This window comes from Alteromonas sp. Cnat3-28 (genome assembly GCF_022348265.1).
Lineage (GTDB): Bacteria > Pseudomonadota > Gammaproteobacteria > Enterobacterales > Alteromonadaceae > Alteromonas > Alteromonas macleodii.
Genome location: NZ_JAKREY010000014.1, coordinates 1 through 57,671 on the forward strand (window position 1 = coordinate 1; position 57,671 = coordinate 57,671).

Annotated in this window: 53 protein-coding genes and 1 tRNA gene (1 of these 54 running past the window's edge); 26 read left to right on the top strand and 28 right to left on the bottom strand. The window is 44.4% G+C overall.

All coding sequences use genetic code 11. From position 1 onward, the window contains the following. Positions 1-148: 148 nt before the first annotated feature. On the bottom strand, positions 149-1,450 hold the full coding sequence (locus tag MHM87_RS14205) for a general secretion pathway protein GspB (RefSeq protein ID WP_239259722.1): 1,302 nt from the start codon (positions 1,448-1,450) through the stop codon (positions 149-151). Continuing rightward, positions 1,443-2,354, bottom strand: a complete 912-nt coding sequence (locus MHM87_RS14210) for an AAA family ATPase (protein ID WP_014948480.1) — start codon at positions 2,352-2,354, stop codon at positions 1,443-1,445. Before MHM87_RS14210 ends, MHM87_RS14205 begins: the two co-directional genes overlap by 8 nt. Positions 2,355-2,574: 220 nt before the next feature. Here MHM87_RS14210 and MHM87_RS14215 point away from each other — a divergent pair, with 220 nt between their 5' ends. The 6 genes from MHM87_RS14215 (at position 2,575) to hemW (ending at position 9,044) form a co-directional block, all read left to right on the top strand. Then, positions 2,575-3,756, top strand: coding sequence for a CCA tRNA nucleotidyltransferase (locus MHM87_RS14215; protein ID WP_179982546.1), 1,182 nt, complete (start codon positions 2,575-2,577; stop codon positions 3,754-3,756). Positions 3,757-3,766: 10 nt separating this feature from the next. After that, complete coding sequence (locus tag MHM87_RS14220) at positions 3,767-4,801, top strand: WD40 repeat domain-containing protein (RefSeq protein WP_239259724.1); 1,035 nt, start codon at positions 3,767-3,769, stop codon at positions 4,799-4,801. Between the two features lie 274 nt (positions 4,802-5,075). Continuing rightward, entirely contained in the window at positions 5,076-5,789 is a 714-nt protein-coding gene (locus MHM87_RS14225) for a hypothetical protein (RefSeq protein ID WP_039224696.1), read from the top strand. A gap of 73 nt (positions 5,790-5,862) precedes the next feature. Then, positions 5,863-7,089 (top strand): ATP-dependent RNA helicase SrmB, encoded by a 1,227-nt coding sequence (srmB, locus tag MHM87_RS14230; protein ID WP_014948476.1) that lies wholly within the window; start codon positions 5,863-5,865, stop codon positions 7,087-7,089. Between the two features lie 220 nt (positions 7,090-7,309). After that, positions 7,310-7,912 carry an XTP/dITP diphosphatase gene (locus MHM87_RS14235; protein ID WP_239259726.1) on the top strand — a complete coding sequence of 201 codons (603 nt, stop codon included), beginning with the start codon at positions 7,310-7,312 and terminating at the stop codon, positions 7,910-7,912. Then, positions 7,905-9,044, top strand: coding sequence for a radical SAM family heme chaperone HemW (gene hemW / locus MHM87_RS14240; RefSeq protein ID WP_239259728.1), 1,140 nt, complete (start codon positions 7,905-7,907; stop codon positions 9,042-9,044). The genes MHM87_RS14235 and hemW overlap by 8 nt, the downstream gene beginning before the upstream one ends. Positions 9,045-9,145: 101 nt before the next feature. On the opposite strand, the gene MHM87_RS14245 is transcribed toward hemW, so the two are convergent. The 9 genes from MHM87_RS14245 to MHM87_RS14285 form a co-directional block, all read right to left on the bottom strand. Beyond that, positions 9,146-9,940: a YggN family protein gene (locus MHM87_RS14245; protein ID WP_239259730.1), complete on the bottom strand. Its 795-nt coding sequence runs from the start codon at positions 9,938-9,940 to the stop codon at positions 9,146-9,148. A 310-nt stretch (positions 9,941-10,250) separates the two neighbouring features. Continuing rightward, positions 10,251-10,823: a DUF1566 domain-containing protein gene (locus MHM87_RS14250; RefSeq protein ID WP_239259732.1), complete on the bottom strand. Its 573-nt coding sequence runs from the start codon at positions 10,821-10,823 to the stop codon at positions 10,251-10,253. Positions 10,824-10,825: 2 nt separating this feature from the next. Beyond that, positions 10,826-12,604 carry a DUF1566 domain-containing protein gene (locus tag MHM87_RS14255; protein WP_239259734.1) on the bottom strand — a complete coding sequence of 593 codons (1,779 nt, stop codon included), beginning with the start codon at positions 12,602-12,604 and terminating at the stop codon, positions 10,826-10,828. A 111-nt stretch (positions 12,605-12,715) separates the two neighbouring features. Further along, on the bottom strand, positions 12,716-13,228 hold the full coding sequence (locus MHM87_RS14260; RefSeq protein WP_014948470.1) for a PAS domain-containing protein: 513 nt from the start codon (positions 13,226-13,228) through the stop codon (positions 12,716-12,718). Next, positions 13,228-14,223, bottom strand: a complete 996-nt coding sequence (locus MHM87_RS14265; protein WP_014975809.1) for a response regulator — start codon at positions 14,221-14,223, stop codon at positions 13,228-13,230. Before MHM87_RS14265 ends, MHM87_RS14260 begins: the two co-directional genes overlap by 1 nt. 366 nt (positions 14,224-14,589) lie before the next feature. Continuing rightward, positions 14,590-15,300 (bottom strand): LrgB family protein, encoded by a 711-nt coding sequence (locus MHM87_RS14270; RefSeq protein WP_014978487.1) that lies wholly within the window; start codon positions 15,298-15,300, stop codon positions 14,590-14,592. Beyond that, the gene (locus tag MHM87_RS14275) at positions 15,297-15,698 is read right to left on the bottom strand and encodes a CidA/LrgA family protein (protein ID WP_239259736.1); all 402 of its coding nucleotides are present in this window, start codon (positions 15,696-15,698) and stop codon (positions 15,297-15,299) included. Before MHM87_RS14275 ends, MHM87_RS14270 begins: the two co-directional genes overlap by 4 nt. Before the next feature lie 138 nt (positions 15,699-15,836). Next, positions 15,837-16,598 carry a LytTR family DNA-binding domain-containing protein gene (locus MHM87_RS14280; RefSeq protein WP_239259738.1) on the bottom strand — a complete coding sequence of 254 codons (762 nt, stop codon included), beginning with the start codon at positions 16,596-16,598 and terminating at the stop codon, positions 15,837-15,839. Positions 16,599-16,750: 152 nt separating this feature from the next. Further along, positions 16,751-17,077, bottom strand: a complete 327-nt coding sequence (locus tag MHM87_RS14285) for a DUF3718 domain-containing protein (protein WP_014948465.1) — start codon at positions 17,075-17,077, stop codon at positions 16,751-16,753. A gap of 312 nt (positions 17,078-17,389) precedes the next feature. Between MHM87_RS14285 and MHM87_RS14290 the strand changes: the two genes are divergently transcribed. Continuing rightward, positions 17,390-18,049, top strand: a complete 660-nt coding sequence (locus tag MHM87_RS14290) for a hypothetical protein (RefSeq protein ID WP_014975806.1) — start codon at positions 17,390-17,392, stop codon at positions 18,047-18,049. 48 nt (positions 18,050-18,097) lie between these two features. On the opposite strand, the gene MHM87_RS14295 is transcribed toward MHM87_RS14290, so the two are convergent. The 3 genes from MHM87_RS14295 to MHM87_RS14305 all read right to left on the bottom strand — a co-directional run bounded on the left by MHM87_RS14295 (position 18,098) and on the right by MHM87_RS14305 (position 20,512). Then, entirely contained in the window at positions 18,098-18,427 is a 330-nt protein-coding gene (locus tag MHM87_RS14295) for a hypothetical protein (RefSeq protein WP_014948463.1), read from the bottom strand. A gap of 154 nt (positions 18,428-18,581) precedes the next feature. Next, positions 18,582-19,712, bottom strand: a complete 1,131-nt coding sequence (locus tag MHM87_RS14300; protein WP_239259740.1) for an MbnH family di-heme enzyme — start codon at positions 19,710-19,712, stop codon at positions 18,582-18,584. Continuing rightward, on the bottom strand, positions 19,703-20,512 hold the full coding sequence (locus MHM87_RS14305; RefSeq protein ID WP_239259742.1) for an MbnP family copper-binding protein: 810 nt from the start codon (positions 20,510-20,512) through the stop codon (positions 19,703-19,705). Before MHM87_RS14305 ends, MHM87_RS14300 begins: the two co-directional genes overlap by 10 nt. An 83-nt stretch (positions 20,513-20,595) precedes the next feature. Between MHM87_RS14305 and MHM87_RS14310 the strand changes: the two genes are divergently transcribed. The 4 genes from MHM87_RS14310 (at position 20,596) to MHM87_RS14325 (ending at position 26,355) form a co-directional block, all read left to right on the top strand. Beyond that, positions 20,596-23,349 carry a choice-of-anchor B family protein gene (locus tag MHM87_RS14310; RefSeq protein WP_239259744.1) on the top strand — a complete coding sequence of 918 codons (2,754 nt, stop codon included), beginning with the start codon at positions 20,596-20,598 and terminating at the stop codon, positions 23,347-23,349. Positions 23,350-23,475: 126 nt separating this feature from the next. Further along, positions 23,476-23,552, top strand: a tRNA-Ile gene (locus MHM87_RS14315). 453 nt (positions 23,553-24,005) lie between these two features. Continuing rightward, positions 24,006-24,986 (top strand): reverse transcriptase family protein, encoded by a 981-nt coding sequence (locus MHM87_RS14320; RefSeq protein ID WP_117315610.1) that lies wholly within the window; start codon positions 24,006-24,008, stop codon positions 24,984-24,986. A gap of 1 nt (position 24,987) precedes the next feature. After that, positions 24,988-26,355 (top strand): AAA family ATPase, encoded by a 1,368-nt coding sequence (locus tag MHM87_RS14325; RefSeq protein WP_117315608.1) that lies wholly within the window; start codon positions 24,988-24,990, stop codon positions 26,353-26,355. A gap of 38 nt (positions 26,356-26,393) precedes the next feature. Here MHM87_RS14325 and MHM87_RS14330 read toward each other — a convergent pair whose 3' ends face one another. The 3 genes from MHM87_RS14330 to MHM87_RS14340 all read right to left on the bottom strand — a co-directional run bounded on the left by MHM87_RS14330 (position 26,394) and on the right by MHM87_RS14340 (position 28,303). After that, the gene (locus MHM87_RS14330) at positions 26,394-27,272 is read right to left on the bottom strand and encodes a site-specific integrase (protein ID WP_117315606.1); all 879 of its coding nucleotides are present in this window, start codon (positions 27,270-27,272) and stop codon (positions 26,394-26,396) included. Next, a complete protein-coding gene (locus MHM87_RS14335) occupies positions 27,265-27,483 on the bottom strand; it encodes a hypothetical protein (protein ID WP_232366449.1) in 219 nt (72 codons plus the stop codon). Before MHM87_RS14335 ends, MHM87_RS14330 begins: the two co-directional genes overlap by 8 nt. 547 nt (positions 27,484-28,030) lie before the next feature. Next, entirely contained in the window at positions 28,031-28,303 is a 273-nt protein-coding gene (locus MHM87_RS14340) for a helix-turn-helix transcriptional regulator (RefSeq protein ID WP_076012106.1), read from the bottom strand. Positions 28,304-28,418: 115 nt separating this feature from the next. Between MHM87_RS14340 and MHM87_RS14345 the strand changes: the two genes are divergently transcribed. The 8 genes from MHM87_RS14345 (at position 28,419) to MHM87_RS14380 (ending at position 37,524) form a co-directional block, all read left to right on the top strand. After that, on the top strand, positions 28,419-28,634 hold the full coding sequence (locus MHM87_RS14345; protein WP_076012115.1) for a hypothetical protein: 216 nt from the start codon (positions 28,419-28,421) through the stop codon (positions 28,632-28,634). A 521-nt stretch (positions 28,635-29,155) separates the two neighbouring features. Beyond that, positions 29,156-29,374 (top strand): helix-turn-helix domain-containing protein, encoded by a 219-nt coding sequence (locus MHM87_RS14350; protein ID WP_076012107.1) that lies wholly within the window; start codon positions 29,156-29,158, stop codon positions 29,372-29,374. 25 nt (positions 29,375-29,399) lie between these two features. Further along, positions 29,400-30,221, top strand: a complete 822-nt coding sequence (locus MHM87_RS14355; RefSeq protein WP_117315602.1) for a hypothetical protein — start codon at positions 29,400-29,402, stop codon at positions 30,219-30,221. 377 nt (positions 30,222-30,598) lie between these two features. Further along, positions 30,599-30,970: a hypothetical protein gene (locus MHM87_RS14360; RefSeq protein ID WP_117315600.1), complete on the top strand. Its 372-nt coding sequence runs from the start codon at positions 30,599-30,601 to the stop codon at positions 30,968-30,970. A gap of 80 nt (positions 30,971-31,050) precedes the next feature. Further along, positions 31,051-32,313, top strand: a complete 1,263-nt coding sequence (locus tag MHM87_RS14365) for a TolC family protein (protein ID WP_239259810.1) — start codon at positions 31,051-31,053, stop codon at positions 32,311-32,313. Further along, positions 32,306-33,487 (top strand): HlyD family efflux transporter periplasmic adaptor subunit, encoded by a 1,182-nt coding sequence (locus tag MHM87_RS14370; RefSeq protein ID WP_076012111.1) that lies wholly within the window; start codon positions 32,306-32,308, stop codon positions 33,485-33,487. Before MHM87_RS14365 ends, MHM87_RS14370 begins: the two co-directional genes overlap by 8 nt. Positions 33,488-33,499: 12 nt before the next feature. Beyond that, entirely contained in the window at positions 33,500-36,610 is a 3,111-nt protein-coding gene (locus MHM87_RS14375; RefSeq protein WP_076026003.1) for a CusA/CzcA family heavy metal efflux RND transporter, read from the top strand. Between the two features lie 44 nt (positions 36,611-36,654). Beyond that, complete coding sequence (locus tag MHM87_RS14380) at positions 36,655-37,524, top strand: cation diffusion facilitator family transporter (protein WP_239259746.1); 870 nt, start codon at positions 36,655-36,657, stop codon at positions 37,522-37,524. Between the two features lie 89 nt (positions 37,525-37,613). Here MHM87_RS14380 and MHM87_RS14385 read toward each other — a convergent pair whose 3' ends face one another. Beyond that, positions 37,614-38,930 (bottom strand): integrase arm-type DNA-binding domain-containing protein, encoded by a 1,317-nt coding sequence (locus MHM87_RS14385; protein WP_076011447.1) that lies wholly within the window; start codon positions 38,928-38,930, stop codon positions 37,614-37,616. A 319-nt stretch (positions 38,931-39,249) separates the two neighbouring features. Here MHM87_RS14385 and MHM87_RS14390 point away from each other — a divergent pair, with 319 nt between their 5' ends. Further along, a complete protein-coding gene (locus tag MHM87_RS14390; protein ID WP_239259748.1) occupies positions 39,250-40,188 on the top strand; it encodes a hypothetical protein in 939 nt (312 codons plus the stop codon). A 174-nt stretch (positions 40,189-40,362) separates the two neighbouring features. Here MHM87_RS14390 and MHM87_RS14395 read toward each other — a convergent pair whose 3' ends face one another. After that, positions 40,363-40,797, bottom strand: a complete 435-nt coding sequence (locus MHM87_RS14395; protein ID WP_168532578.1) for a hypothetical protein — start codon at positions 40,795-40,797, stop codon at positions 40,363-40,365. Further along, positions 40,790-40,933 (bottom strand): hypothetical protein, encoded by a 144-nt coding sequence (locus MHM87_RS14400; protein ID WP_168532580.1) that lies wholly within the window; start codon positions 40,931-40,933, stop codon positions 40,790-40,792. The genes MHM87_RS14395 and MHM87_RS14400 overlap by 8 nt, the downstream gene beginning before the upstream one ends. A gap of 531 nt (positions 40,934-41,464) precedes the next feature. Here MHM87_RS14400 and MHM87_RS14405 point away from each other — a divergent pair. The 4 genes from MHM87_RS14405 to MHM87_RS14420 all read left to right on the top strand — a co-directional run bounded on the left by MHM87_RS14405 (position 41,465) and on the right by MHM87_RS14420 (position 44,555). Further along, complete coding sequence (locus MHM87_RS14405) at positions 41,465-42,184, top strand: zeta toxin family protein (protein WP_239259750.1); 720 nt, start codon at positions 41,465-41,467, stop codon at positions 42,182-42,184. A 23-nt stretch (positions 42,185-42,207) separates the two neighbouring features. Next, on the top strand, positions 42,208-42,384 hold the full coding sequence (locus MHM87_RS14410) for a hypothetical protein (RefSeq protein WP_156086002.1): 177 nt from the start codon (positions 42,208-42,210) through the stop codon (positions 42,382-42,384). 249 nt (positions 42,385-42,633) lie between these two features. Beyond that, positions 42,634-43,809 carry an MFS transporter gene (locus MHM87_RS14415; RefSeq protein WP_239259753.1) on the top strand — a complete coding sequence of 392 codons (1,176 nt, stop codon included), beginning with the start codon at positions 42,634-42,636 and terminating at the stop codon, positions 43,807-43,809. 170 nt (positions 43,810-43,979) lie between these two features. Then, on the top strand, positions 43,980-44,555 hold the full coding sequence (locus MHM87_RS14420) for an outer membrane beta-barrel protein (protein ID WP_069943827.1): 576 nt from the start codon (positions 43,980-43,982) through the stop codon (positions 44,553-44,555). Positions 44,556-44,637: 82 nt separating this feature from the next. Here the strand turns inward: MHM87_RS14420 and MHM87_RS14425 are convergent, their stop codons facing one another. From MHM87_RS14425 to MHM87_RS14445, 5 genes are all read right to left on the bottom strand, one after another. Then, a complete protein-coding gene (locus MHM87_RS14425) occupies positions 44,638-45,741 on the bottom strand; it encodes a mechanosensitive ion channel family protein (RefSeq protein ID WP_239259755.1) in 1,104 nt (367 codons plus the stop codon). 332 nt (positions 45,742-46,073) lie between these two features. Next, positions 46,074-49,502: a M36 family metallopeptidase gene (locus MHM87_RS14430; protein ID WP_239259757.1), complete on the bottom strand. Its 3,429-nt coding sequence runs from the start codon at positions 49,500-49,502 to the stop codon at positions 46,074-46,076. Positions 49,503-49,695: 193 nt separating this feature from the next. Next, on the bottom strand, positions 49,696-50,106 hold the full coding sequence (locus MHM87_RS14435) for a hypothetical protein (protein WP_039224650.1): 411 nt from the start codon (positions 50,104-50,106) through the stop codon (positions 49,696-49,698). Between the two features lie 79 nt (positions 50,107-50,185). Next, positions 50,186-51,115, bottom strand: coding sequence for a PA2778 family cysteine peptidase (locus MHM87_RS14440; protein ID WP_239259759.1), 930 nt, complete (start codon positions 51,113-51,115; stop codon positions 50,186-50,188). A gap of 4 nt (positions 51,116-51,119) precedes the next feature. Further along, positions 51,120-51,500, bottom strand: a complete 381-nt coding sequence (locus MHM87_RS14445) for a PA2779 family protein (RefSeq protein WP_014951406.1) — start codon at positions 51,498-51,500, stop codon at positions 51,120-51,122. 581 nt (positions 51,501-52,081) lie between these two features. Here MHM87_RS14445 and MHM87_RS14450 point away from each other — a divergent pair. After that, entirely contained in the window at positions 52,082-53,683 is a 1,602-nt protein-coding gene (locus MHM87_RS14450) for an alpha/beta hydrolase (protein ID WP_239259761.1), read from the top strand. Between the two features lie 99 nt (positions 53,684-53,782). Beyond that, positions 53,783-55,375, top strand: a complete 1,593-nt coding sequence (locus MHM87_RS14455) for an ABC-F family ATPase (RefSeq protein ID WP_014951404.1) — start codon at positions 53,783-53,785, stop codon at positions 55,373-55,375. A 96-nt stretch (positions 55,376-55,471) separates the two neighbouring features. Here the strand turns inward: MHM87_RS14455 and MHM87_RS14460 are convergent, their stop codons facing one another. The 3 genes in view from MHM87_RS14460 to MHM87_RS14470 are tightly spaced (at most 47 nt apart) and all read right to left on the bottom strand, a layout consistent with a single transcriptional unit that may run on beyond the window. After that, on the bottom strand, positions 55,472-56,377 hold the full coding sequence (locus MHM87_RS14460; RefSeq protein WP_239259763.1) for a hypothetical protein: 906 nt from the start codon (positions 56,375-56,377) through the stop codon (positions 55,472-55,474). Positions 56,378-56,424: 47 nt separating this feature from the next. Then, positions 56,425-57,567, bottom strand: coding sequence for an N-acetylglucosamine-6-phosphate deacetylase (gene nagA, locus MHM87_RS14465; protein WP_239259765.1), 1,143 nt, complete (start codon positions 57,565-57,567; stop codon positions 56,425-56,427). After that, positions 57,564-57,671, bottom strand: the final stretch of a protein-coding gene (locus tag MHM87_RS14470; RefSeq protein ID WP_239259767.1) for a BadF/BadG/BcrA/BcrD ATPase family protein. 768 nt of this gene lie beyond the right edge of the window; the window shows 108 of its 876 coding nt (coding positions 769-876); the start codon falls outside the window, past its right edge; its stop codon occupies positions 57,564-57,566. The genes nagA and MHM87_RS14470 overlap by 4 nt, the downstream gene beginning before the upstream one ends.

Sequence of the window (57,671 nt, forward strand, 5' to 3'; positions counted from 1 at the left end):
CAATATTTACAATGAAATGAGACCGCACTTAGCATTAGATATGGAAACGCCTAACGCAGTGCATAATAGAAAAGGCCAGCTTCGAGAGCTGGCCTAATAACTGTCAACCTATATTAGGACGACACATTTTGTAACTAACAGATAGTAATTACCAATCGGTTAATGCTGCCATAGTAAAAATCTCATCTTCGAAAGCAAGCACCACACGTTGCGCTTCAATATTGACGATTTGCACTCTATCGGCAATCCAGTCGCCCTCACCTATTTGACGGCCATTGACTCTCACCCATCTATCGGCAGGACGAGACGCATACATATGCGCGCTAAAATTCATGGTAGGAAGTCGTGTTAACAAACGAACGGGTAACTGATCTACACGGGGTAGTTCGTCTTTAACCGTCACCCTTGCTTGCGCTTCAGCGGGTGTATTATCTTGTGCCTTTGAGTCTAGCGCTTCAACGGCAGCATTAAAACGCGCCATGAGCTCTGGTGACACGGATACGTCAGATGGAGACGCAGCTTCGTTTAATACTTTCCCTTCGTAGTCCGCTGATGCCTCAGTTTGTCTTGAATCTGTTGAAGAGCTACGCTCATATCCACTACTTGGCTCGGCGCCAGAACGTTGGGACACGTCGTTATTGTAGCGATTCTGAGTACCTGTTGTGTTTGGGTTTGTATTTGTGATTGGGTTTGTATTTGGAACTGCACCTAAATCAGTATTTTGCGTTGCAGCTAAGTTGCCAACAGACTGGTTATTTACCATAGCGTTCGCTTGCGTGCCTTGCTGAGCTGCACCGCCGTTACTCATGTTTGCATTTACCGCCGTGTTAGCAGTTTCATTTAAACCTGCGCTTTGCCCACTTCCCTGAATGTTAGAAGATACCTGTTCACTTTTGTTGCTTGAAGTGCCTGGTGCTTCATTACTACTTTGCGTGGTCGTAAGCGCTGAAGCGCCTCCGCTTGCTTCAACCTGTGAAACTGAGCTTTCAGAGTCTGCCACCGGTACAGAAGCGGGTGCAGTTAGCATTGGCCACCAGCGTTTTGCCGTAGCGGCGGAAAAGCCAATGCATAACCCGCCAAGAATAACGACGGCAAAAAGCGCAACTTGCTTGGTATAAAGCTTCCATGCTGACGGAAGCCCTTCCACTGTGGGTAAGAACAAGCTTCGATTAAACTGCTCGTTTAGGGATTTATCAAATTTGGCGGTAGTGTCGTGCTCGCCCCGAAGCAAAGCTTGGGTCTGAGTTCTATGATGAACTGTCGGCGCTATTTCCACGGTTTGCTCAGGATCTATTTCGACCTCTTGCACGCCCATTTCAGACAAGCCCTGCACCATAGCATCGCTTGTCACTAAACCCGACTTTCTAATTTTAACTGGCCCATTTTGCTTGGTAATTTGAACAATCACCATACCGGGTTTTAAATGGTCAATGGCGACGATATTAGACATACAAACTCCCTAACCCGTAGCCGAATATGATGGCCAAAACAAACGCCGATGCGAGATACCATTTACGCTGGCTTTGCACGCGCTGACTGACAACATCTTCACCTAGAATTTGCTCTGCCGCGGCCAAGAATATAGGCTTTTGCACAACCGCATGCTGCTTAGTAAAAGATAAGGTTAACGCTCGGTCACACAGCAAATTAATTACCCTTGGAATCCCACCAGTAATTTGATGCACCGCGCGCAATGTAGACTTACTGAAAATACTGATATCACCTTCAGCCACGCTCAAGCGGTGTGCTATGTAAGCACTAACTTCAGGCGCAGTTAAGGGCAGCAGATGATAACGAGCGGTAATGCGTTGAGCCAGCTGACGTAATTCGTTACGCTTTAACAACTGCTGTAATTCAGGCTGACCTATCAATACCACCTTTAACAGCTTTTCACGATTGGTTTCTAGGTTGGTCAATAAACGAAGTTGTTCTAGTACTTCGGGCAACAGATGCTGCGCTTCATCAACCATTAGTACCGTATTCATGCCTGACTGATGATTCTCTGCTAACTTAGACAAAATCAAATCGGTGAAATACTTAAGGCTTGCTTTTTCAGGTGTATAAGCCAAGCCTAGCTCATCACAAACCGTTGCTAATAGCTCAAGGGCGGATAAGGTAGGATTCAAAATCATGGCTACCTGCGTATTATCGGGTAGCTGCTGCAACAGTTTTCTCGATACCGTTGTTTTTCCCGTGCCCACTTCTCCGGTGAGCATTACAAAACCACCGCTTTCTCTAAGGCCAAAGGTCAAATGGGCCAAGGCCTCTTTGTGCCTTGGACTCATATACAAATAATCGGGGTTAGGCGCAATCGAAAAAGGATTGTCATTTAACCCGAAGTAGTTCAAATACATGGTTGCTGAAGCGCCTATATGTTTTAATTTTTGACGACGATTAAACTACCAGACGCAACCTTGAAGTGAAAGCGCATAACGATGTGGCTACGAATTTTATTTGTAACATTGCTATACTGCGCCTCTGTTACCTTGGGAAGGTTGATTTTCGTTACACGTCAAAAGTCGATGTATTCCCAATCTAAAAAAGTATTACTGACTAAAAAATCGTTGGAAGAGCATGCAAGTATATCTCGTTGGTGGCGCAGTGCGTGACGCACTGTTAAACAGAAAAGTTGTTGAACGCGACTATGTCGTGGTGGGCGCCACGCCAGAAGAAATGCTCAGCCAGGGTTTTACCCAAGTAGGCAAAGACTTCCCTGTTTTTTTACACCCTAAAACACAGGAAGAATACGCACTTGCACGTACAGAACGTAAGTCAGGAAAAGGTTACACCGGTTTTGTATGTGATGCGTCAAGCTCGGTGACGTTGGAAGAAGATTTGTTACGCCGGGACCTTACCGTTAATGCGATAGCGCAAGACAACTATGGAAAACTCATCGACCCCTATGGTGGTAAAAAAGATTTAGAAAACCGCGTACTTCGCCACGTATCTGAAGCCTTTAGTGAAGACCCTCTACGCGTATTTCGCGTTGCTCGGTTTGCAACCCGCTATGCTTATTTAGGGTTTACTATCGCCACTGAAACCATGGCACTTATGCAGTCTATGGCGCAAAGCGGCGAGTTAAGCACGCTAAGTGCTGAGCGGGTATGGCAAGAAACAAAGCGTAGTCTTTTAGAGAAAACACCGCATGTTTTTTTCACTGTATTAAACCAAGCCCACGGTCTTAATGACTGGTTTACTGAGCTTGAAAGTAACTTAGATACTGCTTTGGCAACATTAAAAACGGCGGTAGATCTAGAAAAGGCTAAAAATGAGAGCTTTGTTAAAGACACGGGTTCAGAAACCCCATTACCTGACAGCAGCAATTCAGAAACCGCTAGGCTGATAACAAGATTTACTGCTCTGCTCTCTCACCTTGGTGAGGAGGATGCGAAGCACTTATGTAGCCGACTGAAAGTGCAGAACCAAGTTAGTGAGATTGTCATCCTTGCCTGCAAATTCAAAGATTTTCTATTGACTATGCAGAACTCTCCCGCCGACCTCCTCGCCTTATTCAATGGCTGTGATGCATGGAGAAGAGAGGAGCGTTTTACATTATTGCTTAGCGCTTTTGCGCCTTATGCTCATAGCAAAGGCGTAGATTGGCAAGAACAACAAAAGCGCATCGAAAATGCATTAGCTGCCGCCAAACAAGTGAACGTGCAAGACATCATTGCCACCGGCGTTAAAGGCCCCGAAATAAAAGACGCGCTTAACCAAGCAAAGTTATCTGCTATTGCCTCGATTAATAATCAATAGTGGTAAAGCAATGATCGAAAGAAAAACGAACGGATGCTTTCTCTCACCTTTAGCGTCACCACTTTTTTATTTACTTTGCACCGTTCTCCTTGCGCTTTCTGGTTGCACTGAAGAGACGCGCGTATTACCTGTTCACGAGTTTCGCTTTACCCAAGAGCCAGTGAGGAATGCTGCGCTTTCAGACGATGCCCGTCTTGCGGCATTCATTTTTGACGATTCCTCTGTTTCTGTTTGGGATGTTGATGAAAAACGAGAGCGCTACAAGTGGCATAGTGACGTGCTTGATGAAGAGTCACTGCACCTCATTACGTTTTCCAAAGACAAGGCATGGTTAGCGCTCACAGGCTATTGGAGCACTACACTGATTAACTTGCAATCAGGTGATGTGGTAGGTAGTTGGCATTTTAGTGGTAAAGATCCCGGCGCCACAGCGTCATCAACTTCCCTATCTCACCATGGTGACAGCGCACTAGTTGGTATGACCGACGGTACCGTATTGCTACTAAATTTTGATAACGGTACTGCATTGCAATACCAGCACAATACAATGAAAGTGCTTCATGTAGGCTATTTTTCTAATGACTATGCGTTTTCTGGAGGGATAGATAAGCGCTGGTTTCTATGGGATTTAGACAAAAACGATGTGTTGCTGGAAAGGCAATATCGCAGTCGAGTTACCGCTTCAGTGCTAGACAATAGAGCTCAGCGAGCTTTTATATCTGATGCGCTGAACAGCCACGAAATTATTGATCTCGCCACCCATGAAGTGATGTCTGAACTACAATTTATGGAACGTTTCCGCTTTTTCCGAAAAGGGTTATTTTTAGAAAACGGTGACTACCTAATGACAACATCACCCAAATCAGTAGTGACGCTATGGCATGCTATCTCTGGCGAAGAGATAGCCTCATGGGAAATTAAACGCTACTCAAGCGAAGCCACCACTCACGCTATTACACTTAACAAGGATGGTGATGTTGTTACCCTCTCCTCTGATGGCGTGCTTCAAAGCTGGGATTACCGCGCACTGGTTACATCACTGTGATATACCTTATGCTTGTACCGTCCCTCACAGCCTTTGCCCCACCTTCTTGCTAACAATTTTTCGTTTACACAACTTAAGCATGTCGCTATTATCTAACTTAGATTACAAATGTAATCCTTAACTATATTTGTGCGTTCTTGTGCAACAGTTGCTCGCTAGTTATTCGTTGCTTGTTCGCAGCTCGTTAAATAACAACTTCAAAGCGCGCTTCGCTTTAAACAAACAATTCGCCCTTTTAAATGAAAAAATCTGGCATCGGCTTGGAGATTCTTAAGTGAAAAAAACAATAATAACGTACCTTATAACTTTAGCTTTTACCCTTGTAGTTAGTGGATGTGCAAGCCCCCCAACCGTCTACCTTTATGGCAAATATCTTGAGCCGTCCAAAGTTCAAGCCTTATCTGAACAGTTAACGGATCAAGGCTTGAATGTTGAAGTGAACGACTTTGATTTTCCTACATCCGTGTCTACAAATACGTTGCTCTATTCATTGCTGCTACAATCACCAGAAGCAATCGACAATACCACTAGCATCGCAGAGCATGCGGGTTACTCTATAAACCGTGTCCAATCGCTCACTCAAGGCAATCATTGGTATACTAAAAACTCTTTGGCGCTGTTCGTGTTTCCTGACGGCAATCGCCCCCACGGAACCCTCCTTGCCCAAGATCTTATCCATAGCTATATCGCCAATGGATGTGGTAACGGCGAGCGCCTCACGCTGTATAAAGACGGTACGTATACCCTCACACTTCAAACGCCCACATCTTCAGAAGATGTAAAGGGTAAATGGAAGTATCGCCAGTTTCCTTACCTAGAGCTTCAAGAACCAAATTCACCGTACGCCAACTACTACTTCGAAATTTCACGGGTTGAAAGTGAGGATAAAGTGAGTAAGCTCGATTTAACGCACTTGCACTTACTTAACGCCAACAGTACCAACCCGTTAGCGTCAGAATGTGTATTTACCTACGGTGTGCGAATTTAACGCCAGTTTTTCTCAATGTTTTGGTATAGCAATGCTACAATACGCCCCATTCATTTAGAGCGTTTTTTATACTATGACTTTCGAAGAACTCGAATTAGACGAAGCACTGTGTCACGCAGCTGCCGATATGGGGTTTGAAACCCCAACTAGCATTCAAGAACTGGTTATCCCGCATGCGTTGGATGGACGAGATATCTTGGCCTCTGCTCCTACAGGTACTGGTAAAACAGCCGCTTTCTTATTGCCTGCATGCCAGTTTTTACTTGATTATCCGCGCAGACAGCCTGGTGCTACACGTATTTTGATCCTAACGCCTACCCGCGAGTTAGCGCTACAGGTTTATGAACAAGCCCTAGCCATAACAAAGCATACACAAATTGTGTGCGGGGTAATAACCGGTGGTATTAACTACGGTACCGATAAAGAAACCTTAAGCAAGAATCTCGATATTCTTGTGGCCACGCCAGGTCGTTTGCTTGAGCATATCGAAAAAGAAGCCGCAGATTGCCGTGATATCGAGTGTTTAATTCTTGATGAAGCTGACCGCATGTTGGATATGGGTTTCTCAACGGTAGTTAACCAAATTGCTGCCGAAGCGCGCTGGCGCAAGCAAAACCTATTGTTCTCTGCCACGCTTGAAGGCAAAGGCGTTAAGACTTTCGCTCATGACATTCTCAACAATCCTGAAGTGATTGAAGCGAACCCATCGCGCAAAGAGAAGAACAAAATTCATCAGTGGTATCACCTTGCTGACGACATGAATCACAAGCAAGCATTGCTGGTGAATATTTTGAAGCAAGAAACAACGACGTCAGCGGTTGTGTTTGTGAAAACCCGCGAACGCCTGCAAATGCTTAAGGACTTCTTAGCCTCGAAAGATATTCCAGTGTGCTGGCTACAGGGTGAAATGCCACAAGACAAACGTATTGCAGCGCTAGCCCGTTTCAAAAGTGGTGAAGTACCTATCTTGCTGGCAACGGATGTTGCTGCCCGCGGTATTGATGTGCCTAACGTGAGCCATGTTATTAACTTCGACATGCCGCGCAAAGCCGACGTTTATGTTCACCGCATTGGCAGAACCGGCCGCGCTGGCGCCAAAGGTACTGCAATATCTTTGGTTGAGGCCCACGATTTTGACATGGTAGCCAAAACCGCACGTTACATGGGCGAACCACTTAAAGCTCGCGTTATTGACGAGCTACGCCCTAAAAACAAAACGCCTAAGATTGGCCCCAAAAAGAAAAAAGTAAAGGCCAAAGACAAAGCCAAGGCAAAAGCTAAGCCTAAAAAGAAAAAGTAAAACTCGAGCACGTAGAGGGTGAGCGATGCGATGGCCGAAGGTTGGGAGTGGCTTTCGCAAACACGCGGTAAACACATCCATGTGCGCTCCGCTGCCGCATCCCTGCGGCAGAGGGTTTGCTCAAACCACTCCCAACCTTCGTCCTGAATAACCTAAAGTAACCCGATGAATGTGCTCAAGCTTATTTCAGGAGCAAAGAAAAAACGAGGAGTCTGGCACAATGAAATTCCCAGAAAAAATTGTTTTAGCCACAGGTAATCAAGGCAAGGTGCGAGAGTTTGCATCCTTATTTGCAGATTACGGCGTAGACGTTGTGGCGCAAAAAGAATTAGGTGTATCTGATGTGCCTGAAACAGGTACAACATTCGTTGAAAATGCCATTATTAAAGCGCGTCATGCGGCACAAGTAACAGGCCTCCCTGCTATTGCTGACGACTCAGGTTTAGTAGTCGACGCCCTTGACGGTGCACCCGGTATCTATTCAGCCCGCTATGCTGGCGCTGATGCAACTGATGACACCAATATTGACAAGCTATTAGCTGCCCTAGATGGCGAAACCCAGCGTAAAGCGCATTTCTTCTGTACATTAGTGTTTATGCGCCATGCTGACGACCCAGTACCATTAGTTAGCCAAGGTAAATGGCAAGGCGAAATTTTAACTGCTCGCTCTGGTAACGACGGTTTTGGTTACGACCCGGTATTTCACGTGCCAACTCATGGCTGCACTGCGGCAGAATTGGAGAAAGCCGAAAAAAACCGTATTAGCCATCGCGGCAACGCCTTAGCGATTTTGCTTGATAATATGAGAGCGACTTTTGCGTAATCCACCGCTTAGCCTTTATATCCACATTCCTTGGTGTGTTCAAAAGTGTCCGTACTGTGATTTTAACTCTCACGGGCTTAAATCTGATTTACCCGAAAAAGAATATGTGGCGCACCTGCTGGACGATTTAGCCATTGATGCCAAACGCATTGGCGACCGCCCTGTCGAGACAATCTTTATAGGCGGTGGCACGCCCAGTTTGTTTTCAAGCGAGGCCATGGCTGACATCTTAAACGGCGTCAAACAGCGGGTTAACTTAAGCGACACTGCTGAAATAACCATGGAAGCCAACCCAGGCACCGTCGAGGCAGGTAAGTTTGCGGGCTTTTATCAGGCAGGCGTAAACCGAATATCGGTGGGCATTCAAAGCTTTCAGCCGAAGCATTTAAAAGTGCTAGGCCGTATCCACGATGAGAGCCAAGCTGAAAATGCGGTAAAACAAGCACACAGCGCGGGACTACCTACGTTTAATTTAGATCTCATGCATGGTCTACCTGAACAAAGCGTAGAGAATGCTATGGCAGATTTGAAGCAAGGCATTGAGCTCACGCCTTACCACTTGTCGTGGTACCAGCTTACCATCGAGCCAAACACGCCTTTCTATTCAAAGCCGCCAGAACTGCCAGACGACGACATCCTGTGGGAAATACAGGAAAAAGGCCACAGCCTCTTAGAGCGTGCAGGCTATCACCAGTACGAAATTTCAGGCTACGCCAAAGCCGGGCATCAATGCCGCCATAACCTGAATTACTGGCGTTTTGGCGATTACTTAGGTATTGGATGCGGTGCGCACGGGAAGATTACCGATGCCGCTAACGGCATAATTCATCGTACCGTTAAAGTGAAGCATCCAAGAGGCTACATGGAAATGAGCCGACCGTATTTAGATACGCAAACGCTGGTTAGTGCAGACGACCTGCCGTTTGAGTTTTTTATGAATAGGTTTCGTTTAGTTGAGCCTTGCCCGATGAGTGATTTTAGTGACTTCACAGGTACTGAGTTAACGGATGACGTTAAACGCGCACTGTCTGATGCTCATCACCAAGGGCTGCTTTCTATTTCAGATAGCCACTGGCAGGTAACTGCTAAAGGACGTAGATATCTCAACTCTCTGCTGTCGTGCTTCGTATAATCTTGCCCATTAGAGCCAACCAAAAAGCTAGATCAAAAAAGCCTGCTCACGCAGGCTTTTCAGTCTTTAACCAGAATTAGTACACGTAATACTTATTTCAACTAGTTTTCACTCTTATCATGTCGCGTAATGATATTGTAAGGCTTGAATGCAGGCACACTTGCTCGAAGGTTCTCTTCCGCTACGTCTAAGCGTTTGAGCTTTTCACAAAACCACTCTGCCTTTTTACGCAATGTCGTAGCTTTATCACCTACATCAAGGTGCTCACCCACGTTATTAAGCTGACGAGTAATTTCCGCTACTTTCTCTTGATTTACTTCGCCACTTCCGGTGTTAATGCCGCTGATTGCCGATAATATACCGCCTACTGAGGTAGAAATTGCTTCCTCAAGCTGCGCTTCAATTTCACTATCCACGAATTCATCAACGCTTTCCAGTGATCCTGGGCCAATAAAATAATGATCACTGGCATGCCTGAATTTATCTTTCACGCGGTTTTGAACACGCTTCATAGCAGCATTCAAACGCTCATAGCTGTCGTGATCACTGCCTACTAAGCCTAGGTAAACATGCTCAATGGTATCAATAGCTAAATCTACACCTTCGGTGGCCAAAATAATCATTTTTGGTACTACATAGTGTAACCCTGAAGAATACTCTTCTAGCCACTGCCGTTCTTGCTCATTCAAGGTTTGCCAACGTCCACCTACAAAAAGCTGGTTTTGGTCATTAATCTGAACTACGGTGCGGGTTTTATCCATTACGCGAAGCTGTTCGTTATTAACGGCAATACCGTAAGCAAAATCGATATTACAGGTATATTCAGCCTGCGCCGATGTGCTAAGTCCAGCGAATAAACAAATTGTAAAAAGGGCAGCCTTAAGGCTCGATATCATTTTCATACCAACATTGTGGCTAGCTTACTGGGAAATAAAAAGCCATCATGAGTCTAACGTGCTAAAAATCAGGTTGAACATGTCGATATTATCAATCTACTCAAAACGCAGCTTGATACTAGGGCCTGTAGACTTTTGTTATTCACCAAAGGTCGACAGGCTCTAAGCAAGAGTGTCGATTTTCTTTAAAATTGACGTTCAAACCAAAAAACAAAGCACGCATTATAGAGCGTGCTTTGTTGATAAAAAGTCTAAGGGTCAGATACTAGACGAAAGACTAATACGAAGCGGTGTAGATCTTTATCTACACCTATTCGTTGGTGTAGGTGCGCACCAATCGTACGTAAATGAAACGGTCTTTCTCTTTAATCGAATGGCTCGCATTAAAGAATGCAACAACCCAGGCTCTGTCTGGATCATCTGCCGAAGGGGTAGAAGTCCAAAAATCATCTGGCGGCGTTGCAGGAAAAAGCGAGCTATTAATCGCCGGGCGTACGCAGTCGCGTTCCGTTAAGGTGGCCAACTCTTTAACGTTGGGCAAGCGCCATCCTAGCAGGTCTTCGTTACTCGCCTGCTGCGCAAGTTGTAGCGCCTGCTGCCACGTATACTTCACCGCTTCACCACTGCAAGTTGAGCCGTCCCAAGTTTGCCCTTCGGAACATCGTCTCCATACTAAAACTGTGGTGGTATCCAACAAAGTACTGGTAGTCACTGCTTCAAAGTTATCGTTGGGCGTGGTTTCTAGTCCATCAGACAAGCACTCTTGAGCGAAAGCTGAAAGCGATGCACTAGCAAGCAACGTCGAGGCCGCAACCATTTTGAGTGTAGTTAGCACTGCGCTTTTCAGTACGCGTTGAGCGGATTTATTAACTTTATTGCTCATGACTATCTCCCTGCTCTTACAAGACGAACACGCGCCGCTGATGACTTATTAAGAAAGTTATCGACACCTGAATCAAAATCCAATGCCCATGCATTTTGTGCATCATCACTGTTTACCCCATCAGCACTTGGCACTGAGGTCCAATACCATAGGGGTTCGGTAGAGACTGCACCGGTGTTAAGAAAGTAATCTTCATCAATGGCCACGTCGTCGGCAATGCCTAAATGCATTAACGAAAAGAGTTCATGGTGAGTAGGTAGCCGCCAGTCGTAAAAACCACACAGCCCCTGTGCGTTAACCGCCTGTACATATGCAGAGGTATTACAGCTGGTTAATAAGCACGTTGCATTCGCGCCTGTCTGGTCGCCCTCAAAACCGCCATTTACCTCTTCGCTGTACCAAGAATAGGTGTAGTCTTTATCTTGAAATGCCCCATCGTCAGTTTTAACTTCCCACACCAATCCGGTGACATTGTCACGAACGCACGACCACGTATCTGCGCTGGCGTCTTGTTCGTCGCCATTGGCATTTAAACGGGTAAAGTCGAAGCCGGCTTTACCACGCCCAGCTTTTTCAATTAAGCCGTTCTGTTCAATAATATCAGCTCCGCGTTGTCCGTCTTGGCCAGGAAAATCATTTTGCTGTGCCTCTGTTAACGCATTATTTGTGGCTTGCTGCAAAAATCCCGTGTCGTTCAATAGCGGCGTCGGCATGGGGCGTATTCTAACGTTAATGGTGTCTTCAACACTGTTGTTGTTAGCGTCTGTTACAGTAAGTGTATAGGCCACCACAGTCGCGGTGGATACGGAAGGGGCAATAGCAAACGTAGATAGTGCATCGTTGTCATCTACTGGGCGAGCTGCCACTCCCGTGTTTGCCCCATTGTTAGATGTAACGTTGTTACTGCGCTCCCAAGAATAAGTAAGCGGTAAAGCACTGGGAATACTGGTGCTTGCTTCACCATCCAAAATAACCACCTCACCACTGAAAACGCCTTGCGAGAAGCCTGCATCAACCACAGGCAGTGTCTCGGTTTCAGACTGCACTGAGATTGTCACTGTGTCTACGTCTGTTGCACCTTCGCTATCAGTTACTTCAAGTTGAAAAGTGAGTTCCTGAGACTCGTTAGCGATAGGCGTAGTAATTGTTAAGGTAGAAAGGTTCGTTTCCACCCCCGTAATAACGTTAGTGCCGCTGGTTTGAGACCAAACATAATCGGCAATTTCGCCATCGGACGTAGATGAGTCAGTATCGCTGCTTCCCGTGCCATCAAAAATAATTTCAACACCGCCTGGGAAAGTATTTGCTGGAAGGCCTTCCCACGCAGGCACATCAATACTTGCTTCCGGCGCTATGTTTACCGGCGCAACAGTAATTACCGTGAAGTCACTAGCCGTATTACCGCTTTGATCGTTTACCGAGACGGTAAGCGTGTATTCAGTGGCGCTATTAACTAACGGCGCGACGAAACTCGCTGCAGAAGCGCTGGTGTCTTCATGTGTAATGGTCAGCGATGGAGAAGCGCTCCAGTTGTACGTGTACGTGCCATCACCACCACTCACTTGTGCACTTAGTGAATAGGTCACGCCTTCCGTTACGGTAGCGTTAGCGCCTGCATTAACAACTAAGTTGCCATTGCCAGATCCCCCACCACTAGAGTCACCATCTCCGCCTCCGCCACCACCGCAGGCTGCTAGAATGAAAGCACCACCAATAACTGCAAGCCCGCGTATTACGGTGCGAGGAAGGTAGCTTGAAAATGAAGACGAACTTGATTGCATACGTACTCCCATCGCACTCTGTGCCGCTGTTCTATGCTCAGTGCGAGTAAAAACTTGATGTAGATAGAACCGCAAGATAAACAATATACTCTCACGGGTTACACGTAGCGGTTATAAGAAGGTTTTCTTTGCTCTATCTGATTGTGAGCTTGCTTCTTGCGCTTCAGACACTGTTACTTGTAGCGCTTCTAGCTGCTTTTTACCTACCGCTACATCAGTCATGTCGTAAATCATCATACTGATAAAATCCACCTTACCCGTCGCAGAAGTAAGAGGAGAAAGTGTAATGTTTTGGTACATGAATGACTCACTACCTGTAATCGGCCGGTAGTTTGGAAACTTGAACAAATAAGGGCGTTGTTCCCATGTCATAAAGGCACGGGTTTTTAGGTCGAAAACGGGCTTAGCTTTCTTAATAAACCAGTCTTGTTTGATTGCGGGAAATAACGAAAATAACGTTTTGTCTCTTACTTCACTCGGCAAAAGCCCACTGTGACTTTCCATAAAACCGTTCCACACTTGCACGGTGAAGTTGCGGTCTAGTACGACAATGCCAACGTCTACCGTTTGTAGCATGTCCATCATCCAGTGAAATTCTTGTAACTCATCTAAATGCTGGCTCATTAAAAATCCTCCAACAAGTGGGCGAGTTTAGAATTCATCATTTTCATAGACTCTTCCGTGAACAACAAAATCAAATCACACTGAACATTGTAGCCTTCCAAGCCATAGCTAAGCTCAATCGCCAAGGTTCGCTTCCACTTTATTTGGTTCATGCTGATAATTTCAGTGATGGCACGATGTTGACCAAGTACAATGGGGTGACCTTGGCTGAAGTTAATGTCCATTTGATGGGCCAGCCCTGTTAAACAGGTTCCAATCAAAATACTCGCAGCATCCATAAGCAGCTCTAACTGAAGCTGATCATCAACTTCGCCTTCTACATTGAGTATTTTAGCCACGTCGTCAAAGCTTGAGTCGCTCAAAATACACAACGCCTCACCACTAACTCCTGGCCCTAAGAAGCCTTGGCATACAGCGGTAACTTGCTCATGGCTCTCAATATCAGAAAGCATCATGTGAAGTTCAGACACTTCAATTAAATTAACGTTGGGAATAGGCAGTTCAACAAACACGTTCATGGTGCGGGCTAAATGATCCCCCGCTTGCCCCATGGCTATGTTAGTGATTTCTTGGTAACAATCGCGGATTTCAGGATCTAGCGGTGAAACTTCTTCCGGCTCTTCCTCTTCAACATGAAGAATGTTGAATTTATCTAGTACCTCGGCCAGCTTCTTAGGATCCACCGGCTTTCTAATAAAGTCCAAAGCGCCAAGCGATGTCACTCTTTCATGAGCTTCAGGCTGAATATCACCAGACACAACAATAACTTTGGTTTTAAGACCTTGTTTCTGAATTGCTTCTAATGTGCCGTACCCATCTAAAACGGGCATATTAAGGTCGAGCAATAGAAGATCGCCCTTTCCTTCAGCGAGAGCCGATAGAGCATCTTGACCATTCTTCGCAAAATGTACGGCCACTTCCCAATCTTGAGGAAGGCATTTAGCCACTTGCTTGCGCGCAACTAACGAGTCGTCACATACGAGTACAGAAAACATTAAGTTCTTTTACCACCTAGCTTTTGAAACCAGCTACCGCCGGTATTTTCTAGCAATTTCAATTGTATCGGCACAACTACTGTGAACTGAAGTAACGATTTGAGTTAACTTACACTTCGCTGTAACCCGGTTACTTTTTGTTTGAATAGATACCATGTATATAGTGATACGAAACACCTCACTAAGAAATAGCACTTTTGGGGAATATTGCCAGCACGTTTTTACTTACAAACATCACGGCGCTTTGATTCTTTGCTACGCGTTTTTACAGCAGCTTGTGCACCTTTTAGTCGAGGCGGGTGATTGCAGGCTTGGTCAGGCTAAATCGCAACCAATAGATAGAACGCCAAGTTACGAAAAAAGCTCTCAAACAAAGAAACCAAAAATGACAGGTAGTGCCAACGCAGTAAATATACCATTTACACAAAGGCCCAGAGTCGCCATCGCCGCCACGTCTTCCCCCATTTGAATAGCTTTGGCTGTACCAATTGCGTGGGCCACCGTGCCCATAGCAATACCTTGCGCCTGTCGATTTTGTACATTGAGGACCGCAAACACACCAGTAGCCACAATGGCTCCAACTACACCCGTCACAATGACAAAGACGGCAGCCAATGCGGGAATGCCGCCAACCTGCGCACTCGACTCCATAGCAAGGGGCGTGGTGATTGATTTAGCTAACATGGTAATTTGTATTGCACGCGGTGCATCTAGTGCAAACAAAGTAAGCCACGCGGTGAAAGGCGCGAGTATGCCACCAAAAGCAATACTCGCCATTAACCGCCAGCCGTAGTGCTTTAGCTTTTGCCATTGTCTGTAAATGGGTAGTGCTAATGCCACAGTGATAGGCCCTAGCAACCAATGCAACAAAGAAGCCGCCTGTTGATACTCAGTAACCCCTGTTTCAGTTAAATAAAGGCCAGCTGACACAATCAGCGCGGTAACGACAATGGGATGCGCTAGCGGGTGACCTTTGCATTTTTTGTTCACCCAAAGGGCAATAATGTAGCCAATTATTGAAACGCTAAGCCACAATAACCCCGTTAAGCTAAATGCTTGATGTAGAGCCTCCTTCATTCTTGCTTTCCACCCTTGTTTGCCACATCTGAGCCGCTGCCGCTTTTGCTGTTAAACAATTGCTGCGAAAACCAAGCAGTTATCCCTAAACTTATCGAGGTCGTTACAATAATCGCGATAGCAATGGCAAGTGCATTGGACTGAATGTCAGCCCAATAAATAGATACACCAAGTACGGCTGGAATAAACAGTAAGGACATATGCTTCAAGGGAAAAGTAACAAAGCGCGCCGTGTGAACCTCAAGCTGAGGAAAAAGAAAAAGCATCGCGAGTAAAAGGAATAAGCCCATTAATGGGCCTGGAATAGGAAGGGCACTCACATTAACGACAACTAGCCCAAGATAATAAGCAGCAAACACTAAAACTGCGCCCACTATCATGTTTCTTACATCTCGCACTATCGCTCCTTATTAGGCCTAGCAGGTCCTAGTACTTATTCCCAAAATTCAGTGAGTAAGTGTAACGATAAGCGAGTTAGACCACCAGCAGTACCATGGTCGTATAGTAGAATGTTGCACTGAAATGCGATTTGACGTTCAGTCTGTTAGCCAAAACTGATAGTAATACTTGTGAGTAATCTTGAACGCTTCGCCACCTTGCATGACAACTCGCTGCTGATTGAGTTTTTGCTCGAGGTGCGCGATATGTTTTGCGTTGACCGCCACAGAGCGGTTACAGCGTTTAAAATTCTGCTCTCCCAAACGCTTAAGTAATTCACACAAGGTGGTGCGGACAACGTAGCTTTCTGAGAGCGTTTGAACACACATGTAGTCACCTGCAGCTTCAATCCATTTAATCTCTGCTGGATTTAAGCAACACCACCCGTTTTCAGCGCGTATCCCAACAACATTTGGCTGAGCACTTTTGTTCAATTGCTGGCGCAATGTAGCTAGAAGCGCAGGTTCAGACACCCCATATTGTTCACAAAGTCCCTTAACCAGCATATTGAATTGAAAGTCCCGTTCATAAAAATGGTACTTGGTTTTGACATGCTCTATAGCGTTTAATACTTGGGATTCTTCAAGTGGTGATTTAACAAATCCTGACGCGTTGTGAGAAAAAGCTAACAGCGCTTCTTCGTCTTTATTTCCTACTGCAAGCCAATATCGTGATGCAAGGTTTCGACTTGACTGTGAGACTGAATAGAAACCGATGGACTGAGGATATTTCTCTGCTAACGCAAGACAATGGCCTACAGATTGTGCGCCATAAACGTGACTGAATACGTCTAGCTTTTCTAGCATTTTGCAAAGTGAGTTTTGCATAGAAACAGAGTGTAAAAAAACCAGTGCGATCATCTGCGATCCCTTGCAAGTGCAAGCAGTAATAGCTGTCAGTGTTATCTATCCCAGTCTTAATAAGTGATGGGATGTAGACAGCGAAAAGTAAAAATAAGCGAAAAAGGGGCTATAAGCTGCATAGCCCAATCGCCAGGGTAGAAAACTCTTCATTAGCGTTTTGCTGTTAGTACACTAGGGCTAGCATTAATGCGACGAGCAATCAGCTGTGCGTTTTTAGATGCATTATGAGTAAGTGCAAAAGTAAGCATGTCTTGCCCGTTGCACACTAATCCTTCATGGATATATCGCATTTTAAAACCCGTCGCTTTCACGGCGCGATGCAATCGCAAACGGCTATCGCTTTTTACCGCTTCACACACTGCAATTAAGTTTTTTTCTACATGCTTGGGATACGGGGCGGCATTCGCTACTGTTGCAGTAAGCGACAAGGTTATTCCTAGTAAAGCAAGTTGGGTAACACGGCGTGACATAAACATAACAAGTTCCTCTGATAATATTCGGCAACGCGGTGACTACCTCTTTTGTCCCCGCACCATTAAATTAGTGAAACTTTGTAAAATTCACGCTATAAAAACGTTAAAGCACCGCTATTTGAGACGTTGCGACAAGTACACAAAAGCTAAGGTTTAATAATCGGTCTAAACTGTTATTAGTCGTACTTAACACACACTTTGCAACATTCTTATAAATGCATACATTGCAAAGTGGAAAACCATAAGCAAATACTCTTGCCCGCCTAGCGGTGCAGACAATAATCTAATTTCTTAACACGTATTCAAGGAAGAGCCATGTTAGAGCAGCAACAGTACCACCTTATTAGAGAGCATATGCAGCCTGGTGACATCATCGCATTTGGTGGCAATAGCTTATTTTCTCGTTGGACCAAACTCACTACGCGCTCTGCGGTAACGCATGTGGCAATAGTTATGCAAACGAAGATGCGCGATGAAGATTCTAATCGATATTTTAATCAAGTCATGGAAGCTACATCGTATAAAGGAAAGCGAGGGGTAATGACCAATAGACTAAGCGAGCGTGTAGCATCTTATGACGGTGATATTTGGTGGCTGCCCTTGTCTAGCGCGTCAAGAAGTATCTTTGAGCAAAATAAGCGAGACTTCTTTAACTTCATGTTTGAACAAGACGGGAAACCTTACGACGTGCTACAGCTATTCGGCTCAGCAGTGGACGCGATTGATGAACATCCCCTGTTCGGCAGCATAAGCTACAATCAAGAAGATTTTAATAGCTGGTTCTGTTCAGAGTTAATTGCTGAGGGGTTGGAGACTGCGGGTGTTGTAAGTGGCGTAAATGCATCGGAAGTCACGCCAGTGGACATCTGCCGGTTTAACATTTTCAAAAAGCGTTACGTACAGCTTAAAGGAAAAGGAAGGGTAATTGGAGGGTTCAATTCACTCAAGGCAGATAACTGGGGCCAGATTGCCTAACCCCATTAATTAAAAACACATCTACCCCAATATGGGGTAAGGTGAGTTTTAGAAAATACTGTCTTGGTGAATCTTAATAAACATGCTCGTCCCAATTTTAGAGTAATCGATTTTATACTCTTTCCCATTTAGGGTTTGTACGAACAATAATGTTTTTTCGTCGCCAAACACATCGCTAGTAGTTACATCTACTAGTTCCATGTCCATCATCTTGGCATCGCGCTTGTTTTCAGGCACTTTGCCTTCGTACTGCTTAATACCTTTATAAGTAACAAGAATTGGCGGATGTTCATCACCATTGATCACCAATAGATCTAATTTTCTTATTTTATGAATGATGGTATTTCGACCACTTGTAATGAAGGGTTTTTCAGTCATTCTCATCTCCGCGACCGCTCACCTGCTTTATAGTTATTAACAAAGAATGTAAGTGATTGAGTTTATCACGATGTTAACAATCAGCACATAAGCATTTGGTTGATATATGTGTGCAAAGTATAAACATAAATTACACAAAATGAGCAATAAATCGCTAATTTTTGCGTGTAGTGTGTGTTTTTACAAATTGCTCGTCGGTTAAACTGCGCAAAAATGCAACCAACGCCGCCTTTTCATCTTCAGAAATCGTAAAGCCTTTTATGAACGGACTGCGGTAAGGGTTAGGGCTTTCAGCCAGATTTCCCCCACGAGCATAAAACTCAATGACTTCATCAAGGGTGGCAATACTGCCATCATGCATGTAGGGCGCAGTAAGGGCTATATTGCGCAAAGTAGGAGCTCTAAACTTCCCCATGTCTTGTTTATTGTGAGTAACGCTGTAAAGCCCCATGTCCGATTCCGGATAACTGCCCTTCCCATCTTCGTTATACAGGCCAGTGTTGTGGAAAGGCTGAGCCGCAAAAGGTTGAAAACTATGCTTCGACGATTGAGTGAAGTTCAGACCTCCGTGGCAGTGAAAGCACTCAGTGCGTTCTGAAAAAAACAGATTCAAACCTTCAAGCTGCTGGGCGGTTAGTGCATCGTCATCTTGAGCGTAAGCGTAGTTATCAAAAGCACTATTAAACGACACTAAACTTCTCACGTAGCTAGCAAGCGCCTTTACAATATTGTTTAAATTGGGTGTATCATCACCATAAGCCGCTTCAAAAAGCGCTCGATATTCGCTGCCCTCAAAGCGCTTTAATATACGCTTTTCATTTCCCGTAACGCCCATTTCCACAGGATGTTCATTAAAAAGCGGGATCATCAGCTGCTTTTCTATACTTTCTAAATTGTTATGCGCCCAAGTGAAGGATGCATTATAAGCCACGTTTACTAACGCTAATGCGTTACGGTTTAGCGCGTCTCCATTCGCGCCTACTGAAACCGTCTTAGGTTCAGAGAAAGCATGCTCTGGTTCATGGCAGCTGCTGCATGAAACCGTGTTGTTAGCACTTAAGCCCTTATCAAAGAAAAGCTTCTCTCCCAAAATTACGCTTTCTTCGGTCACAGGATTGTCTGCGGGAACGGGAGGCGGTGGAATATTGTGAGGCAAATTCCAAGTGTAAGGCGTGGGCGATTTACTGCACGCTCCTAAAATCATTACAACAAGCGCGATAATTGCCGCCTTGAAAGCGAGCAGAGCTCGCCTTCTAGTGCAAATTAAACGTGCCGCTACTGCCACTTAATCCAAGGCCTGTGCACTAAATTCTGAATAAGCTTTTTACATGGCTCAGTTTCAGGAGACTCGAACATACAACTTGGCGCTTCGTTTATATCAACTTGCGCGACAATGTTAGACACCGATACTTCCAAATCTAAATCAGTATCAAGCTGGGTCATCGGCAGAATAAACTCCACCCGGTTTGTGAAAGCACACGATTTTTCAGGTGGCCTGACTGCTGATTCAGAATCGCAACCCACGCTACCTAAATGATAAGACCATTTGCGTGTTTCCTCTGAGCCTTTAGACACATCCAGTCGCAAAAACTTATGACCGTTTTGCCAGCTCCAAAACATTGTACTGTCATTCAATGGCGAAGGCTGTGTAAGCGGGTTAGCGTGATTATCGTCGAAGGGAAGACCCATAGTGAAGCGCAAGTTTGTGGACAGCTTTAAAAGCTCTTCCGATACATCTAATACAATTTTGCTATTGGCATCATCAGGGTTGTTGCACTTATTGTGAAACTTTAGCAATGCTATATTCGGCGTCTGCCATTGGGTTTGTTTAAACTTAACTCGCTGCCACTTACCATCAATGCGCACTTCTGGCTTGCTAAGGTAAAAACCGAAGTAATCTATATTCCATCGCTGTTGTCCAATACTCATGATCATTGGACATGCCCCCGTATCGACTCCCACCAACTTAAACGGGATTTCACCAGGCTCTCTTCCTTTGAGGTTAATGACATCACAGCCGGTTAACGACACTAGCACCGCAAAGAGTAACGAAGGCATGACACTCATGCGAAAAGGCATTTTCATTTACGTATGTACTTCCTTTGGATATCTGGTAGTTTTTTATACAAACTACCTTTTTCTAATTACACACTTGCACGGACGACAAGATGAATGCATTCCCATTAACGCTAATAGTGCTGCTTTTAGCATTTGTGAGTCAAGGTGCACAAGCACACACAGACCATGACAAAGCGCGTTTTGTTGCCGAAGACGGCGTGGACGCGGGCAAGTGTGACAACCGTTTCAGGCCCTGTAAAACGTTGAGCTATGCCGCGCGACAGGCCAATAAAGGCGACAAAATTCTCGTTGCTGAAGGCCAATATTATTTCGACAACGCTCAGCATGCACAAGTTCTAAACGACAGTCTTTTACCCGTATTAGGAGGCTTTTCTCGTGAAGATCATTACCAGGCACAGAAGCCTGCCTTGCACAAAACTACACTAGTTAATGTGCCTACCTATTTATCAGAAGCCCTTAATGAAAAAGGGTTCGATAGTATAACTGACGGAAAAGCCGCGTCTTCCTTTCAAGCACAGGCATCATCGCACATGGTCCTTAGTACCGAAGTCAGTGCAAATGAAGCTTGCACAGATGGCACGGCTGCCGACTTCCCATGCAGCAATATCGATCTACTCTCTAACGTACCTGTTAACGTATTGTCGTCGGTATCAAATAGTACCAACGATATTTGGGGGCACGTCGATTTAAACAACCGTAGAGAATATGCCATTGTTGGCATGCAGGCCAGCATTGCCGTTGTAGATGTAACCGAGCCAACAGCGCCGGTAGTAGTGGGTGAAATTACCGGTCAAAGTACGACATGGCGCGACATTAAGGTCTATCAGTATTTCGATAGCGCTGCGGGGCGTTTTAAAGCGTATGCCTATGCCAGTGCCGATAGCGTAACAGAAGGTTTTACCATCATTGACCTTAACGACCTCCCTAATGGTATTAGCTTAACGAAGCGGATTAACGACGATAACCGTGCACACAATATCTACATCTCTAACGTAGATTACACGCTAAACACACCGTTAAATGACGCTGCGCCTCAGTTGCATTTGGTTGGCCAGGATAGTAACGGCGGAGCCTTTCGTTCATATACGCTAACCTCACCTCAAACACCAACCGCGTCTTACATACCTAGCGGTCTCACACGTGCCGACTATACGCATGATGCGTCATCTATGCGCGTTACCGACGCAAGAGCGCAAACTGACTGTGTGAATGCTACGGCTGATGGATGTACGGTTATGCTTGACTTCAATGAAGATGCAATGCGCCTTTGGGATCACACGAACACAAATAGTACCTCTGAACTAAGTAGTATTAGTTATAACGAGGTTGCCTACACCCATAGCGGTTGGTTTAGTGAAGACAAGCAGTACGCCTTTGTACACGATGAGTTGGACGAGCGAAACTTCAGCTTAAATACCCGGGTTATGATTTTTGATATTTCATCACTCACAACACCTGTGCTTGCCAGCATTTGGACCAGTGACAACGGCACTATCGATCACAATGGCTACGTAAGAGGTAACCGCTACTATATGTCTAACTATGAGCGTGGCTTAACGGTACTAGACATTTCAGATCCTACCGCGCCTGTAGAAGCAGGCTTTTTCGACACCTACCCTGCTTTTAACAGCACCAACTTTAATGGTGCGTGGGGCGTATACCCGTTTCTACCTAGCGGTAATATTTTGGTTAGTGATATTCAGCGCGGTTTGTTTGTATTAAAAGACAATACGTTAAGCGCAACAACAGTTGCGGGCTTCTCTCAGGCTAATTATGAAACGGATGCTGATACAACCTTAAGCCTTCCTGTTAATAAGACAGGTACCGGGGCTATGACAGTTGCGTATGAAGTAATAGCGGGTTCAGCCACCAGCAGTGATGTAATGTTAGCGCCTGGAGAACTCAGTTGGGGTGCATCTGAAACACAGGCTAAAAATATTACGTTAAGCGTAAGTGCTAATGAAGATAACGAAAGCAATGAGGTATTTTTCGTTAGACTATTTAACCCGCAAGGAGGAGGTATCGCCTCTGGTAGCGGCTATGCTCAAGTCACTATTAACGGTGCTGCCCAACAAGGAAAAATTGAATTAAGCGCTGGCGAACTCGCTGTTTTAGAGACCGACTCTGAATTTGCGTTAAGCATTGTTCGCCAAGGTGGAAGTGAAGGCGAAGTAAGTGTGAATTATTCACTGGAAAGCGGGACAGCACTGAGCGATGAAGACTTTGTCAGCCAAAGCGGCGCGCTAACTTGGAGCGACGGCGATACCAGTTCGAAGACTGTAAATATAGCGCTTGTTAACGATACTACCGAAGAAGACAACGAACAATTCCGTTTAGTGCTTGCTGCACAAGACACCAATCTTCTAGGTGGTGTGGTAGAAACGCTGATTACGATAAAAGACGATGAGAGCAATCAAGCCCCTGTGGTAAACGCAGGAACAGATGTTGAAACCGATGTAAGAGCCAGCGTTGAATTAACGGGAAGCGCCCAAGACCCCGAAGGCGCGTTAACAAGCGTAGAATGGACGCAAACCGCCGGCGACACGGTTACCATCAGAAATGCAGATACATTAACCATGTCTTTTACCGCCCCATCATCTCAAAGCAATTTAACCTTTTCGTTAACTGCAACGGATGAGTTTGGAGTTAGCACCAGCGACACCGTTACTGTTACCGTGAAGGAAAGTGTAGTGAGCTTGCCAACGGATACTAATTCAAATAGCTCTGGTGGAGGCGGTTCTACGACTCTGTTTAGCATGTTGGGTTTGGTATTGGCGCTTGGATGGCGCCGTATTAAATTGCCTAACAAGGCAGATAAACTGCAGCTTAGTGAACAAAAATAAAGCAAACAAATCACAAAGCTACCAGCGAGGCGTGACAAGGCAAATAAAACTGCTTATACTTGCGCTCGCTTGTGGTTGTTATGCATAGCAATTTGCAATAGAAAACTGCACAGCACATCTCAAAATGGCCCCATAGCTCAGTTGGTTAGAGCATCCGACTCATAATCGGCAGGTCCCCTGTTCAAGTCAGGGTGGGGCCACCATCTTTCCTACGCTTCGACGATAGTTATTACTAACCTGATATGGCTTGTGCTACCTCTGTGCTACTTATAGATTAGCGTCATCTATTCCAAAGTAACAGTACAATCCACGATTTAATGACTTGATTGAAAATAGAACAGCGTATATATTATATGCATACCTTCGACTAGGAGCATCTCCAGTCACAAATGAAGGTCCCTACGAGCTATGAGTCATATTACAACTGCGCTACGATGTTTTGGGAATCAAAATATTCGTAGCGCAAGTATGTAATGCAAACTGTCGTAAGTTTACTTCTCCCTCTTTCCGCTTTCCATCGTAGCTTTAATGACTTATCAATAGGTCTAGCGCTATTTCAATGTACATATTTTGTTTCCTTCAACTTGTGATATTGTAAGAAGACCCATCGGCAGAAAATACATCTGAATTGATTTTAAGGAATAAGGTATTTAGGTATGAAAAGGAGCTTTGAAGAAATCTTCATTTCTACATTTCACAACAAGGTTTCCTTTGATGAGTTCTTGACGCTGGACATAGAAAGTGAATTTAAAAAAATCCCACTTCAGAAAAGAACTGTGTATGCTCCTAGCTCGAAATTAAAACAGATCCATAGATTCCTTAACCATGCAGTTTTTGAATACGCAGAATTCAATAAAGACGTTGTTTTTTCATATAGAAAAGGGGAGTCAACAAGAACAGCTGTAGAAAAGCATGCTAATAATCGCGTATTTTACCAAGCAGACATTAAGGACTTTTTTGGAAGTCTCAAGAAGGAAAACATCCTCCATACAATTGAAGCACAACTAGAAAACACTCCTGTTCTCGACATCGTAGATTACAGAGATAGGCTACTGGATTTAACAGTGGTTGATGACCATATACCTGCGGGATTCGCAACCTCTCCAATTTTGAGCAATCTCTGCCTTTTCGAATTTGACAACGCCCTAGATAATATATGCAAGAAAGAAGAATTAACTTACACCCGATATGCTGATGACATCATAATCTCCTCTCAAACCGATGCTTTTCTACCAGAAATAGAAGAAAAAATTCAAAAATTACTAAGCAAAAAGGTTAATCCAGAGATATTTTTAAACCTGGCTAAGAGAAAAGTACAACTGCAAGGTCAACGGATTAAAATTTTAGGCTTCAACATCTTGCCCAATGGTATCGTAACGATTCCAAATAAAGACAAGAAAAGCGTTGAAACCATGCTTCATTTTTTTATAAATGATGAAGAAAAGTTTAAAGATTATGTCAGCAAAAATATCAAGTCAAATAGTGATGGTGAGCCGTCGCTCAGGGATATAGGAATTTCGTCTCTATCAGGAAAACTGATATCACTAAATTCGATGGACAAAAATTATATTTCAAAGTTAAAAAAGAAATATGGAAATACGGTCATTGACATGTTTATTAGGAAGTCGGTGAAATAAGATGGACTTTGAAGTAACCATAAGAAATGTACAACACATTAAGTCCCTCGAATTCAAAACCAATCTTGCCATTCATGGCCTAACCTGCCTAGCAGGTGAAAATGGGGTTGGGAAAACGACTCTCATTAGAGCTATACGAAATCTTTCAACACATAGTACTTTCGTAGAGACAGCTGCACCTTACATTTTTAATGATGAGAGCAAGATCTCCTATCAGTGGGGCGAGTTTAATTTTGAATTCAGTTTCAATAAAAAACTTTCAATAGTCGATACAAAGCAATACATCAATGAAGATGTTATCGATTCAATTGTTGTAGAACTGGCATTACCTCATGGAGAAAGATTTCATCACTTCAGAAGATTAAGCGATCTTGATGAGGAGATAAGAAGCAAAATTGCTATCGGTGATTATTCAACTCCAGACGATCTAATAGAGTTCCTACACAGAGTTTATCAAACGACCAGATTCTCAAACCTAAAAAAAGTAAAAATAAAAAATCAAGAATACTATTTTGTTTTAAGGGATGAGGATGAAAGATTTTATATCAGAGAGGATTACTTTAGTTCTGGGGAGTATTTTGTAATAAGTCTATTTAAGCATATTAAAAAGGGAAAGAAGCTTATTGTAATTGATGAAATTGACATTTCTCTTGATGCCCGCGCACAGGTTCACTTAATAGAAAGCTTAAGAGAGTTCTGCAAAGATTATGAAGTGAATATAGTTTTCACTACGCATTCCCTTGCTCTTATGAAGACTCTTCTTCCAGGGGAAATTTTCTATATGGAAGCAAATCAAGAATCTGGAAAAACTGAGATTGAATGCCGACCATATGAGTTTGTGAAAAGCGTTATGTATGGGTTTAAGGATTATGGAAAATATATTCTTACAGAAGACAAGCGATTAGCACATTATTTACATTTTCTTATATCAAACAACGAAAGTACTGTTTTTCATGAATACCAAATAATTCATATTGCAGGCGCCTCACAAGTAGTTGACTTGATTGACCGCAATGAATCCCAGAACTTCTTTTCCAGTAAAGAAAATGTGTTAGCTGTTCTCGATGGAGATCAACAAGAAGAAAGGTATGTCCAAGGGAGGGAAGACGTCCTCTTACTACCTTTCCCAAGCATTGAGAAAGCTATATATGAAAAATATTTGGAGGGAGATGAGCAATTACCCAGAGTCGACTCAATTGAGGGTGGAAACTATAGAAAGAAAGCGAGCAACCTATTTTGGAAATTGACAAGAGTTCACGCTAATACCCAGCATCGAAGTCCTGAATGGCTTTACAACTACCTAGAGGAATTAAAGTCAGAAGAGGTTAGTACCTTTCGGGAAAGTATAATGAAATTCTTAAATATATAGATTGTGGATGCCATGTATTTTGAGCATAAGAAAACTAACTACAAATAAACTTCCGTAATCTCAGGCCTGAAATGCCCCATTTCTTGCGAAACCGTTTCCAGAGCAACAGCTCGCCTAAATCCTAACGCGATTAATTCGCTCATACGCTCTTGCGCATAGCTATGTCGGAGGCCATGGGCACCTGTAGAGAAAAACAGAGCGCGCTTAGATGCTTTACTAAACGAATCTGACCATCGCTTCCCGGCTCCAATATCATAACGTTGGAGGTAGTTTATTCTTCGGTCTCTGACAGTCACTGGATAATTAAATCTGCGTTTTTCCAGCTCCACGACAAGGTCGTTAGGAATCAAAACGTGGCGTATCAATCCACCTTTTCCTTGAACAGTGTACAGCTGACCTTCTCGCCCTGCCCATTTTGAGTGTAACGCGGGACGGTTATCAGGGCTTCGCTCCTCTGCTCTGGCAAGTGTTAGAAGCTCATGTGCTCTTAATCCGGCAGCATATGCAATTTGGGTGGAAAGTTGATGCGTTTCACTTTGATGTTCGGATACCGCTTGTGCCTGTTCTGACGTGTAGGCTCTGGACCTTTTAATTTCGTCCAGCTCTGACTTTACGCGGTACATGGTTGCTTTAGGAGGGAGTTTGCCATTCAGTTGCATCATTGACTGAATGGCCTGACGCTCCATATCAAGAGCTTTCTGTCCTACAGCTTCGGCGCGGTATTCAAGGTAATACCTGGCAACGTCTGGTGTCAGCGACTGAAGCCCGTTTAGTTTGTTCTCCTTTGTCCACTTGGCAACAGTTTTAAGAGCTTGTTCGTAGTTACGGGCTGTACCATATGACTTGATAATTCTTGCTTTTGTTAGCCCTTTAACTACATTTTCCGCCTGCGTTTTCGCTTTGGCGAACTTAGGCATTTCTGTCCAGCCAACGTTTCACCGTAGTCCAGTTTACAGCAACACCTCTACGAACAAGCCAGCGCTGAAGCTCCGCTTTACTTGCGCCCTCTTCATAGAGTTTACGCAAGTAAACACTGTATTTGTCTAGCTTCGACGGCTTATGCCGCTTTCTGGCGATTAGTCGGGTCTCGGCTTTGAGCTGAGACACTTCATGTACTTCATTAAACATTATGTCATTCCTTAGGTTGTAAGATTAACTGGCTGTAATCAGCTCAGCGACACTTAAGCCTATTCGCCCCTGTTTAGCGCATAACGCAAGGCTCGGACCGATCTCGCCTGGGATTTAAAAATCAAAATAGATAGAAACGGCAGCAACTAAGCGCCGAACTTGAACGCCGAAAATGCGGCGCGGCATGACATATTTAGAAGGACGTGAGGGTGCCTCACTACGTGGAAACGGCAGCTGGAGAGCGCCGACTTTTTTCGTTGCCCGAACGGGCTAGTGGTTTAAAGATTACCTGCATATAAATCAGGATGCAATCTGCAAATAAATTTCTGCGTGTAAGCGCCAGAACCCAGACGCCCGCTATGTTGAAGGCGATTTTTCGACTTCGACATAGCGGGCGGCGGAGCGCCCGAATAAAAGAGAGGGATATTGCTCATGATGCCTCTGTTTTACGGGTGGGTTCTTAGCAAAATTTACGAGGCAATCAGGCAAATAAGACGGAAATATAGAAAAACATGAAAAGGCTTATTATTGGGGTCACGATACTTCGCTATTGTCTGTTTTGATGAAACTCCAATATCGCTTCAGCTAAATCATCTTCTACACAAAACAGAAATGCAGTGGGCACGTTCAGCACTGCACTTAAGGACAGCACCGTTTTAAAGTCTGGTGTATGAACACCGCGCTCGTACTGGTTCATGCGCGCAGACGCTACGAAGTTGTCCATCCCTGCCTGTATCCCTAATTGCTTTTGGGATAGACCTACCCTTGTTCTTGCCTGTTTTAACCGTATTGGGAACGGCGAACCATCATTTGCTTTCAATTGGTGTACGACATCTGCTATTGAAAACTAAGATTTTCTTAGCTTTAATAGCACCTAGATACTAAGGAATACTTAGCCATCAATTTGGCATGCCAAATTGAGCGTGGAGGTAAAAATGGGATTCGAAGGTTTTTTAGGGATTTTAGCGGTTGTCGCTTTATTCATCGTAAGCGCCTTTTTTGGCAGTGATGGAACAGACAGCAAAGGAAATGAACAATTGGATAAGCTGGATGATGGTATGGGAAATGTTATCGCTGATGGTGAGCACATGACTCGTGAAGAGGCTGAGGACGCTCAGGCGCGAGGCGAGCTTTACGATACCTATCTATAGAAATTAGGCATGCCTAATTTTGAGCGGTCTTTTTTTGACTAATGAAAAAACAGGCACTAAATCAGTAAGAGGCTGACATGACAGCATATGAATGGTTTCAGGTTTGGGTATTGATGGTTTTGGCTATTCGAGCTACCCGACGCTATGACAAACTTAAGCACGATCTTTTTGATGCAATTAAAGCTGGGAGAATCTAACTATGGGACCTTTACTTGCTGGCTGCGCACTGATTCTAGGCGTTGTCATTTTCTTTGCGTGTTTATTTCATCTAAAGGTGAATAAACAGCATTAAAGCCGCTGTTCAGGCCTGACTTTTCCATTTTTTAATTTGGCATGCCAAATTCACAGTTCATTTTTTAATCAAAGCTACGCCTCAAATTGGCAGCTTAATGTCGCTTTTTCCTAAAAACAGAAAAACCCCCTCAAAGTCACCCTAGTTTTTCGACCACCCCGTTGCTCATTGCGTTGTAGTTTCATCGGTAAGCATTGAACATTACCAGTGAACAGAGGTAACTACTGTGATGAACCGACACTTAAAACCAAAGCCTGACTTCTATTTATTAGAAGAGGTAGCGGCCATACTCCGCTCAAGTAAAAGAACCATATACAATCGCATATACAGAAACCGCGTATATGGTGAGCAAAACCCCGTCCCCCCATACATAAAAATGAATGGGAAGTTACTCTTTCCTTCCAAAGATTTTGACAATTGGATAGATAGTCAGAAAACAAGCGGTTAGTTTGCGTATAGGATGTAAATATCTAATGAAATCCGCAAGCGAACTAATCCGGGAGTTATCTTTTTGCGAAGATGTCCCCAAAAAATATATAGCGTACTACCCGACAGTGCTTATTGATCCGGTACTACTACCTTTGCACCAAAAGCAAACCGTACCGATAACATGGGCTGAAAAAGAAAACGCCAGGCGAACTTTAAAGTTGGAATGCGAAAGCGGTATTCCAGGTGGCACATTTGGGCGAATGAGTATTTGTTACTGGCAAACTCAATTCACAAAACTTGAGAAGACAACGGGAATCGAAGAAGTAATTGAGGAAGAGCTTAAAAAGTCTCAACGACAAGCATTTTTCGATGTTGTGGGAAGAGAGCAAAGTGGATCTAGCCAGTTGACAAGCTTCTATTCTAGTTTCCGCTCAGCTCTCGATATGAAGATCTCCAACGAAGAGCGGTTTACGGCAGCAAAAATGTATACGAAAGGAACAACCAAACCTTTCTCAATTAGTGATGTGAAAAAATCCATGCCTGTAGACTCTAGAGCACTTCAATTACTTTTTCAGCGGAGATCGCCACTAGGAATCGATTTGTATCTGTTTTTAAATATGAAAGCTTACTCTATGAATAAAGAGGGCAATAATGAAAGTAATTTCATTCCTTGGGCAATTTTTGAAGCTGTATTTCATAGCCAAAGAAGTAAATGCAAGAACCTGTACGAATTTAAAGCTAAAGTCATCAAGGCTCTCAGGCATGTGATCTACTGCCTACCAACATGTTCTATTAAGGTAAAGGAAAAAGGAATAGCCTTCAGAAGCGGAAAAACAGCGGTTCAACCATTACAACTGGCTTCATGAGCTTCATTCAAATTTAGTAATTGGACAAGGCCTGCAAGAGCTGCTGTCGCTGTGTACCAAATAAGTTCGCCGTGTGTACGAAAAAAGTTCTGTTCGTGTACGAGAAAGGTTTGAAATCGACTTATCAACGTACGAAAAAAGTTTTGTTTGTGTATCAAAAAAGTTCTATCTTCTGTGAAGCCCTTAATATGCTTGGGCTGTAGAGGGTCGCTATTAGTTATCTTTTAGTTTTTATTTATTTATCTATTACTGAACGTACTTATTTTGTGCATAAAACTTTGTTGTAATGTCCACAAAATTCAATATGACTTTCGCCTTCTCTTGATCTCCGGCGCTAAAGCTAATAGATTAATGCAGCCAATAGAACGAGGAACGCAATGAAATCGCATCAAAACAACAGAACTAGCAGCAAGGTGGTGATTACCGCCCTTATGCTGTTTGCACAGTTGTTTTTGTTTGCCTCAGATGCGTTTGCTTTTGATAGCTTCTTCGAAAGCGCCTCAGAATCACACCATGAACTGTGTGTTCAGGACTCCAGTGTTTGCCAGCCAGATAAAGATGCTGCAGACAACGCAGGTACAGACAACTGTGACCATTGCTGCTCCTGTCACGGGCATTTTACCCATATCGTATTATTTAAAAATACTGATAGCCATTTAGGTAAATTTGGCGAGATGGCACTAGCTGCATATCGTCCTTTCCCTCCCTCTCACTTACAACCTGGTATCGACCGTCCTCCCAGAGCCTGAATCCTAGTCATTTTTTATCTATTTAGTTACTGACCAGGATTTACAATATGAACTCTTTTATTTCGCATGCGCGCAGGCGTATGTGCACTGTGATCGTGAGTAGTGTGTTGCTATTCATATCACCCACTGCAATAAGCAAAACGATAACGCTCGAACAAGCGGCACGACTGACATTGCGGCAACACCCGGATTTACAGCGGTATCAGTCGCTGCTCACTGCTACAGAGGCAGATAGAACGCTGGCTAATCTCACTCCGGCTTATCACGTTGGCGTTGAAGCAGAAAACCTGCTCGGTTCAGGAGATGCATCAGGCATTAGTGATGCTGAGCTGACGGTCTCACTCTCCTCTGTTTTCGAGATGGGAGGAAAGCTCGATGCAAGGGTATCCTTAGTTGACGCCAATTTATCCCTGTTACAGTCAGAGCGCTATGTTGCTTCTCTCAAACTGTTAAGCGAACTAACCCGGCAATATGTAAAAACACTCGCAGCTAAAGAGCGGCTGACATTGGCACAAACGTCTGTTTCTCTCGCGGATGAAGCCTTATCTATTGTTAAACAGCGCGTTGAGAAAGGCGCAACCAATAAAGCTGAATTTCTGCGCGCCAGAGCCGCACTCAATCAAGCCAGAGTCGACAAAGCATCCGCTGAAACGGCTCTCGCTATTGCCAAGCAGTCACTTGCTCTATTTTGGCAGGGAGATGCTGAGGCAATCGATAAAATCTCGGGTTCACTTAGTACCCTTCCCGCAAAACGGCAGTATTCCGCTGTTTATCAACAGTTTCTTGAATCAGCAAATGTGGAACGACTCACCCAAGCTATCAGTGTGAAAGAAGCTGAACAAAAGCTGGTAGAAAGTAATGCCAGTGCTGATATTTCATGGCGCATAGGTGTACGGCGCTCTCAGGCAGTTCAGGATACGTCTGTTGTTGCTGCTGTTTCCATGCCGCTTTTTGCCGAACAAAGAAACCAAGGCGCTACTCAGGCTGCCCTGGCGAAAAAAGAAGCCGCGGTAATTGCCAGAGACAGTCAGATACTTGAGATAAAAGCATTACTGTTTAAAGCACAGCAATATCTCAATTTCACCATTGATGCTGTAAAGCATATCAACGACACCGTTTTGCCCGACCTTGAAACAGCTACCACGCTCGTGCTCGAAGGTTACCAGCGAGGGGCATACAGCTACCAGGATTGGATTGCATCCAGAGATGCGTTGATACGGGCACGTGCAAAGGTCATCGAATTGAGCGAAAGCGCGTTAGTGAACCAGTCACTCGTTGAACAGTGGACCGGAGTATCCGGTCAGGCTTCTCCTACTCAAGAATTCCGGAATAACCATGAATAGACTATTAGTTATTATCTCACTACTACTGTGTCTGACGGATGCCAATGCCGCAGCAAGTGGTAAACAATCCCACACGGCTGAATCGAAAACATTTACCAATAGCAGCGTATCGTTGACATTACGCATTCAGGATACGAAAGAGGGAGCATATTTACTGGCCGAAAGGGCTGATCGCTCCCAGCCGCTGCCACCTGACGCGCTTAACGTCACGCTCAATCGTATGGGAGGACGTCAGGACATCATCCATTTTGAAAGCTATGAAAATGGGCTCAGGTCCACAAGTTTTATCGCTGAGCCGCACTCATTTCTCGCGAATATTGCACTCTCACTGGGAGAAAATAGCTTTTCGTGGGATTGGGAGAAGCACGAAGCCCGAACTGAGATAGATGATGCGTATTCCAGTCAGGCTGGCGTAACCACAAACGTTGCTACGGGCGGTGAAATAAAAAAGCACACCGAGGTTTATGGTCAGTTGACTATACCGCCACAACAGCGTGCCGAGGTTCACGCCCGGTTTACGGGAATTGTTGAGCAGCTCTTTACTGATATTGGCCAGACTGTGAAAGCCGGGGAGGCAATAGCGCAGGTGCAGTCAAATGACAGCCTCCAGTCTTACGATGTAAAAGCGCCAATCAATGGCGTTGTCGTATCGCGCAACCTGAATATCGGAGAGCTTACCCGCACAACACCGCTTTTTACGATTGTTGATACTTCAGTGCTTTGGGCGGAATTAAAGGTGTTTCCAGCTCACCGTGGTCAGGTTGCTGAAGGTAAATCAGTTCACATTATCGCAAATGGTCGTCAACTCGAGAGCACGATTACCAGCATTGTTCCTTCTCACGAAGGGCAACCCTACCAGCTAGCACTGGTAAAAGTGGTGAACAAGGACGGCCTACTCTCTCCCGGCGATTTAGTCACAGGCATTGTCGACTCACAACAAAAATCGGTGCCGGTAAAAATAGAAAATCGGGCCATTCAAATCCTGAACAATAAGCCGGTTGTGTTCCTGAATGAAGGCAATGCTTATCAGGCAACACCTGTAACCTTAGGATTGCAGGACGACAACTTTTCCGAAGTCGTCGCCGGACTATCTGTCGGACAAAGGTATGTTGTCGACAACAGCTACTTAATCAAAGCGGATATACAAAAATCCGGCGCATCTCACGCGCACTAATGGGGGGAGAAAATGATAGATAATATTGTTCGCCTCTCAGTCGAGCGGCGTTACCTGCTGTTAACCCTGGTGCTCGTCATCATAGGCATCGGCATTTGGAGTTATCAGCGGCTACCGATAGATGCGGTGCCGGATATTACTAATGTTCAGGTTCAGATAAACACGGAAGCACCTGGTTATTCGCCACTTGAAGCTGAGCAGCGGATCACCTTTCCGGTTGAAACGGCGTTATATGGTCTGCCCAATTTGTCCTATACGCGCTCTATTTCACGTTACGGACTTTCTCAGATCACCGTGGTATTTGAAGAAGGAACTGACATTTACTTTGCCCGGAACCTTATCGATGAGCGGTTAGCAACGCTGAAAAGCGTACTCCCGCCGGGGCTTGAACCTGAGATGGGACCGATTGCAACAGGTCTGGGTGAAATCTTCGTTTACACGCTGGAAGCGAAAAACGGCGCCAAAATGCCGGACGGCTCGTCCGCTACGCCTATGGCACTTCGTGAAGTTCAGGACTGGATAATCAAACCACAACTGGCTCAGGTTAAAGGCGTGGTGGAAGTGAATACCATAGGGGGATACGACAAGCAGTATCACGTGATGCCACATCCAGCGAAGATGCTGGAAATGGGTGTGACTATGGCAGATATCCGCAAAGCGTTGGTAAGCAACAATGACAATGCTGGAGCCGGGTATATAGAGAACAATGGCGAACAATTGTTAGTCCGCTCACCGGGCCAGTTAAAATCAATTGAGGATATCAGTAACGTTGTTGTCGGCCGTAAAGGTTCCGTGCCTGTTTTAGTCAAAGATGTCGCCGAAGTGGGACTGGGCAAAGAACTGCGCACAGGGGCAGCAACCCGAAACGGCAAAGAAACCGTGATGGGCACCGTGATGATGTTGGTCGGAGAAAACTCGCGTGAAGTTGCAGCGCTCACCAATGATAAATTTCAGCAAATACAAACATCATTGCCTGAATGGGTTAAGGCAGAGGTGGTATATAACCGCACTACGCTAGTAGACAAAGCCATCCAGACTGTACAAAAAAACCTTCTGGAAGGCGCACTGCTAGTTATCGTCATCCTGTTTTTACTGTTAGGAAACATCCGTGCCGCCCTCATTACGGCGGCTGTTATCCCAATCGCGATGATGATGACTATTACCGGCATGGTTCAGCGGGGCGTCTCTGCCAACCTGATGAGTCTCGGCGCGCTGGACTTTGGTTTGATTGTGGACGGCGCTGTCATCATCGTGGAGAACTGTATTCGCAGGCTCTCAGAAGCCCAAAAACAACAAGGTGGCTTACTGGCGCTTAAAGCACGCTTACAGGAGGTTAAAGACGCCACTATAGAAGTTATTCGCCCCAGCTTGTTTGGCGTGGGTATCATCACAGCCGTGTACTTACCTATATTTACCCTTTCTGGCGTAGAGGGAAAAATGTTTCACCCCATGGCAACAACCGTGGTAATCGCACTACTTTGTGCGATGGTATTGTCGCTCACAGTTGTGCCTGCTGCGATCGCCGTATTTATGCGCGGAAAAATCAGCGAAAAAGAGAGCATTATAATCCGCGGGGCGAAAGCCATTTATCGACCTGCGCTTGAGTGGGTGCTTAAGTTCAAATCGCTTATTCTGGCAGGCGCGCTGGGTCTCGTTGTGGTTTGCTCATGGCTTGCCTCTACATTAGGTTCTGAGTTCATCCCACAGCTAGACGAGGGGGATATCGCGCTGCATGCACTGCGTATTACAGGTACGGGATTAGAGCAGTCTGTTGAAATGCAGGAACTCCTTGAAAAAACCATTATCGACTTTGAAGAAGTTGACAAGATATACGCGAAAGTGGGTACGCCAGAGGTGGCCACCGACCCCATGCCACCCAATGTTGCCGACACATTTGTGATGCTCAAGCCCCGCTCTGAGTGGCCCACTCCGGATAAGCCTAAATCGCAGCTCATTAAGGAGCTTGAGAAAGCAGTCACTGCGCTACCGGGCAATAACTACGAGTTTACGCAGCCTATCCAGATGCGCTTTAACGAGTTAATTTCCGGTGTCAGAGCCGACATTGCGATTAAAGTATTTGGTGATGACCTGGATACATTGCTGGCATCAGCAAATTCGGTTGCATCACTGACGAAAGGGTTATCTGGCGCTGCAGATACCCGTGTTGAGCAGGTAGACGGTCTGCCTATGCTATCAGTCATTCCTAAACGTGATGTAATGGCACGCTATGGCCTCAATATAGACGATATCCAATCTCTGGTTTCGACCAGTATCGGTGGTCAGCAAGCAGGCTTGATCTATGAGGGAGACCGGCGCTTTAAACTGGTAATTCGCCTACCAGAGCAACTACGACGCGACGTTCAAAAGCTTAAGGTACTGCCAGTCCCCACACCCGATGGGTATGTGCCGCTACAGGAGGTGGCCACATTAGAAGTCAAACCCGCGCCAGCACAAATCAGTCGGGAAAACGGCAAACGCCGCGTGGTCGTTACAACCAACGTTCGCGGGCGCGATCTGGGTAGTTTTGTCGCAGAGTTGCAGGTTACGTTGAATGAAGACTTGAAACTACAAGATGGCTACTGGCTGGAATATGGCGGAACGTTCGAGCAGTTGGAATCGGCCAGCAAAAGATTGTCCTGGGTGGTCCCGGTAACGCTGGCGCTCATCGTCGGCATCCTTATTCTTGCATTTGGTTCAGTAAAGGATGCTTTAATCATCTTCACCGGTGTGCCGCTGGCACTAACTGGGGGCGTACTTGCACTGTGGATTCGGGGTATGCCGCTGTCTATTTCTGCCGGTGTAGGGTTTATCGCATTGTCAGGCGTCGCCGTATTGAATGGTTTAGTGATGCTCGCCTTTATCAGGCAGTTGTGGTTTGAAAAAGGCGAGCTCTACACCGCTGTCATTGAGGGGGCAATAGTCAGGCTTCGTCCCGTTTTGATGACTGCCCTGGTAGCAAGTCTTGGCTTTGTGCCCATGGCACTGAACACAGGCACCGGTGCTGAGGTTCAACGGCCGCTCGCGACGGTGGTTATCGGCGGCATTATCTCATCGACTTTACTTACACTGTTCGTGCTCCCAACCTTATACCAACTGGTGCACAGGAAAGCGGATAAACAGTAAAACAACAATGCCCTGGATAAAACCAGGGCACGACAGGAGTATGTATGGGGCACTCACATTCCCAAAGCTCAGAAAAAATTGGCTGGGCTTTTTTCCTCAATTTTGGCTTCACTATCATTGAGTTTATTGGAGGATGGTTAACAAACAGTACCGCTATTATGGCGGATGCCGTGCATGACTTAGGTGACACATTGTCAATTGGCAGTGCGTGGCTTCTGAATAAACTCGGCACTAAAAGCGCAACGAAAGAGTTTACCTATGGCTATCGGCGGCTGAGCTTACTCGGGGCGCTGATAAACGGCATTGTTTTAATCGTTGGTTCTGCCTGGATCCTTTATGAAGCAGTGCCACGGCTGAGTAATCCAGAGATACCAGAAACAGAAGGCATGATTGCACTGGCTATTCTTGGCGTACTGGTCAATGGCTTCGCCGCTTATAAATTACATGGTGGTAAATCGTTGAATGAAAAAGTTCTGAACTGGCATCTACTCGAAGACGTTTTAGGTTGGGTAGCGGTACTCATTGTCGCTATTGTTATGCAGTTCAAAGACTGGCCCGTTCTGGATCCAGTTCTTTCCATCGGATTTACGCTATTCATTCTGTTCAACGTTATCCGAAACCTCATCAGCACCGTGAAGCTATTTTTTCAGGCGTCACCAGACAACAGTCTTTTACAAAAGGTGACTGATAAACTGCTTGAACTTGATGCTGTGAGCGATCTGCATCACCTGCATATCTGGTCATTAGATGGTGAGCACCATGTCGCGACAGTTCACGTCGTTAGTCAGTTTGAGTCGAAAGCTGAATACCTCGAACTTAAAGAAAGTGTATCCAACGCGCTACAAGAGTTTGAGTTATCGCATACCACTATTGAAATTGAGCTAACCAGCGAAGAATGTCGGGATGCTGATTAATAGTATTTAAAAAATGGGCGATGTAGCCACTATGAAACGACTTTTTACCTCAGGAATGGTCACCACCCATTTTAACTGTGAGATATACTCTAGGCCAATAATGCTGACATAAGTTCAAGCCTTTGCGATTTAGACAAACTCGCCAATTTCCTCGTCAAGTCATCAATGGCGCTATCTTTATCGGTTGACTTTACGCCTGCGTATTCCAATAGCCTCTGACAGATTCTATCTGCTGGTTCCCTTAGCTCTTCTGCTGTAAGCACGGTGTAGCCAGCAGTAACATCACTGCGACTGGTCTTATGATTCAGTAGCCTTTTCAATGTGTATGTACCTACCCCAATAGTTTCAGCAACCGAACAGAAGGTGCGGCGAAGATCATGCAGTGTGAAAGAAACATCCGTGCGTTCGTTCATTTGTTTAATTATTTTCTTTGGCTCCATCACTCTCCCATGATGATTGTCGGCACCAAAAACAAAACCCGAAACGCGGTACTTAGCCCTTCTCTTAAGGATTTCCTCCAGCGGCGTGGTGATTGGTAATTCCAGACCATGGCCATTTTTTGTGTCGTCCAGGCAAAAGAGATGATCATCTAAAAATACGTTTTTCCATTCCAGCTCCAGCAACTCAGTTTTGCGTAATCCGGTAAATGCCATAAATTCAACAAAGTCACATACTGTTGCAGTGAAATCTTGTCGATGAACAATGGCGTCCTCACGCATCTCATGAACAACTGCAAGAAATGGCTTAAGCTGAGAAGGTCGGAGTCTTGTCTGCTTGCGGGCTACGTTGTTCCAGCAGCGTTTTTCCGACAGGACAGTAACAGGGTTGTGAGGAAACAAAGTTCTGCCGTCTGAGGATTTATACTCAGCCCTAGCAAAGTTAAACAGCGCTCTGAGCGTTCTCATAGCTAAGTCGGCCTGTGCAGGGCTTCGCTTAGTCAGTTCACAATGCCGACGATAGATGCGGGTTTCTGTAAGGTCAGCCATACGCTTCTTTGCCCAATCGTCAAAATAACAGTCCATCACCTGCTCGTAGCCACGTAACGTAGTTTCTTTAAGCTTTCTGGAAAGTTTATAGCTCTCGTAAACGGTCTCCAATGTGACTGAGGCGGCCCTGAAGTGACGTTTGCTATCGTTGGGGTTCATTCCATCAGCAATATCCGCCATCGCCTTTCTAGCTTGCTTACGGGCCTGCTCTACTGCAATGGATGGAAAAGAGCCGATAGTAACCGACAATGGCTTTTGTGTGCCTGGAAGCTTCTTATAAACCCGAAACGTCTTCTTATTTGATGGAAGAACATCAATGATGAGACCTGGCATTTGAACGTCGTAATATCGAGCCCGTTTGTCTGAGCCTGACAGTTTTTCAATGGCCTGTTCTGTAAATCTGAATTTTGTTGCTGACATACTGTGCTACCTCTGTGCTACTTTGAGCGCAAAATCTAATGCGCTGAATTGCTTAAAAAATTAAGCAACAGAGATAACAAAACCGCAATAACCTACTGATTTATATGAAACAATAAGTAATTAGCAAGTAAATAAAGTAACTATCGGTAAAGGCTCGGTTTGAGCCTCATAATCGGCAGGTCCCCTGTTCAAGTCAGGGTGGGGCCACCATTTCCCTTCATAGTTATCCCCTTGAATCATCATTTATATTTAGGTTTTTTACTGTCCTGTGTGGTGGTACTTTAGTTACTTACGTTTACGTATCATATTCGGATAAGAAATGGATTTAACTCCCGATAAACTTGACTCTCAATTACAATTGGCCTTGTTGATAGATCTTATAGAGGTAATTCGTAAAGCTGCGGAAAAGAGTATATTTTTTGACAAAATATTACCTTTACTAATCACCATACTGATCGCTTTTATTACAGTGTTCTTCACCCATAAATTTGCAAAAAAGCAACAGAATCGGCAGTTCAAGCTAACTCAAAACATCGACCGCGAAAATAGAAAGATAGAGGCAATTAATCACACTGTATTGTTAGCCGAATCTTGTTTTACAAAGCTATTGTCAATCAAAGATAACTACAGAGGTTCACTTTCGAAAGATTACCCTCAAAGAATAATGGACTTACCAGAGATTATTGCGATGCAAGCGCAGCCAGTAGATTTGCATTTTATAGACTCTTTGACTTTTTTGTTGCCAAAGAACGATGGTGAAGATGAATCAAAATGGAGACAGATTAGCCAAGTTCACGCCCTTTTCTTTAATTACAATCATCTTTTGGCTGTATGGGAGAAGAGAAACATGATGCGGGGACAAATAGAGGTAATGATTTTTGAGTCAAAGAAATTTTTAGAGTTTCTTGAGGTTAAAAATGATAGCCCTGTTCCTTTCCACCTTTTAATGAAATGCGCTCAGTTAACAGAATACGTTATAAAGTTAACGGATGATTTAACTTATCAATTCAGCAAATTTCTTAATGAGTTTCCAGTAGCCGCTCACACATGTCTACGGTCTGACTTAGACAAAGAATTACTAGTAGAAAAAGTTCATTTCCCAGAAGACGCCAATTACCATCGCCTTTCGGGCATAACATACGAAATGCCAGGAAATATGAACCAGCTATTACAAAAAGTCTCGGACAAATTTGATACTTCAAAATTTGAGGAAAAATCCCAGTCCCCGTACAGAAAATCAAGATCTGAAAGTCAATAACAAACTGGTTCACCTGTCTTAACATTAGCTTTGAGGTGAGCTTGCAAAGGTGCAGCAAGTAGCTCCCAGTCCACTAGTGACTCTCTAACAGGAAAAAGAGCATAAGGTTTGTTTGCGTCCTTATGCTGCTGATTTTCAAGTGCTGCAATTCGTTGCAGCACTTTTGTTCTAGCACTATGCCGCATTATCTTTACTCGGGAAGTAAATATCAGCAAGCATACATAGCGTCTCAACACGTTGGTTGTGATGTGGATGCCGAACAGCAATAAAACTGGCAATCCCAAGATCTGGTTCCATAAAACTAGCAAGTTCATTTGCAGGTACATCACAGCGAATACAAGTAGCTGGGATATTCTTATCACTGTAATCGAATAACTTTTCTATGTCCTCTGCAACTACCAACTTAAACTCACCCTGCCCTGTTTGAAGAAATAGGCAACGCACTGTGCGCAGATGCTTATCGTGTGGCCAAAACATTTGACCACAATCATCATAAAACTTAGTCAGCCGAAAGCAGTCCTCTGGTGCATATCTGTATAAGAGAGGTGCAAACTCTTTCATATGATTTGTAGGGATGATGAAACGTTCTTCTATATTTATCTTAGGCATTGGCATTCCCCTCCAAAGCAGCTAAGCGGTCCTCAATATCTTCAAGGTGGCGGATTTCACCAAGCGCCCCAATTATCTGAATTATTCGCTGCACACTGTCAGGTGACAATCCCCCCTTTGAGGTTGCCGCTAACACTTGCTCCGTTTGTTCAGCAAGAGAAGCAGCGGTATCGAGCTCGAACTCAACCTTTTCGCTCTGTGCTGCTAATGTGGGTAATACCCGCGAAATAATTAATTGTGCAGATTGAACATTACACCGCCCATAGTGGTAACAAACTCAGCCCAATTACCTTCATAGTCTGTATCAGTATCTAGCTACCACCATCTATATTCTTACCTACGTATTTGGCAATGTCTTGGAGCAGAACAGTATTATTAGTCAATATCGACGTAGGTAATTCTCTTCTGAACTGCCCCATCTTCTTCCATAGCGTAATATGCTTAAATATCTATTACTTGCCTTTGATTCGTATCGACGGTAAACGGAGTCAGAAATATTTGCTTCAAAACGTTTAAGTAAATGACCTTAATGTACAAGCCAACGCTGTTCCTTTGCCTAGTTTTTAAGTAATCAACTATTTGTTACCTTCTAGTTTTTATTTATTTATCTATTACTGAACGTTACTGTACGTATATAAATATCAGCGGTATCGGTTGCAAACTCAAGATGACTGAAGACGAAAAGCGTATTGAACAAGAAGCGATTAAGTTTGCTAAGAAGAACCGTACTGCCATTGCAAACGAGCTGACTGACAGAAAAAGATTCCCTCCTGAAGATGAGCCTGTAGCGGTCTTTATGGCCGGCTCCCCTGGCGCGGGGAAAACCGAAACCTCCAGAGAGTTTCTGCAAGAAGTTGAGGCTACTAATGTTATTCGATTAGATCCCGACGAATTGCGCCACTACTTCGAACAATACACTGGAGACAATTCATTCCTATTTCAAAGAGCTGTCTCCTCTATTGTAGAACGAACTCTGGACAATGCGTTTAAGCGTAAGCAATCATTTTTACTTGATGGAACGCTATCAAATTACGCTATAGCAGAGAAAAACATTAAACGGGCTATTGATCGAGGTCGCGCAGTTCTCGTATTGTTCGTATACCAGTCACCAGAGTTAGCATGGAAGTTTGTTCAATCTAGAGAGCGAGTCGAAGGTAGACGGATTAACCCTGAAATATTTGTTGAGCAATTTTTAGAATCTCAAGCGGTAGTACGGAAACTAAAGCAACAATTTGGTGGTCAGATAAAAATAGATCTACTGTTAAAGGACAACGAGGGGGGCACTCGCATGTACCACGCCAACATTCAGGCTGTAGAAAATCATGTTAAGCATAAATTTACTCGCGAGACGCTTACTACCCTGATACAATCGCTGCCCGCTCATTAATTGGGCAATAAAATGGGAGAATAATGATGTTTGCCAGATTAAAAAACGGCCAGACAACAAAGTACAACTCCAGCCTGTCTGAGTTCGTTCGCAACGCCGACTCGTCTAAAAAGAAAAAAGTATACAGCCGTGTTATTGATAGAGCTGTAGAATCTCAGAATTCAGTAGTGAAGCAGGCTGAGCTACTACAAACTCGCTGATATTCGAGGGAGTCAGACACTCCCTCTATTGTTTTATCTCTTTTATGCTATTAAAGCTGCCCCCTGTTCAAGTCAGGGTGGGGCCACCATTTTTTCTAGAATTACCAGTCACCACTCGCTTATATCATCACGATATCAGTTTTCTCAAACTTAAAAAAAGCGTCTTTATTAAAACTGTAACACCAAATCTGTAGCCTAACTGCACTGTCTCTTTACCCATAGTTTGGTTCCCCGTAAATGAAGCACACCATGTCAAGCCATACGTTTTATTCGCTGACGGTAACCTTCACCATTTTGTCTATTCTTGGCCAACTCTCTACTAGCATTTATAGCCCCTTCTTTTTTGACTTGGCTGCTATATACGACAGCCATGTGGGAATAATTGAAAAAAGCGTGGCCGTGTTTCTTATCGCGTTCTCACTTTCGCAGTTAGTGTCTGGTGTCGCCTGCGACTACCTAAACAAACAAAAGTTTCTACTGTATGGAGTCTTTGTTTTCATCGCCGGTACGCTTATGGTGGCACTTGCCACCGAAGAAAATACCTTTCTTGTAGGAAGAGTCATTCAAGGCTTAGGCGGTGGGGTTGGCGTTTCAGTATCGCGCGGACTGTCACGTCAGATATTTAGCGAAAAGCAGCTGAATGTTTCACTTTCGTTTGTCAACATTGCATTCGCTATCGCGCCAGCAATAGCGCCACTAGTAGGTACACTAATTGGCGAGTCCTTCGGAGTTTCATCTATCTTTTATTTTGTACTAGTAATGGGAGTATTCGCCTTACTTTTACTGCTTTCAGTTTCCACCACCCTCAAACAGTATATGCCGACAACCTCAGAGAACGTCTTTAGCGATACTTTAGCGCTTATTAAAAGCACAATGATGAAAATCGTCTCAGTGGGGATGGCCAGCGGTTTACTTTATGGCATTGTGTTTAGCTTCATTACCATCTCGCCGTCTATGATAATGCAGCAATTCGGACTCACCAAAACTGTGTTCTCGATATATTCGCTTCTAGCCACGCTGTCTTTTGTGATGGGAAGCATAATCAATATTCGACTAGCCTCTGTTTCACCATTGTTTAAATTCAAGTATTCAAGCTTGTTTATCGCTGTGCTTTCTGTGCTTTTTTGGTTACTTATTTCCCCCTTCGCAATAAAAGGGTTAATGGGTATTTTGACTTATTGCTATATCACCTTCTTTTTTATTGGCATCGCAATGCCCTGCAGCGTAACTATCATGCTTAGCTACTCTGATAAATCCGCAGGTTTTTTAGCGGCGCTAACCGGCTTTTTTCACCTAACAGGTGCAGCAATAGGCGCTTACGCGGTGACCTTAATTTCCCTAGAACCTATCATTTCTTTTTGTTTGTCCTCTTGCGGCTTAAGCGTTTCAAGTATCCTCATCTGTACAATACTGAAGAGGAATTAACTAAGCTCTTGTACGGCAATGCCGTTGTAATGATAAAACGTACACCACTTAAGGTGTTTAATAGTGAAAATTGAGTCGTGTTGCCCATTTGATTTCTAAAATCCATCCCCATAATGATGAGGCTCCCGAAGTGGTTGGGAGCAATTATTGTTAAAAGGATATTAGAAACAATGAAACGTACTATTCTCGCCAGTATCTTTGGCGCGCTTTCTTTAAATGCTTTCGCAGCTTCGCCTTCATATGACTTCGTTAAAGCTGGATACGTACAAGCAGATATTGAAGACGCAGGCGACTTCGAGCCTACCGGTTTTCAAATTCAAGGCTTCAAATCACTTAACGAAAATGTATACCTGACAGGTCGTTATGGTCAGTTAAGTGAAGATGTATCTGGAGTTGATATTGATTTGGACTACGTGTCTGCAGGTGTCGGTTATAGATATGGTCTAACTCAGAATACGGACTTTTTTGGTGAAGTTACTTACGAATATGTAAATCTCGATATCGAACTAGACTCTATTTCGGGTGAAGACGACAATGGCTATGGCATTACTGCCGGTATTCGTTCAATGCTGTCAGAGCAATTTGAGCTTCGCGGTGCTATCCGCTATATCGACATTGAAGACGACGAAACAGCTTTTGAAATTGGCGCAGACTATTTCTTTACACCACAATTCTCTTTCGGCGCTACTTACGTTATAGCTGATGATGTTGACCTACTAGGCGTATCTGCACGTTACACCTTCTAACACCTTTGATGGGTTAACGTACTCGCAACAAAGCCACGTTACACAACGTGGCTTTTTTATTGAGCTACGCAAACCAGTCTATTTAGCCTCTTGGCCTAATGTGATCGGGCGCTGTCGGCAGACTAGCTGCACCTTCCTGCTCTAGGTTAAGCGCAGTAATTGGAAATGGAATGACAATCCCTTCTTCATCAAAACGCTTTTTAAGCATTTTTATAAAGGCGCTCTTTATGAAGAAGCGGTTAAAGTATTCACGGGTTCTCAGCATCACTGTTAAGTTGATACTAGAATTGTCGAAAGTGTGAAACAGAACAAAAGGTTGATAAGTTTCAACACCAAACTCGTGCTGCTCTAGAATAGTATTGGCAACCTCTAAACATACGTTTTCAACATGCTCTAAATCAGAGCTATAATGCACGCCAACTTCAACAGGCACCGACAGTTCGCGTTCAGGGTAGTAGTAGTTAATCAACTTTGAATTAGACAACTTACTGTTAGGCATGATCACGATGTTGTTTGGTAGCATTCTGACCCACGTGGAGCGCCATCCTATTTTCTCTACAAAACCTTGTTCTCCGGAATCCAGCTCGATGAAGTCGCCTATACGAATGGGCTTATCCATTACCAACTGAATACCCGAGAAGAAGTTTTCAAGCGTTGGCTGTAGCGCTAGTGCTACTGCGAGCGAAGTAATGCCTAACGATGCAACAATGGGTGTTACCGACACCCCCATGGTGCTTAATATAATCAAAATTGCTAATACAGCGAAAAGCGCTCTAACTGCTCCACCGGCAATTGCGCTGGTATTTTTAACTATGGTTGACTGGTCGCGATAACGACTCAACGAGTAAGTGACAAAACGCTCGAAGAAGAGAAATAAGGTAATGATGAGGCCAGCTTCGATAACAATGGTTAGCGCTTTAATCGCCCCTTCATCTTCTATCTGAAATACTGAAACAATACTTTTAACCAACAGCAGGAAAATAACCCAGATAAGCAAATTAAGTGGGGCATTTAACGACAACACAAGCACGCGATAGATATCAGACATACTGCTGTTTTCTGAACGCGCTTTAGCTTTCAAACGCACCAAAATAAGTCGTTTAACAATGAAGAGCACAATAACAACGCCTACTAATCCGGCTATTGCTATTGCCTGCTGGTTTTCAAGAAGTTGAGTGCTGTCCACGGCTGACGGGGCTCCTGCATATATGAGTAGGCACTTTTTATTTTTAGCTACACCTTAGTACGTGAAAGAAGAGGCAAAAGGTGCACCAGTTATACCAATCCGCATAGATAATTGCCCACTCAGAAGGCGCAGGCAAGTTTCCTAGCGAAGCGTGGGAATGAACGAAGCTAGGATACTTGCCAGACCTTCCCGGAGGGCGAGTTTAATAAAAAACCCCATGCAGTTTTCACAACATGGGGGCTTTGGTTTGTTTTATCGGCCTTTAGAAAGGCAGTTGTTGGTAGGTGACCTTTCTTCTAGTTAGCCTAGATTCTTCGTGTTTTCACGGGCGACTAATTAAGTAAGTTCAAAGGCATTACTTTCCCTGTTACGGGATTAAACTCAAACGTTACTGTTCCCGTTGTCGCATTACCATTTTGATCAACGTTTGCGTCGTTAATATCACTTACAAACTGATCAATAACAACCCGGTATGACGTCGGGCCGTTAGCCCAACCATTCACGCGAACCCGATAGGTTTCTCCGGGGACAATGCCACCGCCAACTTGCTCATTAGAGCCCAAGTTGCCGGAGCTCGCCATAATATTGCCTTCGGCATCGAGCAGTTCAAAGTCAAGATCTGGCACCGCTACTACCTCAACATCAGCGCTCAGCGTTGCAACTACACTTGATGCACTTGGCAGCGCTGTAAATGGGATATCAACATAGTCAACGCCATCAACCAATGCTTCATCCGCTGCACCAATTAAGACAACACCCGTGTGCTCCTCAATATTATGGTAAACCACAGACTGTTCTTTTGGCTCAGACGTATCAAAGGTAGGCGTTTCTTCTCTACCGGTTGACGAAGCGCCAGCTTCGTAGCCGCTGATCCGCGCTTGGAACATAAAGAGTTTTCCATTAGGGTTATCAAACTTTAGATAACGCAGTGCAGATGTTCTGTCTACATCTAGCGATTGATCGAAACGGAACCTTGCTATGTCGCCGTTTTGACCAGTGCCACCATTATCTGCATTCAATACGGTAATACTGCCATTGCTAATATGAGTAATATCGAAATCAACTGGACCGTAAATTCTCTCGTCGCCAGTATTTATCAACGCAATATCAAAGGCAAAGATACCGTTATTGTAGTTTACATTACCCACCTTGTAGTCAACTTGCTCACTTACATCCACCGTGTTTAAGCCGGTTGAAGCAATCCCTGACATATTCGAAAAACCAACTTGCTGATTAGGGTTAAGGCTGATTGCACGCACTACGTATTCATAGTCAAACGAGTCTATGCCTTGACCTGCACCACGCCCTAAACCTTGCCCTTTGTCTATGTAGCGATTATCGCCCACAATAAATTCAACATGGGTGAAGCCAGAGAATGTGAGGTCGCCGTCAAAGTATTCTCGGGTTGGTACACCCGTAAACAAACGCGCACTCGACCCTTTTTTGCGTTTTAGCAATTGATAAGCAAAAGCGTCAGGTACGGTTTCCCACGTAATTTCAATCGCGTCATCAGAAATGATATGCGCGTCTATAGCGTCTGGTGTCGATGGCTTAGCCTGGGTAGCCGTAAACTCGCTCACTGCCGTTGATATAGTCTGTCGACCGCCTAACGGTGCTTTCGCGTTTGCACCTAGCTCTCTGGCAGCAAAAACACGCTCAATTAATGTATGATGACGACCCGGTGAAGTTAAATCTAAAGGATCGGTAGGATATAAGGCGGCATCGGCAATTAACACTGCATCCCGTGCGCGCACGAAGGTATCTGGCGCAGATATTCCTAGCACGTACATTGAGCCTAGGAAGATACGTTCCCACGTTTCTTTGCCCAAGCTAGTTTCTTGGGTAGGATCGCCGGTAACTGGGTCGGGGCGAACAAAGTCTTGTCTAGGCTGCAGCGCCACCATAAGCTCTCTTAAGTCCCACATTGCACCCGCGTAAATTTCTCCATCACGATGCACTTCAAATGCGTTGTCTCTTGTGCCTAACTGCGAATAACGAATTTGGCTCTGTGCAGAACGAATAAACTCAAATGAGTCGGGATTAACCCCCTGCTCTCTTAAGAATTTTCGTAAATCGCACGAATTAACGGGGTAAGTACCTAAATCTGGTGTTTCGCCTACCGTGTATGCCCATAGGTCGGCTTGTCCTTCGTTAAGCGCGCCACCTTCTGGCTCGCCTTCAAAACCTGCGATAGGGGTAATTGTCGCATGGGTGCCTTCATGAATGGGAACCGAGAAATCCATTGCTAGGTTGTTGAATAAGTAACCATGGCCGTAAGCTGTCGGGTTAACCACGACCTCTTCACCTGCAATTTCCTGTGATAACGGCACTGCGAATGCGTTGTCCAAACCCAATAGCTTAGCCATAAACTCAGGATCTGCTGGATTATCTGGTGGGTCGAGCACATTTGGAATATGTACCACACCAGTTAACGGTACTGCTTCGTTAGGGTAGCTATTTGGAAACGAACCATCGCCCACGCCACGACTATGCACAGCATCGCCGTCTTTATGAAGGTAATCTAAATATTCGAGCAATGTGGTGATGTAAATAAACTGGCTGATGCCGTCAATGTGATGTGCCGTAGAAGGCGTTACATGATCATCTTCGACAGGTCTTGCCTCTATGACAGCATCCTCGCTGAAGTGATACGTGCCGGTTGCCGCTTGTGGAAAAGGCCCTTTTGTCAGCATCGCGCTTTCAATAAGCGCGTGCTTACCTGTAAGCAAACCTTCAACACCCGTAACTAAGTTAGAATCGTCAAACTTACGTAGGTTAATGCGTTCCATCCCTTTCGGTTTGCCGGTGTAGCCACCTGCATCGTCCTCTATCAAACATTCGCTTTGCATCGATGGCGTAATGGGTGGAAATGTTGGGAAATAATCCGCAGTCTGCTGAACTAAGCCAACCTGCCCCGTTTGCGTAACTTCATTTTCACCTGAAGGAAGAATGGTTTTGACCCGATCATTACGCGCCAGAATGTCTCCAGACTGGGCATCGATGACGTACTCAAACACACCAAAGGGATTTGAAGAGTAATAGAAGAACTTCCATGCGAGTTTCAGTTTATTGTTATCTTGTACCACCACTTTCTGTGGTACTGGCTTGGCGAAAATGCCAAGGCTTTTTTCTATTTGAGAAAAAGCGGGGTTCAGTACATCAAGAGCTTCTATTGGCAATGCTCGTTTGTAAGACGCTAAATCCGCGGTTGCCACGCTGATCGCGCTATTAGCAGAAAGAACCTGAGAGTTAGCAATAGGCGTATTTATAGCTGTATCGGCAAACAGCGCTCTCACCACCTGAGACTCATCTATTAAGAGGCCGACACCTCTATCTTTGATTTTTACACCATCAATGACTTGGTCAAACCTCACTAAATGACCACCCAGTGCTGATTTACTACGGTGAGGATTAAAAACAAAATCCCCGTCACTTAGTCCACCTAAAAGGGCAGAATGTCGACTAATAAAGTCATACCCCATCTGTTCGGGCGACGTTCCTGAAACATCAATGGCAATACCAAAAACACTATCTAAATGGCCATTAGCTGTTCGTAATGTAGATGATGGGAATGTGGTTTGCAGTTGGTCTAACGCCATTTGAAACAAGCTGTTTGCTGGCGGGTTAACAACATTGTCAGTCAGATTTATTTCAGCAATGCGGTGCGATGAAGTATCTAAGGGTGCGTGTACTTTGGAGGCGCTTGCTACGAAAGGTAAAGCCGCTGCTACCGCAGCATATATAAGGGTTCTTTTTTTCATTATTCAATCCTTAAAATTTGGAGCTATCAATGCGTTCAGCGTTAATACTGAGCAACGACTAGATAGCGTTAACCAAATTAGGATCGAGCAAAAAACGCCCATCCACCATAGGGGTTAACCACTAGAGTTAACTGCACCAACCAGATGAGGGAAATGAGATAGTTAATTGCGCTATTAACTTATTACAGGCTAATTAGGAATCTGAGAGCAGAGATAGTTTGCGTTCATATTCGCGAGACAACCACGAAGAAGCTTCGTCAATATCTGTGAAGAAAAGATAATCCATACTTTTGAGCTCGGGGATCCTCTGAAACATTATTCCGCGTATAACAGGTCCTTTATAAACATAAGCTTTCGCGATTAATCCCATATCAGGGAGCCGTTTTATAATACGCTTGAGTATGTCGAAGGCCTCAGGAGTTGCACCTTCAACTTGGCTAATATCTGCCAGAAGGGAAAAGGGTCGTTGATTCAGTCCTATGACTAGTTTAAAAAGACGATCGCTGTAGTCTTCCGCACTTTTTTCATTAAACGCGCCATAGAGTCGAGTGGTGACTACTCCGTTCTCGTACGAAATTGTTGATGAGCTCAGTATTTTTGGCATAGCCTACTTTCACAATTACTTCCTAGGTTAATAGTAGACGATAAGTTTTCGTAAATGCGAATACTCTTAAAGTTTAGGTTTATTTTTCAGCCAATGTTAACAGCGGTTCGTTATTGGGAAAGCGTTCAAGCCCCTGTTTTAGAATTGTATTTGCCTTCTCGGGCATGTTGTTTTCGCGCAAAGCTAATACGTAGTTGTGAACATACACGTGTTGGTTCTGCCCCACTTCATAGCCTTTCTCAAACCAAGCCACGGCTTGGTTGTCGTTTTGCTCTAAGTAATAATTGGCAATCAGGAAATAACTTAACCAGTACGTTGGCCATGTATGCGACGCGGTTTCCAAAAACGCCAATGAACGCGCTTTATCTCCCACTTTAAGCATGTCGTAAGCCGCACTTACATAAGTGAACGGTGTCATCTCAGGCGAGGTTACATTAGGAGGAACTGGTGCCAAATACCAGTAATTTCCTCTTCCCCACGTTCTTTCAAAAAGCTCAAGCGACATTTCGTGATTAGGCGTAAGGCCGGTATGTAAAGTAACCGTCCCCTTATCACTATCGAACCCAATAACAACAGCGTAGTGCCATTGGGGTAATAACTGGATGGACAAATTTTGAAAAACAATCACTGGGATATCGTCTTTAACTAACGACATAATTGACGATAAAGTCCCTCGGTCAGAATATGGCAAAAAACCAAATTGTCGGGTAGCGCTCACCATTTCTAGTTGTAAACTCCCTTCTTTACTGGGAATGAACAACTTAGGCGCAATATCATTTGGAGAGGTGCTTTCACCATAATAACCAAACACTTCAGATAGTGTGGTAGGCCCGCAATAAAACTGTTCTTGGGGGAAAAACGGAACAGATTGAATAGTGTGAGATTCAGGTAAAGAGGCTAGTCCCTCTTGCCGCAGCTTGTCAGCTTGAGGTGTGGACTGACAGCCTGAAAGCAAAAATAGAAGCGAAAGGCCTGCTAACGCGCAGGCCTTTTTAACTGAATTGATCATTCAATTAGCTGTTCACTGGACGAATAAATGGGTAAACGTCAGTTACACCAATTAGGTCCAAAATTGCGATAATAGCAAGTACGGTAAGCACTGCGCCCACAACGCCACCCGCTGGCGCTTGATTAATTTCATCATTTAATTGGGCAATTTCGCTGTCGGTCATGCCGTTGATTCTGGCGATAGCTTGGTTGCTATCTACACCTAAGCTAACCAATTTACTCTGCACGTCTGCACGATTAACCATGTCAATTAGCTGCTGCTTATTGTAGTGAGCGGCTTGAGTTTGCATTACGGAATCTGAGCTAATTGCTTCTGCATGCACGCTGCCTGACATTAAAACCGTTGCCGAAAAGCAACCAATCGCAATTTTTTTCAAAAATTTCATGATGTTTCCCTCTTTAAAATGCCCAGTTTTATTCTTCTTTTGCGTTACCTAACTCACGATAAACTAGAGTGAAATAAAACTTCGCACTGATTCAGCAGACGCATTTGCGCTCTGCGGTTAATTTTCAGTAGATAAGCACAGCAAGATTAAGACCAACTAAAAATGCCTTTTTTTTATAATAGACAAGATTCCATTTTTTCTCTTTAAAATAACGATTTAAGTAACCTTTATACTAAAAATGCTGATCAAAGCCTTGTTCGTTAATTCTGCATTGATGCATCACCGCGCGCTGACTGTTATGTAATATTTTCTTTATGCTGGAATTATTTGCTTGCCGCTAATATAAAAAGAGCAACAAACCATAAGGGGCAATCTGTAGAATGCGCGGGTGTTTTGAAACGCCTTTTTCACGCCTCATACCGTACGGAGTTAAGTTTCAGGTGCAATTTTTGACAAAAACACGCTATAAAAGGTTAATACTTTTTTAGCGTTTGGGTGAAATGCGCATCAAGCAGAATCTCATTTATTGGGTATTGGTAGCGACTGTCTGCTGTATTAGTGCATGCAGTTCAGATAAGTTTATGCGTAAAAAAGTATCCCCTTTGTCTTTGGTCGGTGCATACGGATATGGCTATTTGCCCGACTTAAGCCACTTCGACAACATACAACTGGCTGCTCGGTGCACGTCGTACGAGCAAAGTACTACATTAGATATCGCGCTTGCGCTCGATTGCTACATTACCTTGTTAAAAAGAGACAGTCTTTCCGATGCGCATCGTGCTATAGGGATCGACGGGTATAACCTCGCAGTAAACAAGTTATTCCGTCTTAGACATACAACTGACAACTTAATTCAGGTTAACTACTCGGGCCCAAGCGAGCTCGTTTTAGTTTCAGAAATAGAAGCCTTAGACGCTCGCCTCTCTCCTAAGGTATTTGGTGAACTTGGCGGTGCTGCAGTGGCTCGAATTAGCAACCAAGCACAGAATGGCCGTAGCCTTGACCTAAACTATCCACTAGAAGGTATCTACTCGCCTTACTCCCTTCAAGTTGAGTCGGTTGCATTGAAAGGGCTTAGAATTCACATATCCTTGCAAGCCCAACACGTCGATGTGCCTACCGAAATACTGGTTGGAAACAACACATACACGCAACGGTACTCACCTGCTGCCGCTTACCTTTCCCTATTACAAAATGCCGACATCCATAATTTCAGCTGGCTAGGATTTATTAATGCACAAGACGCTGAAAAGAGAATGGGAGTCTTTAGTATTGGAGAGCTTTCTTCAGTCAAAACCCCGATTATTATGATTCATGGCCTCAATTCAGACCCGCTAATTTGGCGGTATCTCACAATGGCTATTTTCAATGACGAAGAATTATCTCAACACTATCAGATATTGCACGTGTACTACCCATCAGGCCCTCCTCCTTTCTATAACGCCATGCGAGTTCGCAATTTACTGTACAAGCTAAACCAGCGGATAGCGTCATCGGAAGGCGCTTCTTCATCTGCGGTATTGATAGGGCATAGTATGGGCGGCGTAATCGCAAAGCTGATTTCAACGCATTCAGATAACACGTTATGGGATACTACTTTCACAGAGTCTCCAGAAGCGCTACTGGCTGAAGGCGATGAAATGTTGCGAGATATATTTATATTTAATCCTGTGTATAAAGAGAATACGGTGTTTTTTCTCGACACGCCACACCGAGGCTCAGAAATAGCTAATAGCCTTATAGGATCGTTAGGCTCTTCACTCATCACACTCCCTTTTGGTTTTAAAGCGCTATTTAAAAACTTTATCGAAAAAGTAGGCGTGAGCAGATTAACCGCTGCTATGCTTCCTTTCTTGCAAAACTACGGGCCAGATAGCGTCCAAGTGTTGCGCCCCGATCACCCGCTGATGACAGCGTTAGCCGACATTCCTGTAGAAGGCGAGAGCTATTCTATTATTGGCTCAACCAGTACCTTGTATTGCCAGTCAGAAACAGAATGCGCTGCTATAACTGACTCTGTCGTCAGTTATAGCAGCGCATATTTACCTGGGGCAAAAGACACAACAATTGTTAACTCGTCACATAACTCATTCAAAAGCAGTCAGGCAATCGAGTTTATACTTGATAAGCTTCGCCAAAAGCACATCAGTGCAAAAACTGTTCAAAATTCCCTCGACATGTAGCCCTCAATTCCTTATAGTGCGCGCGCTTTTATATATTAGTGAAGTGACAACCGCTTTCACTACTATCTCTTCTCATCGTTTTACCCCTGGATACCTGTTTTGATTACCACCGCAAATATCACAATGCAGTTTGGCTCTAAGCCATTATTTGAAAATATTTCCGCAAAATTCGGCAACGGCAACCGATACGGCCTAATTGGCGCAAACGGTTGTGGCAAGTCTACCTTTATGAAAATTCTAAGCGGTAAACTTACTCCATCGTCGGGCAACGTTTCTATGGCGCCAGGTACAAAGCTAGGTATCTTGAGTCAGGACCAGTTTGCGTTTGAAGAGTTTAGCGTAGTCGATACCGTTATCATGGGTGACCGTGAACTATGGGAAGTTAAACAAGAGCGCGACGCCATTTACAGCAAGGCTGAAATGAGCGAAGAAGATGGCATGCGCGTGGCGGACTTGGAAACCCAATTTGCCGAGATGGATGGTTACACTGCTGAAGCACGCGCTGGCGATATCTTAAACTCTGCAGGCATCGACGAAAGCTATCATTTTGGTCTTATGAAAGAAGTCGCGCCCGGTAAAAAAGTACGTGTGCTTTTGGCGCAGGCGTTATTTGCCGAGCCTGACATTCTGCTTCTAGACGAACCAACCAACAACTTGGATATCTACACCATCAGTTGGCTAGCTGAAGAGCTGAACAAACGTAAATCGACCATGCTTATTATTTCGCACGACAGACACTTTCTAAACTCTGTATGCACGCACATGGCCGATATCGACTATGGTGAGCTGCGCGTTTATCCGGGTAACTACGACGACTACATTCAAGCTGCCATGCTCGTTCAAGAACAGCTTCATGCAGAGAATGCTAAGAAGTCAGCGGAAATTGAAGAGCTACAGAGCTTCGTAGCGCGATTCTCTGCCAACGCATCGAAAGCGAAACAAGCCACCTCGCGTGCCCGCCGTCTTGAGAAAATTGAATTAGCTGAGGTAAAAGCGTCTAGCCGTCGTAAGCCTTATATTGTGTTTAACCAACATAAGAAACTTCACCGACTTGCTATTACTCTTGAAGAGCTAGGCCATAGCTACCCAGATCTTCCGCTATTCGACAATGCTAACTTGCTATTAGAAGCAGGTCAGCGCTTGGCGATCATTGGTGAGAACGGGGCCGGCAAAACCACGCTTTTGAAGTGTTTGGTTAATGACATTGAACCTACCGCAGGTAGCTATAAGTGGGCTGAAAACGCTGCGATTGGTTACATTCCGCAGGATAACGCTAAATACTTTGCCGAAGATATCACTATGTTTGAGTGGATGAGCCAATGGCGTAGCCCCAAACACGATGACCTGCAAATAAAAGGTATGTTAGGACGTTTGCTATTTACGTCTGACGACTTCAACAAACGCGTGCAGGTATGTTCTGGTGGTGAGAAAAACCGTTTGCTGTTTGGAAAGCTAATGCTTCAAGACATCAACGTATTGGTAATGGATGAACCCACTAACCACATGGACATGGAGTCGATTGAAGCCTTGAACAATGCGCTATACAAGTTTGATGGCACTGTTATTTTTGTTAGTCACGACCGTGAATTCGTTTCGTCACTGGCGACGCAAATCATCGAAATTAAAGACAAGAAACTGAATCACTTCGATGGAAACTACGAAGAGTTTTTGGCGCATAAAGAAAACGCGTAATTATATATCGATGCCTTCATCAATAGATGAAGTGAGCCACATAACAAAACGGGCACTTATTTAAGTGCCCGTTTTTTGTTTCAGTATATTAAAAGCTTACTGACCAGATAAATACTTGCCAACCGCTGTCGCTAAGCGGTCAAAGTAGTTAACAATCGTATTTTTAATTGGCGCTAACTCTTGTTCCGTTATTTCATCAAAGTTATCTGGCGGTGTGAAATCTTCAACACGCTCATTTTTTAGCGCATCATCTTGAAATTCGGTAAACACTGGCAGCGTTAAGATATCAACTGGCTTGTCTAAACGCTCAATACTAACGTTAAAGCTTGCCGAAGCAATATAGTGATCGGTACCCAAAAAACTACGCGTAAACAGTCCGAACCCTTTGCTTTGATGCTCTGAACATCCATAAGTACCGCACTCGGTAATAGCCACCGTCGGCGCTTCTTCAACAATAATCACAGTGGCAATGCCTTTGTCTAACAACGATTTTCTTAACGTGTTTTGTTTGTCATTGAACGTCCCGTTATTTCCTTCACCCATCACGAAATCAAGGGCGCCTGCATCGTCAACCAAAGAAGAGATATCCACCGCAGTGAAACGACTGTTTTGCTCAATGGCTTTTTTGAATGTGCTATACAGCGTGTTGTTCAATTGCCAGTCGTAGCTATATTCTTTCGTAAAATTGTTAAATTTAGTGGTACCGATATGCGTGTGAGTGGGAAACTTTTTAGCGCTAACCCATACGCCAACTTTTGGTTTTGGTGGAGCAACTGGCTTGCTAACTGGCTCTTTAGTCGATTCGCCTTTCGTGGTTCCATCATTTACGCTGTCGCCATCTTGCACCACATCTTCTTGCTCTGTGCTTTCAGTTGGCGTGGCTTCCTCGCTCTTAGGTTGAGAAGGAACGCTTTCGCCAGAATCCATACCTCGTTGCGTAACACACCCTGCAGCCAACATTAATACGGCTAACAGAACAGTAAACTTTGTCACAAACTTCATAACACTTCCTTATTTCAAAGCCATTTAAGTTAATACTAAATTTCTACCTAAAAGACCATTCTCATATTACTGAAAACGTGGGTCAGTGCATTGGCGGAATTAAGCAGTAAAAAGTCTGCGCGCTGACCTTCGGTAATGCTGCCTATGTCACTCGCTAGCCCCATAAATTGAGCCGGCGTGGCACTCGCCATTTTGCTCGCATCTTCTAACGTTACACCGCAATCATTGTGCGTATTCAAAACTGCACTATGCATATCTAAGCACGAGCCAGCCAGTGTTTTGCCGTCTGGCGTAGTAAGTTTATCGCCATGCCTAACGATCTCGGTATTAAAAAAGTGAAGACGCTCAATATCACTGCCCACATGCGCCATGGCATCGGTAACCAACATGGCGCGGTTGGCAGTTTTCACGTTTAATGCCAACTCAGCACTTTTGCGGTGTAAGTGGTGATGATCGATAATAAAACCACAATATACTCTATCATTAAGCAACGCGGCACCAACGGCCCCTGGCTCCCGGGAGGTTAATGCAGACATAGCGTTGTACAAATGCGTAAAGCCTGTAGCTCCCGCGTCGATAGCCGCCTGAACTTGCTCATAGCTGGCATTGGTGTGCCCAATTGCAACCACAACTCCTTCAGCAACCATTTCTTTTATGAAGCTAGTACTCACCGTTTCTGGTGCGACCGTAAGTAAGACTTTACCAATGTCTTTGCGACATAAGGTTGCAAGCTCTACGTCAGAAGGCGTTCTTATAAATTGTGCTTCGTGCACGCCCTTTTTTGCCTTGCTCAAAAAGGGCCCCTCAAAGTGAATTCCTTTTATTAACGCTTTAATGCACTCTGGGCCGCCCGCCATTACTTCCGCAATGGCATCCGCCGCCTGAGCCATTGTTGAAGCATTATCGGTAATGATAGTTGGCAACATGGACGTTGTGCCGAAACGAAGATGAGCCAGCGCCATGGTTTCTACTATAGCGGCAGAAGGGCTATGGTTAAAAAGCACACCACCACCGCCGTTCACTTGCGTGTCGAAATAACCGGGAATGAGCTTTCCGTTGTAAATACTACTGAGCTCTGCTGAGGTCGCATCGCTAATACTGACTATCTTGCCGCTATCAGCTGTGATTGTCTGGTTTTCAAGCCAACCTTTTGGCGTTAAAACCTGCTCGACAGTAATTGATTCTATCATTCACTTTTTACTCTTTTGGCAAAGCTGATAGCGCCATATTCAGCACTTTTTAGCGGCGCTGTTAAATTAGAAGAGATAGAAGGCGAAAGTAAAGGCGTGTAAAC

Coding starts and splice junctions, on each gene's coding strand:
- MHM87_RS14205 (WP_239259722.1), bottom strand. CDS start 1,450: ATGTCTAATATCGTCGCCATTGACCATTTAAAACCCGGTATGGTGATT.
- MHM87_RS14210 (WP_014948480.1), bottom strand. CDS start 2,354: ATGTATTTGAACTACTTCGGGTTAAATGACAATCCTTTTTCGATTGCG.
- MHM87_RS14215 (WP_179982546.1), top strand. CDS start 2,575: ATGCAAGTATATCTCGTTGGTGGCGCAGTGCGTGACGCACTGTTAAAC.
- MHM87_RS14220 (WP_239259724.1), top strand. CDS start 3,767: ATGATCGAAAGAAAAACGAACGGATGCTTTCTCTCACCTTTAGCGTCA.
- srmB (WP_014948476.1), top strand. CDS start 5,863: ATGACTTTCGAAGAACTCGAATTAGACGAAGCACTGTGTCACGCAGCT.
- MHM87_RS14235 (WP_239259726.1), top strand. CDS start 7,310: ATGAAATTCCCAGAAAAAATTGTTTTAGCCACAGGTAATCAAGGCAAG.
- MHM87_RS14245 (WP_239259730.1), bottom strand. CDS start 9,940: ATGATATCGAGCCTTAAGGCTGCCCTTTTTACAATTTGTTTATTCGCT.
- MHM87_RS14250 (WP_239259732.1), bottom strand. CDS start 10,823: ATGAGCAATAAAGTTAATAAATCCGCTCAACGCGTACTGAAAAGCGCA.
- MHM87_RS14255 (WP_239259734.1), bottom strand. CDS start 12,604: ATGCAATCAAGTTCGTCTTCATTTTCAAGCTACCTTCCTCGCACCGTA.
- MHM87_RS14260 (WP_014948470.1), bottom strand. CDS start 13,228: ATGAGCCAGCATTTAGATGAGTTACAAGAATTTCACTGGATGATGGAC.
- MHM87_RS14265 (WP_014975809.1), bottom strand. CDS start 14,223: ATGTTTTCTGTACTCGTATGTGACGACTCGTTAGTTGCGCGCAAGCAA.
- MHM87_RS14270 (WP_014978487.1), bottom strand. CDS start 15,300: ATGAAGGAGGCTCTACATCAAGCATTTAGCTTAACGGGGTTATTGTGG.
- MHM87_RS14280 (WP_239259738.1), bottom strand. CDS start 16,598: ATGATCGCACTGGTTTTTTTACACTCTGTTTCTATGCAAAACTCACTT.
- MHM87_RS14285 (WP_014948465.1), bottom strand. CDS start 17,077: ATGTTTATGTCACGCCGTGTTACCCAACTTGCTTTACTAGGAATAACC.
- MHM87_RS14290 (WP_014975806.1), top strand. CDS start 17,390: ATGTTAGAGCAGCAACAGTACCACCTTATTAGAGAGCATATGCAGCCT.
- MHM87_RS14295 (WP_014948463.1), bottom strand. CDS start 18,427: ATGACTGAAAAACCCTTCATTACAAGTGGTCGAAATACCATCATTCAT.
- MHM87_RS14305 (WP_239259742.1), bottom strand. CDS start 20,512: ATGAAAATGCCTTTTCGCATGAGTGTCATGCCTTCGTTACTCTTTGCG.
- MHM87_RS14310 (WP_239259744.1), top strand. CDS start 20,596: ATGAATGCATTCCCATTAACGCTAATAGTGCTGCTTTTAGCATTTGTG.
- MHM87_RS14320 (WP_117315610.1), top strand. CDS start 24,006: ATGAAAAGGAGCTTTGAAGAAATCTTCATTTCTACATTTCACAACAAG.
- MHM87_RS14325 (WP_117315608.1), top strand. CDS start 24,988: ATGGACTTTGAAGTAACCATAAGAAATGTACAACACATTAAGTCCCTC.
- MHM87_RS14330 (WP_117315606.1), bottom strand. CDS start 27,272: ATGCCTAAGTTCGCCAAAGCGAAAACGCAGGCGGAAAATGTAGTTAAA.
- MHM87_RS14335 (WP_232366449.1), bottom strand. CDS start 27,483: ATGTTTAATGAAGTACATGAAGTGTCTCAGCTCAAAGCCGAGACCCGA.
- MHM87_RS14345 (WP_076012115.1), top strand. CDS start 28,419: ATGGGATTCGAAGGTTTTTTAGGGATTTTAGCGGTTGTCGCTTTATTC.
- MHM87_RS14350 (WP_076012107.1), top strand. CDS start 29,156: ATGAACCGACACTTAAAACCAAAGCCTGACTTCTATTTATTAGAAGAG.
- MHM87_RS14355 (WP_117315602.1), top strand. CDS start 29,400: ATGAAATCCGCAAGCGAACTAATCCGGGAGTTATCTTTTTGCGAAGAT.
- MHM87_RS14360 (WP_117315600.1), top strand. CDS start 30,599: ATGAAATCGCATCAAAACAACAGAACTAGCAGCAAGGTGGTGATTACC.
- MHM87_RS14365 (WP_239259810.1), top strand. CDS start 31,051: ATGTGCACTGTGATCGTGAGTAGTGTGTTGCTATTCATATCACCCACT.
- MHM87_RS14370 (WP_076012111.1), top strand. CDS start 32,306: ATGAATAGACTATTAGTTATTATCTCACTACTACTGTGTCTGACGGAT.
- MHM87_RS14375 (WP_076026003.1), top strand. CDS start 33,500: ATGATAGATAATATTGTTCGCCTCTCAGTCGAGCGGCGTTACCTGCTG.
- MHM87_RS14380 (WP_239259746.1), top strand. CDS start 36,655: ATGGGGCACTCACATTCCCAAAGCTCAGAAAAAATTGGCTGGGCTTTT.
- MHM87_RS14385 (WP_076011447.1), bottom strand. CDS start 38,930: ATGTCAGCAACAAAATTCAGATTTACAGAACAGGCCATTGAAAAACTG.
- MHM87_RS14390 (WP_239259748.1), top strand. CDS start 39,250: ATGGATTTAACTCCCGATAAACTTGACTCTCAATTACAATTGGCCTTG.
- MHM87_RS14395 (WP_168532578.1), bottom strand. CDS start 40,797: ATGCCTAAGATAAATATAGAAGAACGTTTCATCATCCCTACAAATCAT.
- MHM87_RS14405 (WP_239259750.1), top strand. CDS start 41,465: ATGACTGAAGACGAAAAGCGTATTGAACAAGAAGCGATTAAGTTTGCT.
- MHM87_RS14410 (WP_156086002.1), top strand. CDS start 42,208: ATGATGTTTGCCAGATTAAAAAACGGCCAGACAACAAAGTACAACTCC.
- MHM87_RS14415 (WP_239259753.1), top strand. CDS start 42,634: ATGTCAAGCCATACGTTTTATTCGCTGACGGTAACCTTCACCATTTTG.
- MHM87_RS14420 (WP_069943827.1), top strand. CDS start 43,980: ATGAAACGTACTATTCTCGCCAGTATCTTTGGCGCGCTTTCTTTAAAT.
- MHM87_RS14430 (WP_239259757.1), bottom strand. CDS start 49,502: ATGAAAAAAAGAACCCTTATATATGCTGCGGTAGCAGCGGCTTTACCT.
- MHM87_RS14435 (WP_039224650.1), bottom strand. CDS start 50,106: ATGCCAAAAATACTGAGCTCATCAACAATTTCGTACGAGAACGGAGTA.
- MHM87_RS14440 (WP_239259759.1), bottom strand. CDS start 51,115: ATGATCAATTCAGTTAAAAAGGCCTGCGCGTTAGCAGGCCTTTCGCTT.
- MHM87_RS14445 (WP_014951406.1), bottom strand. CDS start 51,500: ATGAAATTTTTGAAAAAAATTGCGATTGGTTGCTTTTCGGCAACGGTT.
- MHM87_RS14450 (WP_239259761.1), top strand. CDS start 52,082: ATGCGTAAAAAAGTATCCCCTTTGTCTTTGGTCGGTGCATACGGATAT.
- MHM87_RS14460 (WP_239259763.1), bottom strand. CDS start 56,377: ATGAAGTTTGTGACAAAGTTTACTGTTCTGTTAGCCGTATTAATGTTG.
- nagA (WP_239259765.1), bottom strand. CDS start 57,567: ATGATAGAATCAATTACTGTCGAGCAGGTTTTAACGCCAAAAGGTTGG.